A 57671-nucleotide genomic window follows, 5' to 3' on the forward strand; every position below is an offset into this window, starting at 1 on the left:
GCGCCCTGCTGATGTGGGGCCCCGACTGGCAGGCGATGCAAGCCGACCACCGCAGCCCCACCGGCGAACACCGCACAGTGGCGCTCAGCGATGGCAGCCAGATGCTTCTCGACAGCAATACGCTTGCCGATGTGCAGTTCAACCCCGATCAGCGAGAAGTCACGCTATTGCGTGGCCAGGCCTTTTTCTCGGTGACCCACGATGCCAACCGCGCCTTCTACGTCAACGCCGGTGACGTGCGGGTTCGGGTGACCGGCACCGCGTTTGCGGTCAACCTGGACGACAACGGCGTCGACGTCAGCGTCGAGAGCGGCACGGTTGCGGTACAAACGCCGCAAGCATCGGTTTCGGCCACGCACCTGCTGGGCCATGGCGACCAACTGCACTTCACTGCAAACGGCCAGCGCACGCGCATCGTGCAATTGCCCCAGGAGCAAATCGCGCCCTGGCGTCGCTGGCAGCTGGTGGCGGTCGATCAATCGATCGATGACGTGATCACACAGTTGCGCCGCTATCAGCCGGGCCTGATTCTGCTGACGGACAAGGCGCTGGGGCAACGACGCATCACCGCAGCCCTGAACCTGCGCGACCCCAAACGCGCACTGCAAACCGCCATTGCCCCATTGGGCGGACGCCTGCAGGACAGCGTGCCCTACACCCTGATCGTCTCGACCAAGCCCTGAGCCTCCCTGCGGGCGCGGGCTTGCGCTAACGAAACTATTTTCACTTATTTCTGGAAATCCTGAAGGCCCGGGAGTCTTTACCTACGAACGTCACTGATAAAGATTCGCATTAGTGACTATGGCGTTTCATTTCGTAGGTCACCTCATGCCTTCTTCGCGTTTGCGTTGTGTCAGTGTTGCTCGCTATCGATCGTTGTCCCTGGCCCTGTTGCTCGGCCTGCCCGCACTGGCCATCGCTGCCAGCCCGGCAGCCGACACGCCAATCAGCCGTCAACAACTGCACTTCCAGATCCCGGCCCAGCCTTTGGCCAGCGCCCTGATTGCGTTTTCCCAGCAGTCAGGCTGGCAGGTCAGCGCGGAAAGCACCGTGCTCAACGGCCTGACCAGCTCGCCAGTCGATGCCAGCACCAGCCCCGAAAAAGCCCTGGCCCACCTGTTGCGCGGCACGGGCATGCAATGGGAAGTGACCTCGTCTGACAGCGCCTCAATCCTGCCGCCCACCCAAAGCGATGTGCTGCAAATCAAAAGTACCCCCATCACGGCGATGGAGCCGGTGTTCCAGGGCGAACAGGTGATCGACCGGCAGATGATCGAGGACCTGCCCTCGGGCAACGGTGATATCACCAGCCTGCTGCGCACCAACCCCAACGTGCAGTTCGACAACAGCCAGTTGAGCAGCAAAAACCCGGGGGAAATCGCCCCCGCCGATATCAGCATCAACGGCGCACGGCCCTGGCAGAACCTGTTTATCGTTGACGGCATGAGCATGAACAACGACCTGGACCCGGGCAACAGCAACGACGACTTCGATGAGATACCGGGGCGCAGCCAGGGCCTGGCGCTGGACACCGACCTGCTGGAAAACATCAAGGTCTACGACAGTAACGTGCCGGTAGAATTTGGCGGCTTCAATGGCGGTGTAGTCGAAGCCAATACCCGCGACCCCCGCAAGGAACTGCACGGCAAGGTGTCGGTACAAATGACCCGCTCCGAGTGGACCCGCTATCACCTGAACAAAGACGACCCGGACCTGGAAAATTTCAAGGCCGGCTTTGGCAACAACTACCAGCCCGACTTCGAAAAAGTCATCACCCGCGCCACCCTCGAAGGCCACCTGACCGACAACTTCGGCTTGCTGGGCACCTTCTCGCGTAAAGAATCCACCATGCCGACCCGCCTGTTTTCCGTGGCCAACCAGACCGAAACGGCAATGGAGACCGAAGAACAATCGCGGCGCATCGACAACTACTTCCTCAAGGCCACCTGGCAGATCAACGAAGACTGGAAGCTCGATACCACCCTGACCCACGCGCCGGAAACCGCCCGCACCTACGGCCCCAACTCGCTGGTGTCCGGCCGCGATATGGATGCCGGTGGCGACAGTATCAGTACGCGCCTGGTGTGGAACGCGCCCCTGGCCCGGGTTGAGCAGAACCTGAGCTGGAGCGAGCTGAATACCTCACGCTATTCCGACCGCGACTACATGATCCTCTGGCGAACTTCGACCAGTCGCGACTGGAGCACCTCGGCATTCGCCACCGAAGGCGGTTTTGGCGATATCGAAGAAACCCAAAAAACCCTGGCCTACAAACTCAAGGCCGACTGGAACAGCTTCAAATGGCTGGGTGTGGATCATTCGCTGCAAACTGGCCTGGAGCTGTCGCAGAACTCGGCCAGCTATGAGCGCGGCACACCCTACAGCAGCTATGCGGTGGACAAGGCCACGTCATGCACCGGCAATGACCCGCTGTGCTCAATGGCGCCCACGATCAATGGCTGGCCTGGCCAGTATGCGAACAAGATGACCGTTACCCAGGGCAAAATTGCCTTCGACACGCGTTCATGGGCGCTGTATCTGCAAGACGAAATGCACTACAAGCGCCTCACCGTCAGGCCCGGCATCCGGGTGGACGGCGACAACTATATGAATCAGATCACCTTCGCCCCGCGCCTGGCCACCGAGCTGGACGTGTTTGGCGATGGCAAGACCCGCCTCACTGCCGGCGCCAACCGTTACTACGGACGCAACCTTTACGCCTATCGCCTGCGCGACGGTATTGCCTCGATGAGCACCGAATACACCCGCAAGACGCAGACGTCTGACTGGGAGCTGAGCAAGCACATCGCCAATGACAGCAAATTCAACCAGCTCAAAGTGCCTTACGACGACGAACTGACCCTGGGCCTGAGCCACGTGCAATGGAACACCGAGTTCGCCGTCAAGTACGTCAACCGTAAGGGGCGCGACCAGATCAGCCGCGCCTGGGGCGCGCAAATCGGCGAACCGTCCGAAGACACCTCGACCCTGGCTGCCAACTACTACACCTACTACAACGGCGGCAAAAGCGACGCCGACATCTACACCCTGAGCATCACCCCCCTGCAACCCTTCAATCTGGGCAGCACCCGCACCACTGCGCAGTTTGCGATGGACTGGAGCAAGATCAACAACACCGGGCTGTCCAGCTACAGCGCCAGCATCGGCGCTATCTACGTAGAAGACCCGACGATCCAGTACGACGGCAAGTTCATGAAGTATTCCGACATGCCCGCCAGCAACTACAACCGCCCCTGGACCGCGCGCCTGACCACCGTGACCGAAGTCGAGCCCCTGCACCTGACCTGGACCAACTTCCTGCGTTACCGCGACGGCTACCGGCGCATTGCCTCCACCAACAAAAAGGTCGAGCACGAAGGCAGCAGTGTCTATGTCTGGGAAGAAACCCCGTTCTCCGGGGCACTGACCTGGGACACCCGTGTTGCCTGGGAGATGCCCACCGCCAAGGATCAGGCCGTTTTCGTCAATCTCGACGTCAGCAACCTGCTGGACAAGACCATCGTCAGCTCCACCGACACCAACGGCGTACTCAACTATGAAGTCGGCCGCCAGTTCATGCTGGAAGTGGGGTATAAATTTTGAAGACCCTATTCCTCGGCCTGACCCTCGGCACCCTGACCCTGAACGCAGTCGCCTGCGACGAACAGGCCGCCGACTACAAAACCTGCATCGCCCAACAATACCGCCAGCCCGTCGCCCAATGGCCTTCACCCCAGGTAGATGCCGAAGTGCAATGGCAGGAAATGGCCGCCCTGCCCGCCCACGCCCCCGCACCGCCGGATAACCCGTTCAGCGAAGCCAAGGCCGAGTTGGGCAAAAAACTGTTCAACGACCCCAAGCTCTCGCGCTCCGGGCAAATCGCCTGCGCTTCGTGCCATGAAGCCGATATGGCCTTTGCCGATGGCCGCCGCGTCTCGTTCGGGCATGACCGCCAGAGCGGCCGACGCAATGCCCCCAGCCTGGTAATGAGCGGCTACAGCCCGGCGCTGTTCTGGGACGGGCGCGGTGGCACTCTGGAACAGCAAGCCATGCACCCCATCGTCGACCCGGTGGAAATGGCCTTTGATATCCCGCAACTGCTGCAACGGCTCAATACCGATAGCGCTTACCGGGAGGAGTTTGCACAAGTTTTCGGGCCAGGCCCGATCACCCCACAGCAAACCGCCCAGGCCCTGGCCACCTTTCAGCGCACGCTGGTCAGCGCCACGCGCAACACCGCCTTCGAGCAACTGCTGCGCGGGCGCCCGCAACGCATGAGCGATGAGCAGCTCTACGGCCTGCATCTGTTTCGCACCAAGGCACGCTGCATGAACTGCCACTTCGGCCCGGCGCTGAGCGACGAGCAGTTTCATAACGTCGGCCTGAGTTACTACGGGCGTAAATACGAAGACCTCGGGCGCTACGAAGTAACGCGCAAACCAGAAGACGTGGGGGCATTTCGTACGCCGTCATTGCGCCTGGTGATGAAAACCGCACCGTGGATGCACAACGGCCTGTTTGTGAACATGGAAGGCACGCTGGCGTTCTACAACATGGGCATGCCCCGCCCGCGCCCCAACGCGCAACAGGTCAACGACCCGTTGTTCCCACGCACCAGCGACCGGCTCAAGGCGCTGAACATGGACAAGGACGAACTGCGGGCCTTGCGCAGCTTTCTCGACACGCTGTAGGCAGCGCCTGACTTTGTGAGAGCGGGCTTGCTCGCGATGCAGGCGACACGGTGTACCGGTAAAACGGCAGCATACCCATCGCGGGTAAGCCCGTTCCCACAAAAGCAGAACAGGCCGCCGGCATCACATTTCGTCGCACTGGTGCAATTGGACGCTGGGTCAAGCGCACTTGAGAAACGATATCGTTTATTATTGTTACAAGTTTTGTAGTACCCAAGCGAGGAAACCAGCGAATGATGCTCCGAAATACCCAGCTTGCGACATTTCTACTGCGCAGTTTGTCCATCGCAACACTTGGCCTGACCCTGCTTGCTCCCGCCGCCTACGCTGCCGATCCTGTGACGCTGACCCTGTACAACGGCCAGCACAAAGAGGTCGGCGACAACCTCGCTGCCGCCTTTGAAGCCAAGACCGGCATTCACGTCAATGTGCGCAAAGGCAGCAGCAACCAGCTGGCCAGCCAGATCATGGAAGAAGGCGATCGCTCGCCTGCGGACGTGTTCTACGCCGAAGAGTCGCCGCCTCTGAACAGCCTGGGCGAACAGGGCTTTCTGGCCAAGGCCGATGACAGCACCCTGCAAGCGCTGCCCAAAGAGTACGTGGCCGCCAATGGCACCTGGATCGGCGTGACTGCGCGTACCCGCGTTGTCGCCTTCAACCCGAAAAAGATCAGCGAAGACCAGTTGCCCAAGTCGGTTCTGGATTTCGCTGACCCGCAATGGCAAGGCAAGATCGGCTTTGTACCCACCAGCGGTGCCTTCCAGGAACAGGCCGTAGCAATCATCAAGCTGCACGGGCGCGATGCCGCCGAAGAATGGCTGACCGGTCTGCGTGCGTTCGGCAAGACCTACACCAACAACATGGTGGCACTCAAAGCCGTAGAAAACGGTGAAGTCGCCGCAGTACTGGTCAACAACTACTACTGGTTTGCCCTGCAACGCGAAAAAGGCCAGCTGGATTCCAAACTGCACTACTTCACCGATGGTGATGCGGGCGGTTTGATCACCGTGTCCAGCGCCGGCGTGATCAAGGCCAGCAAACACCCCAAGGAAGCCCAGCAACTGCTGGCTTACATGGCCAGTGAAGAAGGTCAGCGCGTTATCACCAACACCACCGCTGAATACCCGATGCGCAAAGGCATGGTCTCGGAACGCGGCCTCAAACCGTTTGAAGAGCTGCAACCGCCGAAAGTGACGCCTGCCGACCTGGGTAACGCTGAAGAAGCACTGGACCTTGAACGTGATGTAGGCCTGCTCTGATGTTGTCAGCCGCTCAACCTGCACGCTTTACGCCCACTCGCAAAAAGCCTTCGATCTGGCTGTTGTTGCCCGTACTGCTACTGGTGGGCCTGAGCCTGTTGCCGCTGTTGTATGTCGGCACAAAGGCCTGGCAAGCCGGGTGGTCTGAAGCCCTGCACCTGTTGTGGCGGCCTTATGTCTTTGGCCTGATGCGCAACACCTTGCTGCTGATGATCGGCGTCACACTGACCTGCGCGCTGGTCGGCCTGAGCCTGGCCTGGCTGCTGGAGCGCAGCAACCTGGCGGGGCGGCGCCTGTGGGGCGTGATCCTGTGCCTGCCATTTGCCGTGCCGGCGTTTGTCAGCAGCTTTACCTGGGTATCGCTCAGCGCCAGTTTCGAGGGCCTGGGCGGTGCCATTCTGGTGATGAGCCTGTCCAAGTACCCGCTGATCTTTCTGCCGGTGGCGGCGACCCTGCGCAACCTCGACCCAGCCCTTGAAGAGTCGGCTCGAACCCTGGGGCAGAATCGCTGGGGGGTGTTTTTCAAGATCACCCTGCCACTGCTCTGGCCTTCGCTGCTGGCCGGCTCGTTGCTGATTGCCCTGCATATGCTGGTGGAATTCGGCGCGCTGTCGATCATCGGCCTGCAGACCTTTACCACAGCCATTTATCAGCAGTTCGAGCTGGAGTTCAGCAATGCCAATGCGGCGATGCTGTCTGCGGTGCTGCTGGTGATGTGCCTGAGCCTGTTATGGCTGGAACTTAAGGTTCGTGGCAAAGGCCGGCATATTCGTATCGGCCAGGGCGCTGCACGGCATGCGGAACAAGTGAACCTGGGCAAGTGGTCGCTACCGGGGCAACTGTATTGCCTGGCGCTGGCGGTGATTGGCAGCGGCATCCCGCTGGGCATGCTGGCGTACTGGCTGATCAAGGGCAGCTCGGCAGCATTCCCGCTGGCCGAGATTGGCGAGGCTCTGTTCTCGTCGCTGTCACTGGCCTTGGGCGGTGCGGCGCTGTGCCTGGTGCTGGCTGTGCCGGTCGGATTGCTGGTGGTGCGCTACAAAGGCCCGCTGGCCATCTGGGCGGAGCGTTTGCCATATCTGTTACATGCACTGCCCGGGCTGGTGATTGCCTTGGCGCTGGTCTACTTCGCCCTGCATTATGTGCCGGCGCTGTACCAGACTTCGGCATTGCTGCTGATTGCCTATGCGCTGCTGTTTTTGCCACTGGCACAGGCACCCATCCGCACGGCGCTGAACAAGGCGGCTCCGCAACTGGAAGAAGCAGCACGGACCCTGGGCGCCACTTCGTTTACGGCATTTTGCCGGGTGACCCTGCCGATTATCTTCCCCGCGCTGGGGGCGGCCTTTGCCCTGGTATTTCTGGATGCGATGAAGGAATTGACCGCCACCTTGCTACTGAGTCCGACCGGGCTGAACACCCTGGCAACACAAGTGTGGTCGCATACTTCGAATATCGAGTTTGCGGCAGCGGCGCCTTATGCGGCATTGTTGATTCTGGTGTCGGGGCTGCCGGTGTACTTGCTCACCACCAGGATGTATTTGAGCCGCTGACAGCGGATCCAGCATACCCCGTGTGGGAGCGGGCTTGCCCGCGATGGCATCGACGGGGGCATGCAGATTCACCGCGCTGCCCGCATCGCGGGCAAGCCCGCTCCCACAGGGGCAGCCCCGCTTCTCTACGCCCGGAACTGCCCAAGACTCGCCTTGAGCTGCGCCGCCAACCCGTCCAGCACCTTGCCGCTGGCCGTGGTCTGGGTCACCGCCTCGGCCGCACGCTCGGCCTGGGCATGGATCACTTCCACCCGCCCACGCACCGCATACGCTCCTTGCGCCTGATGCTCGGCAGCTTTGGTCGCATCACCAATCGCGCTATGCACCTGCTCGACCGATACCTGCATGGTCTTTTGCAACTGCACGCTGCCGCGCAGCACCGCCAGGCCCTCATCGGCCTGACGCCCCGCCAGGCCAATGGCCGCCACGGCTTCCCTGGCTCCCTGCTGCAAGGCCACGATATGCGCCTGAATATCACCGGTAGAGCTTTGGGTTTTGCTGGCCAGAGCCCGCACTTCATCGGCTACCACAGCAAAACCACGCCCAGTCTCCCCCGCCCTCGCGGCTTCAATGGCCGCGTTCAAAGCCAGCAGATTGGTTTGCTCGGCGATGCCGTGAATCACGGTCAGCACCACTTCAATCTGCTCACTTTGCTGCGCCAGACGCTCGATCACCTTGGCTCCCTCGCCCACCTGTCCGGCCAGCGCCTCGATCAGCCCCCCGACCTTGGCCGAGGTGCGAGTGTTTTCATCAGTAGCCTGACGAATATCAACCACCTGCCGGAGCGCCGCCTGCATCGCCTGGCTTTCCGACTGGGCTGCATCTGCCATGGTCGACAGTGCATGCAGGCTCTGAGCTACTTCATCGCGCTGTAACTGCGCGGCAGCATCGGCCCCGGCATTGCGCAAGGTCATCACACCGATCTCCACCCCGGTGCGCTGCGCCACATCCCCCGCCTCACGCACGATGGGCTGCAGCTTGTCGACAAAGCGGTTAACCGCCGCCGCCATATCGCCGATTTCATCCTTGCTGTTCAGGCCTACACGCTTGGTCAAATCACCTTCGCCTGCGGCCAGGTCATCCAGCGCGGCAATCAGCAGCAGCAACTTGTTGACCACCCGCCGCCCCAGCACCACCGCCAGTAACAGCAACACACCAAGTCCGACAATCGCCAGCCCCATGCCAATACGCCAGCGCAAGGTGTCCGCCGCCTCGCGCACGGTCTGCGCGGTATTGGCCTGCATCTGCGCCGCCGCTGCCTGCGCCGACTCCAAACGCGCGCCCAGTGCTGCCGAACTGTCGCTGGCAGCACCTTGCAAGCTTTCGCCGACCAGTTGCCCGCTATTGGCTATCAACGTCGAAAAGCGCTGGTCGAGGGCCGCCAGGTCCTGCTCAACCGAGGCGGTGGAAACCCCCATCAGCACTTTGCCGATCTCGACGCCATTGGGGTTGATAGAGGCTTCGAGATAGTACACAGACGGATCATGGCGGGCCGCATCGAGCACTTTATCCAGCGCCCGCTCGCCATTGCCCTTGGCCAAAAGCGCCTGGTTGATCGGGTTATCACGATTGAGATAGCGGGTCAGATGCTGCCCCGTGGCATCGTCGTACACCACGAATAACACATTAGGATTACGTTGAGCGCGTCGGGCGAAATCGGACAGCGTGGGCACATCGCTATCCCATATGGCACGCGGCGCTACAGCTGCCAGCAGTTGCGCCATGTCGTTGGCCGAGTCCTGCAGGTTCTTCTCCAGCGATTGCCTGAGCTGCATTTGCTCGTCTTTCAAGCGTGGCTCCAGGCCCGCGGTCAAACGCTGCCGGGTGCTGGCAGACAACGCATCCAGGCTGCTTTTAACCTCACGCCCGGCCTGCTCCAGTTCCGCGGTGAGCTTTTGGCTGTCTGCCCCCAGACGCGCATCCAGATCAGACTCCAACGCCGTCACCGTGCTCCGTGTCAGTGCAACAGCCACCAAAACCTGCACCAAAAGAGCGATACCTAGGGTAACGAATACAGGCCGCAGCAGACGGCTTTGTAACAGTGAGAGAACGGCAGACACGGAAAACCCTCCACTTAGGTGCCATTATTTTGATAGCACGCTTATTGACGGTTTTCACAGCAAGGGTCGTGCCGCACAACAGGCAGAAACGACAAAAGGCCCCGAAGGGCCTTTTGTTTTACATCAACAGCGACTTAAGCGAACGGGTGACGCAGAACGATGGTCTCGTTGCGGTCCGGGCCAGTCGAAATGATGTCGATCGGAGCGCCGATCAGCTCTTCTACGCGCGTGATGTAAGCGCGAGCGTTGGCTGGCAGCTCTTCCAGGGTTTTGGCACCCACGGTCGATTCAGTCCAGCCCGGCACTTCTTCGTACACAGGCTGCAGGCCTACGTAGCTGTCAGCGTCGGTCGGTGCAACATCAACACCGTTTGCGTCTTTGTAGCCAACGCAAATGTTGATGGTTTCCAGACCGTCGAGTACGTCCAGCTTGGTCAGGCAGATGCCCGAGATGCTGTTCACATCGATAGCGCGACGCAGGATAACGGCGTCGAACCAGCCGCAACGACGGGCACGGCCGGTGGTAGCACCGAACTCGTGACCTTGCTTGGCCAGGTGAGCGCCAACGTCGTCGAACAGCTCAGTCGGGAACGGGCCCGAACCTACGCGAGTGGTGTAAGCCTTGGTGATGCCCAGGATGTAGTCCAGGAACATCGGGCCAACGCCCGAACCGGTCGCAACGCCGCCAGCGGTGGTGTTGGAGCTGGTCACGTACGGATAGGTACCGTGGTCGATGTCCAGCAACGAACCCTGGGCGCCTTCGAACATGATGTCCTTGCCAGCGCGACGCAGGTCGTGCAGCTCGGCTGTCACGTCCAGCATCAACGGCTTGAGCAGCTCGGCGTATTCCTTGCACTCGGCCAGGGTCTTGTCGAAGTCGATAGCCGGCTCTTTGTAGTAACCAACCAGCATGAAGTTGTGGTAATCCACCAGTTCACGCAGTTTGGCTTCAAAGCGCGGCATGTTCAGCAGGTCGCCAACACGCAGGCCACGACGGGCAACTTTGTCTTCGTAAGCCGGGCCGATACCGCGACCGGTCGTACCGATCTTCAGCTCGCCACGGGCTTTTTCACGGGCCTGGTCCAGCGCCACGTGGAACGACAGGATCAGCGGGCAGGACGGGCTGATACGCAGGCGCTCGCGCACCGGTACGCCTTTCTCTTCCAGCTTGATGATTTCACGCAGCAGGGCGTCGGGAGCAACCACGACACCGTTGCCGATCAGGCATTGCACGCCTTCGCGCAACACGCCCGACGGAATCAGGTGCAATACGGTTTTTTCGCCGTCGATTACCAGCGTGTGGCCAGCGTTGTGGCCACCTTGGTAACGCACTACAGCGGCAGCATGTTCGGTCAGCAGATCAACGATCTTGCCTTTGCCCTCATCACCCCATTGGGTGCCCAGGACTACGACATTCTTACCCATAACACTTGTCCTCATTCGCGCAAACTTGGTGCCGGCAGCCGCCGGCAGGAAAACTCAAGAAACCAGCGGCACTACTTGCCACAGGCCATTCTGCTGAATCAATTGGCGGTCGCAGTCTGCCTCCAGGGCACCAGCCTGCTGTTGCCCAGGCAACGCCTGAACCACACGCTGGCCTTCACTGCGAAGCTGGCAAACCTGCTGCCAGAGTGCCGCATCGGTGCTGTCTGGCATCCAGATACCACCAGACGGCAACTTGACTTCCGCACGCCCCAGGGTCACCAGGGTTTTCAAATCGGTCGAAAAGCCGGTTGCCGGCCGGGCACGCCCGAAAACAGCACCAATGTCGTCATAACGACCGCCTTGGGCGATGGAGTCCCCAACGCCCGGTACAAATACCGCAAACACTACACCTGTGTGGTAGTGATACCCACGCAACTCGCCCAGGTCAAAGTACAACGGCAACTGCGGGAAACGCACAGACAACCCTTCGGCAATCGCCACCAGGTCGTCCAGAGCTGCCAGCACTTGAGCCGGAGCCTTGGCCAGACGCTCGCGCGCAGCAGCCAGAACTTCGTGACCGCCACACAAACCAACCAAGGCCTGCAGCATGCCCGCCAAATCGGCCGGCAAGCCTTGGGTCAAGGCCGTTACTTCGTCGATCGCCTTGCGTTGCAGGGCGTCGAACAATTGTTGTTCCACTTCAACCGACAGGTTGGCCGCACGGGCCAGACCACGGTAAATACCAACATGCCCCAGGTCCATGTGCACATCCGGCACATCGGCCAGTTGCAGCATGGCCAGCATCAGGCTGATCACTTCAACATCGCTGCTCGGGCTTGCATCGCCATACAACTCGGCGCCCAGCTGGATCGGGCTGCGCGAGGATGACAGTGCACGCGGTTGAGCATGCAGCACGCTGCCGGCGTAGCACAGACGGCTCGGGCCTTCACGACGCAGGGTATGCGCATCGATACGCGCCACTTGCGGCGTGATGTCGGCACGAAAACCCATCTGGCGACCCGTTTGCGGGTCAATCACCTTGAAGGTACGCAAGTCGAGGTCCTGGCCAGCCCCTGTCAGCAGGGACTCCAGGTATTCGATATGCGGGGTCACGACGAACTCATAGCCCCAGCTCTGGAACAGATCCAACACCTGACGGCGCGCCACTTCAATGCGGGCAGCTTCAGGTGGAAGTACTTCTTCGATGCCATCTGGCAAAAGCCAGCGGTCTACCGTTGCCATTACGCCATTCCCCTGTGATCCGGGCGGCCAGCCAGCAGGCGAGCCTTGAGTAAAGCAGAACGTGGCTGCGTCTTGAACGCGCACAGCAAAAAAGCCTGAACGACAGGCTCGCACATTCCTCGAAAATTCTGCCGATGCTGTAACAGCCATTCGGACAATCAAACATGCAGACGCAAAAAAGCCGGGAATTTCCCGGCTGCCGCATCATACACCCGTTTTCTAAAAGGATCACCCTGCGAGGCCATTTGACCGCCAAGCGGAGTGAATCAGGGCCTGTGATGAACATGCCAACCCTTCTGAAAACAGTGTGGGAGCGGGCTTGCTCGCGATGGCATCAACTCGATTTAGCAGACAGACCGAGTTACTTGCATCGCGATGCAAGCCTGCTCCCACAGGCTTAAAGCGCTTTTACTGCTGCGAAGGCTTGGATTTTTCCAGGTAGCGGAAGAAATCGCTGCTTGGGTCCAGAACCAGCACATCGTTCTTGCTCGCGAAGCTTTCGCGGTAAGCGCGCAGGCTGCGATAGAACTTGTAGAACTCCTGATCCTGGCCATAAGCCTTGGAGTAGATCGAAGCTGCCTGGGCATCGCCATCACCGCGTGCTTCTTCGGACTGACGATAAGCTTCAGCCAGCAGAACACGACGTTGACGGTCGGCGTCAGCACGAATGCCTTCTGCCAGTTCGTTACCCTTGGCCCGATGCTCGCGTGCTTCACGCTCACGTTCGGTGCTCATACGTTCGAAAACGCTGCGGTTTACTTCTTTTGGCAGGTCGATGGCCTTGACGCGAACGTCGACCACTTCAATGCCCAGCTCTTTTTCAGCCATTTTGTTCAACGATGCAGTGATGTCAGCCATCAACGCATCACGCTCACCCGACACTACTTCGTGCAGGGTGCGCTTGCCGAACTGGTCACGCAGACCGGATTCCAGACGACGCGACAGACGTTCGTCAGCAATCTGTTTCATGCCCGAAGTTGCGGTGTAGAAGCGCTCGGCATCTTTCACACGCCACTTGGCGAAGGCATCAACCATGACCGCTTTCTTTTCCAGCGTCAGGAAACGCTGAGTCGGCGCGTCCAGCGTCATCAGGCGGGCGTCGAACTTGCGCACCTGGTTGACGTAAGGAATCTTCACATGCAGGCCCGGCTGAACGTCAGCCTGGACCACACGGCCAAAGCGCAGCAGTACAGCACGCTCGGTTTGCGAGACGATGTAGAAGCTGTTCCAGGCAACGATCCCCACGACAACAGCAACAATAAGGGCAACCAGCGATTTATTGCTCATCAGCGGCTCTCCCTGGTGCGCGGTTGTGGCGGCAGATCCGTGCTGACGTGCGAGCCGGAATCAGTATTGCTCGCTGCGGCTGCCGAACCCGTTGCCGGGGTGCTGCCATTACGGCCTTCGATCATTTTGTCCAACGGCAAGTAAAGCAGGTTGCTCTGGCCGTTTTTGTTACCGGTCACGAGTACCTTGCTGGTGTTGCTGAAGACTTCCTGCATGGTGTCCAGATACAGACGGTCGCGGGTCACTTCAGGATTTTTGCGGTACTCGGCAACCAGTTTGGTAAAGCGGTCAGCCTCACCCTTGGCGCGGGAAACCACTTCATCACGGTAGCCGTTGGCATCTTCGATGATGCGCTGGGCCTGACCACGTGCTTCCGGTACAACGCCGTTGGCATAGCTTTCGGCCTGGTTGCGGGCACGCTGCTCGTCTTCTCGGGCACGGATCACGTCATCGAAGGCTTCCTGTACTTCACGCGGTGCGGCTGCGTTCTGTACGTTGACCTGGGTCACGGTGATACCGGTCTTGTAGGTATCGAGGAAACGCTGCAGGCGTTCCTTGATTTCCACGGCCATTTGCTCACGGCCTTCGGTCAGCACCTGATCCATCGACGTGGAACCCACGACGTGACGCAAGGCGCTGTCGGTCGCCTGCTGCAAGCTGACTTCCGGTTGATCAACATTCAGCACGAAGTCGCGCAGGTTGCTGATCTTGTACTGCACGGTCAGCGGCACTTCGACGATGTTTTCGTCTTCAGTCAGCATTTGACCCTGCTTGGTGTACGCACGCTCACGCGTCACGTTCTCCATGTACTTTTTGTCGAACGGCGGGAAGTAGATATTCAGGCCCGGCCCAACGGTGTCGTAGTACTTGCCCAGGCGCAGCACCACGGCTTGCTCCTGCTCATCGACTACATACACGGCGCTGTAAAGCCAGGCAGCCGCCAGCACGACGAGGCCGATGCCGAGCAGACCGTAGCCGGCGCCCTTGCCATTCGAACCACCCTCACTGCCGCTGCCGCCAGTACGTTTTTTCCCACCACCGAACAACCCATTCAGGCTTTCCTGCAGCTTTCGGAAGGCCTCGTCGAGATCTGGTGGCCCCTTGCGGTCGCCATTTTTAGGGCGTTTGCCACCCCAAGGATCTTGATTGTTCGAGTTGCCACCCGGCTCATTCCAAGCCATAGCGCTCTCCATCTGATAAAGCAAAGACGCGCCCACGGCGCGCCGACCAATGCTACAGAATGCCTATCACAGCGGCACGACCGCTTTGCGAGGCTTTTATTGCAAAGTGTGTTCTTCGATGAATTCCAGCGGCTGCATCCCTTCGCGGCTGACCAAGCGATTGAGCTCGGATCGCGGCAGGCGTACGTCCAACAGACTGGAGCCCTCATCGTCATGCTGTTCTTTTTGCACAACCCCCAGTTCGAAGAACTGTGCACGCAGTCGAGCAAAACGTTGCGGCAAGCGCAAGGTGCCCACGAACAAATCATTGCCCAGCAACTCGGCGATGGCCTGCTCAAGCAACTCCAGCCCTTGACCATCACGGGCCGACAACCAGACCCGCTGCGGCTTGCCATCGGCATCACGCTGGATCTGCGGCTCGACACCTTCAAGCAAATCGATTTTGTTGTAGACCTCGAGAATCGGCAAGTCCTGCGCACCGATTTCGCCCAGTACCACCATCACCTGCTCGATCTGCGCCATGCGCTCAGGCTCGTGCGCATCGATCACATGCAGCAGCAGATCGGAATTGCTCGACTCTTCGAGCGTAGACCGGAATGCTTCAACTAGCTTGTGCGGAAGATGACGAATAAAGCCCACGGTGTCGGCCAGCACGATCGGCCCCAGGTCACCCAGATCAAGGCGGCGCAGGGTCGGGTCTAGCGTGGCGAACAACTGGTCGGCGGCAAAGACGTCAGAGCCGGTGACCTTGTTGAACAGCGTGGATTTACCGGCGTTGGTATAGCCCACCAGCGACACTGTAGGAATATCGGCGCGTTGACGCCCTCTACGGGACTGCTCGCGTTGACTGCGGACTTTTTTCAGACGGGCTTTGATCTGGCTGATGCGCACACGCAACAGTCGGCGGTCGGTTTCGAGCTGGGTTTCACCCGGCCCGCGCATGCCAATGCCGCCACCTTGACGCTCAAGGTGAGTCCAGCCGCGTACAAGACGCGTGCTCATGTGGTCAAGCTGAGCCAGTTCGACTTGCAGCTTACCCTCATGGGTACGGGCGCGTTGAGCGAAGATATCGAGAATCAGCCCGGTACGGTCAAGCACGCGACACTCGAAAACACGTTCGAGGTTACGTTCCTGACTGGGCGTGAGTACGTGATTGAAAATCACGATGTCGACCTTCTCGGCCTTGACCAGATCGCGCAACTCCTCGACCTTGCCACTGCCAATCAGGTATTTGGCCGATGGCCGATGACGCGGCACGTTAAAAAACGCGACGGTATCGGCGCCAGCCGACACAGCTAACTCCTGGAACTCCTGCGGATCTTCGCGCGCCTCAGGGTCCTGTCCTTCCAAGTGAACGAGGATCGCTCGCTCACCACCACCGTGGCGCTCAAAGAACAAAGGATGCTCCTATTTAGGCATTACCTGGTTCAGCGTCTGCCAGATCCGATTCGGTTGCGCTAGGCAGACGAATTGGACGTACTGGTACGACTGTCGAAATTGCGTGCTTGTAAACCATTTGGCTGACGGTGTTTTTCAGCAGGATCACGAACTGGTCGAAAGACTCGATGGTCCCCTGCAGCTTGATCCCGTTGACCAGATAGATGGAAACGCCAACCTTCTCTTTACGCAAAGTATTCAAGTAAGGGTCTTGTAGCGAATGCCCTTTTGACATATGCCGCACTCCTGTAAGGATAAAAAATAGAAACAAAAATTAGATGACCGCTGTCGCCACATCCATAGGATAGACGGCATTTGCCAAGACTCAGCTCAATATGGAGACCGATTCCAGGTATTTCAAGGCTCGTGGCAGATTGTCGCAGCCCAGACTGTCAAGCCAATGCAAATCATTCCAGCTGCGCAACCAGGTGAACTGGCGCTTGGCCAACTGGCGCGTGGCTATGATGCCGCGCTCCTGCATCTCGGCCGCTGTCAGCTTGCCGTCGAGGTAGTCCCAGACTTGGCGGTAACCCACTGCACGTATAGACGGCAACCCGGCATGCAGGTCACTTCTGTTGCGCAGGTTTATGACCTCGTCAATGAACCCCTGTTCCAGCATCTGCCCGAATCTTAGTGCAATTCGCTCATGCAGCACCTGACGGTTCGCCGGAGCGATGGCCAGATTCGCGACAGTATAGGGCAATTGGCTGTGCCCAGAAGCCGCTGCTTTAGTCGTTTGTTCAGATTGTTTTTGCCGATGGGCCGTCACGCTCATGCCGCTGACCCGATAAACCTCAAGCGCCCGGGTCAGACGCTGCGGATCATTGGGGTGAATTCGCGCGGCAGACTCCGGATCTATGGCTGCCAACTGGTCGTGCAGGGCCTGCCAGCCAAGGCGCTGCGCCTCTTCTTCAAGCTGCGCGCGCACCTCGGGGTCCGCCGGAGGCATGTCGGCCAGGCCGTCAATCAGTGCCTTGTAATAGAGCATGGTGCCGCCCACCAGCAGCGGGATATTGCCTCGCGCCGTGATCTCGGCCATGGCCTTGAGCGCATCGCGACGAAAATCGGCCGCCGAATAGCTCTCGGCCGGGTCGAGAATGTCGATCAACTGATGCGGGTGAGCCGCCAGAATTTCTTTCGACGGCTTGGCAGTGCCGATGTCCATGCCGCGATAGACCAGCGCCGAGTCGACACTGATCAGCTCGCACGGCAGCACCTTGCTCAGCTCGATGGCCAGGTCGGTCTTGCCGGCGGCCGTCGGCCCCATCAGGAAAATAGCCGGGGGTAAAGCGTTGGAACCTGTCATCAGCGACCGCGCAAAAAGAGTTTGTCCAAGTCGTCCAGGCCCATTTGGGTCCAGGTGGGACGACCATGATTGCACTGACCGCTGCGCTCGGTGTTTTCCATGTCACGCAACAGACCGTTCATTTCCGGGATCGCCAAACGGCGATTGGCGCGGATCGCACCGTGGCAGGCCATGGTGCCGAGCAGCTCGTTGAGGTGCGCCTGGATCCGGTCACTGGTGCCGTATTCCATCAGGTCGGCCAGTACGTCGTGAACCAGTCGCTGGGCCTCGGCCTGCTTGAGCAGGGCTGGAATCTGGCGGATGGCCAGGGTTTCCGGGCCAAGGCGCTGCAACTCGAAGCCCAGGCGCTGGAACCACTCGGCGTGTTCTTCGGCGCAATCGGCTTCCCGCTGGCTGACCGCAATCGATTCCGGCACCAGCAGCGGCTGACCACTCAGGCCTTCACTGGCCATGGCGATTTTCAGACGCTCATACATGATCCGCTCATGGGCCGCGTGCATATCCACCAGCACCAACCCCTGGGCGTTTTCCGCGAGAATATAAATGCCCTTGAGCTGGGCCAGAGCAAAGCCGAGCGGCGGAATATCACCTTGCCCGTCCGGCAGAGGCGCGGCATTGGCCTCAGGCAATGGTGCGAAAAACTCGCGATAGGCATTGCGCGCTTCTTCGACGGGCACCGGGGGCGCGGAGGACTGCGGACGGTATTGGTACTGATAGCCCGCACCAGCGCCCGAACCTGCCACATGCGGTGACGGGGCCGACTGCGGCTGCTCCAGCACATTGGCCGCCAGACGCATTTCACCCTGCGGGCCGAATTCGCCAGCATCCAGCCCCGTCGGGCGCTCGGCCCCGGGCACCGGCGCTGGTGCGGCCAGTTGGTCTTCGGGGCGAACGTCACCCAGAGCACGGTGCAAAGTGCCATAGAGGAAATCATGCACCATGCGCCCGTCACGGAAGCGTACTTCGTGCTTGGTCGGGTGTACGTTGACGTCGACCACCGAGGGGTCGACCTCAAAGAACAGCACAAAGGTTGGGTGGCGACCATTGAACAGCACATCGCGATACGCCTGGCGCACCGCATGGGCCACCAGTTTGTCGCGTACCGCGCGGCCATTGACATAGAAGTACTGCAAGTCCGCCTGACTGCGGGAAAAAGTCGGCAAACCGACCCAGCCCCACAGGTGCAAACCATTGCGTTCAACCTCGATGGGCATTGCCTGTTCCAGGAACGCGGAGCCGCACACGGCCGCCACACGCCGGGCGCGGGCAGTATCGTCGCGGGCTTCGTGCAGGTTGAGGATGGACTTGCCGTTGTGGCGCAAATTGAACGCCACATCAAAACGTGCCAGCGCCAGGCGCTTGATCACTTCCTGCAGGTGATCGAATTCGGTCTTTTCGGTTTTGAGAAATTTGCGCCGTGCCGGGGTGTTGAAAAACAGGTCGCGCACTTCAACCGAGGTGCCCACCGGATGTGCAGCCGGCTGAACCCGGGGCGCCATGTCGCGGCCTTCGGTCTCGACCTGCCAGGCCTGATCGGCACCACGGGTGCGCGAGGTCAGGGTCAGGCGCGCCACGGAACTGATGGAAGCCAGCGCCTCACCGCGAAAGCCCAGGCTCATCACCCGCTCAAGGTCTTCCAGATCACGAATCTTGCTGGTGGCGTGACGGGCCAGCGCCAACGGCAAGTCGTCGCTGGAAATACCGCTGCCATCGTCACGTACCCGCAGCAGCTTGATCCCGGCCTGCTCCACGTCCACATCAATACGCTTGGCACCCGAATCGAGGCTGTTTTCCAGCAGTTCCTTGATCACCGAAGCCGGGCGTTCAACTACTTCGCCCGCAGCGATCTGGTTGGCCAGGCGCGGGCTGAGCAATTCAATCCGCGCGCTGCTGCTCAATGTTTCATCACTCATTACTGTGCCGCCAGGGCAGTTGCCGGAATATTCAGGTTCTGGCCAACCTTCAGCTCATCGGTTTTCAGGCTGTTGCTCGAGCGCAATGTCGCCACGCCCACTTGATAGCGTACAGCGATCATCGCCAGGGTTTCGCCGGGGCGAACCGTGTGTTCGCGGGCACCCTGGGCGATTTTGCCGGTGTCACGCAGCCAGGCGATATAAGTGCCCGGCGGCGGATTTTGCTGGAAGAACTGGCGTACGCCGCTGCTGATCGAACGGGCCAGCGCTTGCTGGTGACTGCTCGAAGCCAGCTTGGACGCTTCGTTGGAGTTCGAGATAAACCCGGTCTCGACGAGAATCGACGGAATGTCCGGCGACTTCAGCACCATAAACCCGGCCTGCTCTACGCGCTGCTTGTGCAGCGGGGTGACCCGACCTATGTTGCTCAGCACTTTTTGCCCGACGTTGAGGCTGGAGGTCAGCGACGCGGTCATCGACAGGTCAAGCAATACACCCGCCAGCATGCGGTCCTTGTCATCGAGGCTGACGTTGCCTGCGCCACCGATCAGGTCGGAGCGGTTTTCGCTGTCGGCCAGCCAGCGCGCCGTCTCGGAAGTCGCGCCGCGTTCAGACAGGGCAAACACCGAAGCACCAAAGGCAGCCTTGGACGGCGCCGCATCGGCGTGGATCGAGACAAACAGGTCGGCGCCTTTCTTGCGGGCGATTTCGGTGCGGCCACGCAGCGGGATAAAGTAGTCGCCGGTACGCGTCAGCTCGGCCCTGAAGCCTTTCATGCCGTTGATCTGGCGCTGCAGTTCTTTGGCAATCGCCAACACCACGTCTTTTTCACGCTGGCCAGCCGAGCCCGAGGCCCCCGGGTCTTCACCGCCGTGGCCGGCATCGATCACCACCACCACGCTGCGTTTACCGCTCGGGATCGGCGGCAATTTAACGTCGGGTTGCGCGGGCGTCACCGGCACCACCGGCACCGTTGCCACGTTGGTGGCCGGCAGGCTTGGCGCCAGATCGGCGCCCTGGTCATACAGGTCGACCACCAGGCGGTTGCCGTACTGGGCATTGGGCGCCAGAACGAAACTTTTCGGGGTCACGGCCTTTTTCAGGTCGATAACCACACGCAGGTCGGTGGGGGTACGCTGCGCCGAGCGCATGCTGGTGATTGGCGTATTGGCTGTTTGCACATTCAGCGGCCCGCCCAGGGTCGCGCCATTGATGTCGATGACCAGACGATCAGGTGCAGTCAGCGTAAACACACTGTGCTGCACCGGCCCGGTAAGATCAAAAACCAGTCGAGTGTTATCCGGCGCCCGCCATAGACGCACGCTCTTGACCTGGGTTGCGGCCACAGCATTGAATGCCATGACACTGAGCAACACACCCACCACACTTGCTAACGCGCGAAAGCGCATACCAAACCCCATCATTATTTGTATTCCGGCGCCAATGCGGCACACCAAGACTCGCCACGAGAACCTTGGGGCGTCAGCGTCAGCAAACGCCCGGTGTTATGCGGCCTAATGGTAATGGTCAGGTCAGGCTTTGGCAAAAAGCCTGCACCTTTATCGGGCCACTCGATCAAGCATAGGGCGTCTTCGTCGAAATAATCGCGAATCCCCATATATTCCAGCTCTTCCGGGTCGACCAGCCGATACAGGTCAAAGTGGAAGGCCCGAATATCGCCAATCTCGTAGGGCTCGACCAATGTGAAGGTCGGGCTTTTGACCGAACCCGTGTGACCAAGGCCGCGGATCAGGCCACGTGACAGGGTGGTTTTACCCATACCCAGGTCGCCGTCGAGAAAAATCAGGCCGTGACCTTGAGTGACAGTGGCCAGGCGCGCGCCAAATGCGGTCATGGCCTCTTCGTCGGCCAGTTGCAGTGTTATTTCGTGCACGGTGCGTGTTCCTCCAACAACTGACGAATGGCTGGAATCAAATCACTGGCCGCCAGCCCACGGCCCAATTGTCCTTGTTGCTCACCGGCGCGGGCATGCAGCCACACCGCCAGGCATGCGGCATCATAAGCGCCCAACCCCTGAGCCAGCAGCGCGCCGATCACGCCTGCCAGCACATCCCCAAGACCGGCCGTAGCCATTGCCGGATGGCCGTGACTGCAAATGGCCAACTCGCCATTGAGCCCTGCAATCAGACTGCCTGCACCTTTAAGGACGCACACTGCTGAGTATTTTTTAACCAACGCCCTGGCCGCAGCCGGTCGATCGGCCTGTACCTGCCCGGTGCTGATACCCAGCAAGCGTGCGGCTTCACCCGGGTGCGGGGTCATCACCGACCCTGGTGCCAGCGTGATGACTGCGTTGGACAACAAATTAAGCGCATCGGCATCCCACACCTGCGGCATTTTTGCCTGTGCCGCGGCCGACAACAGACTGCGCCCCCAGGGCGCCTGCCCCAAACCCGGTCCCACCACGACCACCGAAGCCTGCGCCAGTACGCCCATCAACTGGTTGGCCGACGATACGCCGAGCACCATCACCTCGGGCACCCGCACCAGCGCAGCAGGCACGTGCTCGGGGCGCGTGGCCAGGGATACCAGGCCAGCGCCACAGCGTAGTGCAGCCTGGGCGCTGAGGGTAATCGAGCCGCCAAATCCACGATCGCCACCCACCAGCAGCACATGCCCGAACTGGCCTTTATGGGCGCTCAGGGCTCGTCGAGGTAGTGGCGCCAGATTATCTGCGCTAAGGGCTTGGGGGTCGGCTAACAGGTGTTTGGTCTGCGGCATGCGTGTTTGGCTCCGATGTCTGGCAGAATTATACGCATCTCAGCTCCGGTTTCTCTTGTCCCATGCCTGCTATTACTGCCGACCTCCCCGCTCTCGCCCGGTCCATCAAGGAATGGGGCCGCGAGTTGGGCTTTCAACAAGTCGCCATTGCCGGCCTCGACCTGGGAGAACACGAACACCATCTGCAACGCTGGCTGGAAGCCGGCTACCACGGTGACATGGACTACATGGCCGCCCACGGCAGCAAGCGCTCACACCCGCAAGAGCTGGTGCCCGGCACAGTGCGCGTGATTTCCCTGCGCATGGACTACCTGCCCGGTGACACTCATATGGCGCAGCTGCTGGCCCAACCGGAAAAAGCCTACGTTTCACGTTATGCCCTGGGCCGCGATTATCACAAGCTGATCCGCAAGCGCGTGCAACAACTGGCCGACCGCATCCAGAAGGACATTGGCCCGTTTGGCTTCCGCGCCTTTGTCGACAGCGCCCCGGTACTGGAAAAGGCCATCGCGCAACAGGCGGGTCTGGGCTGGATCGGCAAGAACACCCTGGTGCTCAATCGCAAGGCGGGCAGCTACTTTTTCCTGAGCGAGCTGTTTGTCGATTTGCCGCTACCGGTCGACGCCCCCCACGAAACCGAACACTGCGGGCGCTGCACCGCCTGCCTGGACATCTGCCCCACCAATGCCTTTGTCGGGCCTTATGTGCTGGATGCGCGCAAATGCATTTCGTACCTGACCATCGAGCTGAAAACCGCGATCCCTGAAGAATTGCGCTCGATGATCGGCAACCGGGTATTCGGTTGCGATGACTGCCAGATCGTCTGCCCCTGGAACCGTTTTGCCCGCACCACCGCAGAAGGGGACTTCAAGCCACGGCATAACCTGGACAATGCTGGCTTGGCCGAGCTGTTTATGTGGGATGAAGACAAATTCCTGAGCAGCACCGAAGGCTCGCCGCTGCGCCGGGCCGGGTACGAACGCTGGCTGCGCAACCTGGCGGTAGGCCTGGGCAATGCGCCATCGACGATCCCGGTGCTGGAAGCCCTGAATGCGCGGCGTGATTACCCGTCGGAGCTGGTGCGCGAGCATGTGGAGTGGGCGCTGACACAACACGCCAAGCGGGCCTGAGCCAAGCCCGCTGCCACAGTTGCTTAATGCTCGTCGTTATAAACGAACTTGGGCATTTCCCAGTTAAAGCGGATCGCCAGCAAACGCAGCAGCAGCCCGCCGAACAAGGTGACGAAAATCGCCTGTTCGTTGGGCATTTCCAGATAAGTACACAACAAGAAACACCACGCCGCAGCAAACGAAACGCTGGCATACAGCTCACGACGGAAGATCAACGGAATGTCGTTGCAGAAGATGTCACGAAGGATGCCGCCAAAGACCCCGGTAATCACTCCGCTCACCGAAGCCACCAGCATGCCCTGACCCATCTCCAGCGCGGTCATGCAGCCGATCAGGGTAAACGCTACCAGCCCCAGGGCATCAAGCACCAGAAACAGCGAGCGCAGATGACGCATCAAGGGCGCGATAAAGATCGTCACCAATGCAGCGAACGTGGTCAGTACCAGGTATTCCGGGTGTTTGACCCAGGTCAGCGGGTAGTGCCCCAACAGGACGTCACGCACCGAACCGCCGCCTAGCGCGGTGACGCAGGCAATCAGCACCACGCCGAACCAGTCCATGCCCCGACGCCCGGCAGACAGCGCGCCGGTCATGGCTTCGGCAGTAATGGCAACTAAATAAAGCATCAGCAACATGGCAGCGATCCTTGCAAGAAGGCGCGCAGTCTACTCTCAGTTGGCATTGGCACCAAAAGCGGGCAACAAATACTGTTCTTTGTGGGAGCGGGCTTGCTCGCGACGGCTTCGCTGCGGTTCGGTAGATGTACCGAGTCGCTTGCATCGCGAGCAAGCCCGCTGCCACAGGGGGATCAACGGCAGCTTAGAATTTGATGAAATGCTTGCGGTAGTGTTGCAGCTCGGCAATCGACTCGCGAATGTCGTCCAGCGCCAGATGCGTACCCTTTTTCACCAGGCTGTCGCGTACTTCCGGCGCCCAGCGTGCAACCAGCTCCTTGAGCGTCGAAACGTCCAGGTTGCGATAGTGGAAGTAGCTTTCCAGCGCTTTCATATGGGTGTACAGGAAGCGGCGGTCCTGACAGATACTGTTGCCGCAGATCGGCGATTTGCCTTTGGGTACCCACTGCTCAAGGAACGCGATGGTCTGCGCTTCGGCTTCGGCCATAGTAGTGGTGCTGTCCTTGACCCGCTGGGTCAGGCCGCTGCCGCCATGAGTACGGGTATTCCACTCGTCCATGCGCGCCAGCACGGCATCACTATGGTGGATGGCGATGACCGGGCCTTCGGCCAGGGTATTGAGGTTGCTGTCGGTAACGATGGTGGCCATTTCAATAATGACGTCGTTGTCAGGGTCCAGACCGGTCATTTCCAGGTCGATCCAGATCAGGTTCTGCGCGTTTTGCATAATGGCCTCCAGTGCTTAGGTGCGCAGTTTAGCTTAGGCACGCGGCCCTCGTGCTAAACTCCCCGGCGTTTTACCCTTCTTATCGTTTTATCAACACGGAACACCCATGGCCAAACGCCAGCTCAACCGTCGTCAGAATTGGCGCATCGAAAAGATCCAGGGCGAGCGCGCTGCCCGCGCCGCCAAACGCGAATCCAGTGCCGTCGAAGCGCTTGAAGGCGGCGATTTAGGCCCCGAGCAACTTGGCCTGGTGATCGCGCACTTTGGTGTGCAGGTCGAAGTCGAAGCCCAGGAAGGTGAGCTCAAAGGCCAGATGTTCCGTTGCCACCTGCGCGCCAACCTGCCCGCTCTGGTAACCGGTGACACGGTTGTGTGGCGCGCCGGCAATCAGGGCATCGGCGTTATCGTCGCCCAGTTGCCGCGCAAGACCGAGCTATGCCGCCCGGACAGCCGTGGTCAGCTCAAGCCGGTTGCAGCCAACGTCGACATGATCGTGATTGTGTTCGCGCCCATGCCCGAGCCGCACGCCAACCTGATCGACCGCTATCTCGTCGCCGCCGAGCACGCCGGGATTCGCCCGCTGTTGCTGCTCAACAAGGCTGACCTGATCGACGAGCAGAACGCACCGGCGCTGAATGCGTTGCTGGGGGTTTATCGTCAACTGGGTTATCCGGTGCTGGAAGTGTCGGCCCATCACGGCGATGGCATGCAGCAGTTGCAAGCGCAACTGGACGGCCATATCAGTGTGTTTGTGGGTCAGTCGGGCGTTGGCAAGTCGTCCCTGGTCAACAGCCTGCTGCCTGAGGTCAACCTTCGGGTCGGGCCGCTGTCGGAGATTTCCGGCCAGGGTACGCACACCACGACCACGGCGCGCTTGTTCCACTTCCCGGGCGGCGGCGATCTGATCGACTCCCCGGGTATTCGTGAGTTCGGCCTGGGCCACGTCAGCCGTGCCGATGTCGAGGCGGGGTTTATCGAGTTCAACGACCTGATCGGCCGTTGCCGCTTCCGCGACTGCAAGCATGACCGCGAGCCGGGCTGTGCATTGCTGATGGCCCTGGAAGATGGCCGCGTGCAGCAACAGCGCATGAACAGCTATCGCTCGATCATTGCCAGCTTGCCTGAGTCGAGTTACTGATTCAGGCCAGAAGCCCCCTCACCCCAGCCCTCTCCCGGAGGGAGAAGGGGGCAAATTGTCAGTGTTCTTGAGGCCGCGCGCGCTCAGTCCCCTCTCCCTCTGGGAGAGGGTTAGGGTGAGGGCGGCGGGTCGTCAAACAGATTCAGCTTCTGCCGTTCTTCATGCATCGGCAGTGGCTGTTTGTCGGCGGGCAGCTTGATCGGGTCAACTGGCGCCTTGGGCAGTTCCTGGGGCTTGACTGACTCCGCACCCTGCTCGCCTTCAATCGCCTGCTGGGCCTTTTTGTTCAGCACCACAATGTCGATACGGCGGTTGACCGGATTATTGGGGTTAGCCGTGTCGAACAGCACTGACGAGGCATAACCCACCACCCGCGCAATCTGCCCTTCCGGGTAGCTGCCCGCCACCAGCGCACGCCGCGCTGCATTGGCACGGTTGGCCGACAACTCCCAATTGCCGTAATCACCGCCCCCCGCATAAGGCATGGCATCGGTGTGGCCGCTGATGCTGACCTTGTTGGGTACTGCCTTGATGGTGTCGGCCATGGCCAGCAAAATATCTTCGAAGTACGGTTTGAGCCGTGCACTGCCCACGTCAAACATCGGCCGGTTTGCGGCATCCATGATCTGGATACGCAGGCCGTCCGGGGTGATTTCAAACAGCAACTGATCCTTGAACTTGCGCAGCTGCGGGTTTTCTTCGACCTTGTTCTGCAACTCCTGCAACAGCAGTTCGAGGCGCTCTTTCTCGACCTGCTCGGCCATGCTTTCAACCTGCTCGGCATCTACCTTGATCTTGTCGGGCTGGGGCTGCAGTTTTTCTTCAGGGTTGAGGGTGTTGTCCGGCGCCAAGGCCGGAGTGCCGCCCAGGTCGATGACGTAGGGCGTGCCGCTTTCGCTGAATCCGATCGGATCTTTGAAATAACCACCAATGGCGATCTTTTGCTCGGGCGTGGCCGCCGTCATCAGCCACATCACCAGAAAGAACGCCATCATCGCCGTGGCGAAGTCGGCAAAGGCGATTTTCCAGGCGCCACCGTGATGGCCTGCGGCGTAGCGCTTGACGCGCTTGATGATTATGGGCTGGTTGTTTTCCATAAATCAGCGACCACGAACCACTTGTTCCAGCTCGGAAAAACTGGGCCGGTGCTTGGGGTACAGGACCTTGCGACCAAACTCGACCGCCAGCGACGGCGGCATGCCTGAGGCCGAAGCCACCAGCGAGGCCTTGATCGATTCATACACGTTGAGTTCTTCCTTGGCATCGTGAGCCAAAGACGTCGCCAACGGACCGAAGAAACCATAGGCCGCCAAAATACCGAAGAAGGTACCTACCAGCGCGGCGCCAACGTGCATGCCGATGGCCGCCTGATCACCTTCGCCCAGCGAGGCCATGGTCACCACAATACCCAGTACCGCGGCGACGATACCGAAACCCGGCATGCCGTCGGCGATACCGGTAACGGCGTGGGAAGGATGCTCCAGCTCTTCCTTGAGGTTATACAGCTCCATGTCAAACAACCCCTCAAGCTCGTGGGGGGCCATGTTGCCCGAGGACATGATGCGCAGGTAATCGCAGATAAACGCGGTCATGCGCTCATCTTTAAGGACAGTGGGGTATTTGGCGAAGATAGGGCTGGCGGCCGCGTCTTCAATGTCGCTCTCGATGGCCATCATGCCTTCGCGACGACTTTTGTTGAGAATCTCGTAAACCAGGCCCAACACTTCAAGATAAAAAGCGTGGGAGAAACGCGAACCGAACATGCCCAGTGATTTTTTGATCACATGCATGGTCATGTAACCGGGGTTGGCTTGCAGGAACGCACCGAAGGCCGCACCGCCGATGATCAAAACCTCGAACGGCTGGATCAGCGCCCCGATTTTGCCGTGGGAAAGTACGTATCCGCCGAGCACACTCGCGAACACGACGATGATGCCGATAATTTTAGCCATAGATATAAAAGTACTTCTTGGGTCGGTTCAAGGTCATATTCCAGCGTAGCTAAAACTCTTCTTCTCCTTATCGGCGAATCTGCGCCAGACTATAGCCGGTAGAGCCGAAAAGCCATTCGACCCCCAGATTGGATGATCATCGCGTCCTCATTATGGCCAACGAAACCCGCGCACCGATATCAACACCCACCACCCTGGATGCCTGGGTTGCACACCTGGACGCCGTCGATCTGCCGATCCCGCAAACCAGCCATGCGCGGGTCTTCAAGACCCTCAACGACAGTCGCCGCTCGTTACGCGAAATTGCCGAGGTTATGCAGGACAGCCCGGCGCTGGCCCTCAGACTGATCCGCGAGGCCAACCAGCAAGCCCAAAGCAGCCTGAGCGAGCCGGCCGAGAGCCTTGAAGTGGCGATCAACCGCCTGGGCCTCAAACGCACCCAGATGCTGCTCGAACATGTGCCGGCGCTGGCGATCGAGGATATCCCGCTGGCCTACCGACAAATCCAGCTGATCAGCCAGCACGCCGCACAACAGGCCATTGGCCTGTTCGGCAATCGCCTGGCGCGGCTCTGGCAGGAAATCTACTGGAGCAGCTTGCTGTTTCTGTCACCGCTATGGGCCCTGGCACTGACCCACCCACTGCTGCTCGAAACCTGGGAACGGCGGGTGGTCGGGCACAATGAGTGCGCCAGTAAAGTCGAGCGCCAGCTTTTTGGTGTGCCACTGTTTGATATCTGCCGCAGCCTGGCCGAGCTGTGGCGTCTGCCGGGGTGGGTGATGCAAGGTTATACGGTGATCACCGAAGAGCGCCGCACCCTGGTCAGGGTGCTGCATATCGCCCGCGACACCCATCACCCCCTGCGTCAGCAACAACTGCTGGACGCCGACCCGGCCCTGCGGCGCTGGCTCAACCAGCCTGCCAACAGTGTGTTGCTGGCCAACTGCCTGGCGCTGTCAGCCCAGCAGGGCTGGGACACACCGCACAACCTGCGCTGGCAGTACGTCACCAGCCTTTACCTGCAAATGCCCCTGGACGAAGTTCAGCAGCAGGCACACCAGCAGGCCGCGAGCAGCGCGCGCTATCACTCCAGCCCCGACCTTTGGCATCCGGCCCAGGCATTGCTCTGGCCGTGGGACTCACGCCGCAGCGGGGACAATTCGCAGGCAGCCCCGCCTCCCTCGGCCGAGGCACTCGTCGCCTGGCGCAAACATTGCGGGCAGCTGCTGGAGCAACCCAGCGCATTCAGCAACCCGATGCATCTGAGCACCTGTGCCCGCGAAGCCTTGCAGGCGTGCGGCATGCGCCGGGTGATGATACTCACCCCCGACAAGACCTCGACCAGCCTGAGCGTCAACCAGATTGCCGGCCTGGGCAGAACCGCCTTCGACCTGACCGTCAACATCAGTGACAGCACCGCGCTGCAACGCCTGATGATGCAACCTGCACAAGTGCGCCTGACGCCCGAAAACAACGCGGTGATCTCCGCAGTCTTGCCCTACAGCCTGCGCAGCCTGTTCCCCGGCGAGCATCTGCTGCTACGCTCGCTGAGCAATAACGGTCGCGTGGTCATGCTCATACTGGCAGACCAGGGCGGCGGGCCATTTTCCGAAACCAGCGTGCAAGCCTTTGGCAAAACGGCCCAATGCATCGAGAAAGCCTTGAATACCTTTAGTAGTCGCGGGCGCTAGCGCTACAATCCCCCCTTTTTGCTCTGGAGGCTTCCTATGCCTGGCTTCTCTGGCTTGCCATTAGTGATCGAGCCCGGCGACCTGCTCGCCCGGCTCGACGCACCCGAACTGATCCTGGTTGACCTGACCAGTGTTGCACGCTACGAGGCCGGGCATATTCCGGGCGCCCGTTTTGTCGACCCGAAACGCACGCAACTGGGCTTGCCACCGGCACCCGGCCTGCTGCCGTCGCAAGCGTCACTCGAAACCCTGTTCGGCGAGCTGGGGCACAATCCCGACGCGGTCTATGTGGTCTATGACGACGAAGGCGGCGGCTGGGCCGGGCGGTTTATCTGGCTGCTTGATGTAATCGGGCACAAGGCATACCACTATCTGGACGGGGGCATTCACGCCTGGATTGGCGAAGGCTATGCCCTCAGCCAGGACGTGCCTGCCGCCGTCAATGGCCCGGTGGCGCTGACCTTGCACGATGAACCTACTGCCACCCGCGAGTACCTGCAAAGCCGCCTGGGCGCCGCCGACCTGGCGATCTGGGATGCACGCAGTGCCGCCGAATACAGCGGCGAAAAAGTGCTGGCGGCCAAGGGCGGGCATATCCCCGGGGCCAAGCATCTTGAGTGGACCACCGGCATGGATAAAACCCGTAACCTGCGTATCCGCCCGGACATGGCGCAGATCCTCAAGGATCTGGGCATCACGCCAGACAAAGAAGTGATTACCCACTGCCAGACCCACCACCGTTCCGGCTTTACCTATCTCGTCGCCAAGGCGCTCGGTTACCCGCGCGTCAAAGGCTACGCCGGCTCCTGGGGCGAATGGGGCAACCACCCCGACACCCCCGTCGAGCTACCTGTAAAAAATTAAGGACCTTGAATGAAAAAGCGTTTGTTCCTCCTCAGTCAGTACCTGTTGCCGCATCACCTGCTGTCACGCCTGGCCGGCTGTATTGCCGAATGCCGCGTACGCTGGTTCAAGAATGCGTTCACCAGCTGGTTCGCCAAGCGTTATCAGGTAGACATGTCCCAGGCCCTGGTTGAAGACGTGACCGCCTACGAGCACTTCAACGCCTTCTTTACCCGCGCCCTGAAAGACGGCGCCCGCCCGCTGGATCAAACTCCGGGTGCGGTGCTAAGCCCTGCCGATGGCGCGGTCAGCCAGCTGGGCCCGATCGAACACGGCCGCGTGTTCCAGGCCAAGGGCCACAGCTACAGCGTGCTGGAGCTGGTGGGTGGCGATGCTGCAGTAGCAGCCCAGTTTATGGGCGGCGAATTTGCCACCATCTACCTGTCGCCCAAGGACTACCACCGCGTGCACATGCCACTGGCGGGCACCCTGCGTGAAATGATCTACGTGCCGGGGCGCCTGTTCTCGGTCAACCAGACCACCGCCGAAAACGTGCCGGAGCTTTTTGCCCGCAACGAGCGTGCGGTGTGCATTTTTGACACCGAGCGCGGCCCGATGGCCGTGGTATTGGTCGGTGCCATGATCGTGGCATCCATTGAAACCGTGTTTGCCGGTCTGGTTACCCCGCCGAAACGCGAGCTGAAAACCTTCCGTTACGACGAAGCTGCCCGTGCGCCGATCCACCTGGAAAAAGGTGCCGAGCTGGGTCGTTTCAAACTGGGTTCGACGGCGATCGTGCTGTTTGGCGCGGATCAGGTGAAATGGGCCGAAGGCCTGACGGCAGGAACGCCGGTGATGATGGGTCAGAAAATGGGTGCACCGGCGCACGCCGAATAACCCATAACCCTGTGGGAGCGGGCTTGCTCGCGATGCTGGCAACTCGGTGCATCTGATTCACCGAGGTGATGCAATCGCGGGCAAGCCCGCTCCCACAGGTCATTTACAGGGGGGCTCAGCCCTGGCTGTTACGGTCACGCTGACCGAGCAGGTACAGCACGCCATCCAGGCCCAAAGTCGAAATTGCGTGCTTGGCCGATTTCTTGACCAGCGGCTTGGCACGGAATGCCACACCCAGCCCGGCAATCGCCAGCATCGGCAAATCATTGGCGCCATCACCGACCGCAATGGTCTGCTCCAGGCTCAAGCCTTCCTTTTGTGCCAGTTCGCGCAGCAAATCTGCCTTGCGCTGGGCATCAACAATCGGTTCGACCGCAACACCGGTAACCTTGCCGTCCACCACTTCCAGTTCGTTGGCAAAGACATAGTCGATGCCCAGTCTGGCCTGCACTTGTTTGGCAAAGTAGGTGAAACCGCCTGACAGGATCGCAGTTTTGTAACCCAGACGCTTGAGCTCGGCGAACAGCACTTCAGCGCCCTCGGTCAGGCGCAACGAAGCACCGATGGCATCCAGCACGCCCACGTCCAGGCCCTTGAGCAGCGCCATGCGCTCCTTGAAACTGGCCTTGAAATCCAGTTCGCCAGCCATCGCGCGCTCGGTGATGGCCGCCACTTGATCCCCCACGCCTGCCGCCTTGGCCAGCTCGTCGATCACTTCAGCTTCGATCAGCGTCGAGTCCATGTCGAACACCGCCAGGCGGCGATTGCGACGGAACAGGGTGTCTTCCTGCAGGGCGATATCCACGCCCAGCTCCTGGGCCAGGTTGAAGAAATCGGCACGCAGCGCGTCAACATCCACAGGCTCGCCACACACACGCAGCTCGATGCAGCTTTTGCTCGACTCGGTCGACGCATCCAGCGGCACGCGACCGGACAGGCGATCCGTCTGCTCAATGTTCAAACCGTGCTGGCTGATCACCGATGTCACGCGCTGCAGCTCATGGGCGGTCACCTGGCGGCTCATCAGCGTGACCACATGCCGGGTCTGGCTTTGTTCGTGGACCCAGCGCTGGTAATGCTCTTCGCTGATCGGGTCGAAACGCAGCTGCAAACCTTCCTTCGCGATTAAGGGCTGCAGGTCCTTGAGCACTGCCGAAACCAGCTCGGCTTGTGGAATTTCGACCAGAAAACCCAATGACAAAACGCCATGGATGGCGGCCTGACCGATGTCGAGAATATTCACACCATTGCTGGCCAGTACACCGGTAATGGCCGCAGTGAGACCCGGACGGTCCTCACCTGTGATGTTTATCAGGACGATTTCGCGCAAGGCACACCCCCATTCGCTAAAAAAAACGCATTCTACCCACTTTCAGTGACCATCGGGCACCGCCAAGGCTTTGCCGCCCTCAGGCCGCTCGCTATACTGCGCACCAACTTAACGGACTAAGAGCCGCGCTCAGTGAACCGGCCATCGCCTGTCAAAACCGATAACTTCTTCCTGCTGATCTTCCGGGCCCTGCGCGATCGCCGCGTTCCGCTTGCTCTGCGTATCGCCAGCCATAACGTGATCCTGGTCGCCCTGGCACTGGTCATCTATGCCGTGGTCATGGGCCTGCAATTCAAGCAGGCCATGCACGAACAGGCCGACGCCCTGGGGCAAAGCCTGACCACGCAAACCGCCACCTCGGCGACCGAGCTGCTGGTGTCGAACGACATCCTCAGCCTCAACGTGCTGCTCAACAACCTGACCAAAAACCCGCTGGTGGCCCACGCGGCCATTTATAGCGTGGATAACCGTATCCTCGCCGAAGCCGGGCAACGTCCCAAAAATGGCCTGCTGGGCGAAACCGAGGGTGTGTATCAAACCAAGATCACCTTTCAGGATGTGACCGCCGGGCATCTGCGCATCAGCCTGGACATGCACCAGTTCGAGCAGCCGATGACCATCAGCCTGCAAAGCATGGGCATTTTGAGTGCTATCCTGCTGGCCCTTGCCCTGGCCTTAAGCTTGCGTCTGGGCCGTCATATCACCACGCCCCTGCTGCAACTGCGGGTATGGCTGCGCGAACCCGATCCTTACACCCCGGCCATCCAGCGCCAGGATGAGATCGGCGACCTGGCTCGTCAGCTCCACACCCGCCTGGCCCCTCCGGCACCAGAGCCCGAGCCGGAACCAGAAGAAGACGACTACGACGACAGCGACTACGAAGAGGCCGAAGACAACGAGCCGAGCTTTGAAGTGCGCAACCTGAGTGACCCGACGTTCGATGAGACTGCAGCGGCACCTGCGCCCAAGGCTGCACCTCGACAGTTGGTGAGCACCGAAGAAGACGAGAACGACGACGAAGACCCGTTTGCCGACCTGCGCGACACCAGCACGGCGAGTGCCGCGCCGGTTGCCCTGGCCAAACCAAAACCGGTCGCATCTGCGGCGCCGCAACCGAGTGCCGTACTCGCGGTGCAACTGGGGGCACAAGAGCAATTGCGCCGCCTGCCCCGCGCCCGATTGATGGAACTGCTGGAACGCTATCGTGATTGTCTGAACCAGGCAGCCTCGCTGTACCAAAGCGAACTGCATACGCTGAACGATGGCAGCACACTGATGCTGTTCCACAGTGAAGACAGCGGCGACGACTACCTGACCAACGCCATTTGCTGCGGCGAGCTGCTGCGTGCATTGGGTCACGCCCTGCAAATCGAAGTGGCAGACAGCGGCATTACCCTGCAATTGCAACTGGGCCTGGTGCTGGGTGAAGGCCTGAGCGGCATGAGTCAGATTGACCTGCTGCTGACCGAAACGGCGCAGGATGCACTGGCCTTGTCGCAACACAGCCGCAACCTGTTGCTGGTAGAGCGCAAGATCAGCGATGACCCGCTGATCCGCCAGCGCGCCCGAATTCGCCCGATTGCCAGCCCGGAAGGCGCCTGCTGCGTAGAGCGCCTGATGGAGCCTTACCCTTCGATGCTGGAGCGCCAGCTGGCGCGGATGCACGAGAGTCGCGGGTAGCCAAAGCCAAGAGCACCCTCACCCTGGCCCTCTCCCGGAGGGAGAGGCGTGGTGAGGGGCTTTTGACCTGCCATAAAAAATCCCGCACATGTGCGGGATTTTTTTGTTTCTGGCTACAGCCTCAGAAGCGGAAGATTTCCATATCCGTGCGTATCGGTGAGGCCATCGGGATACGAGGTTTATCCGCACCCTGCTTGGGGGCTGCCTTGGACGGCGCCTTGGGCGCTTCCACCAGAGGCGGCTGGTTGGCCAGAGGCTTGAGTGCCACCGCCAATTGCTCGCTCAACTGTTGCAACAACTTGCCCTGAGCCTTGACCTGGTCCGCCGTACTGCCCCCGTGCGGCTGCTCCAGGTGCACGATGCGGTTGTCACGCACTTGCCCGCGACGGTCAATCAAGCGCCATTGTGCGTCCAGCACTGCAGGCAGGTCCTTGCCCGAGTCCAGCCGAGTGATCGACAACAACACTTGCACATCCGGGCTGAAGCCCGCAGGTGCCGGGGCCTGGACCACACGCTGGCTGTCCAGGCGCCATGCCAGTTGGCGCACCAGCAGCTGGTCGATATCAGCCGACAGGCTACCTGCCCATCGTCCGTCAGTCGCAGCGCTCAAACTGCCATCAGGCTGGCGTTGCAGCAGGGTTTCACGTTGCAGGTAGTCGGCCACGCTGATCGGGCCAAGTACCACAGCCATGCCGGCGCTTTGCGCGGGCTGGCCGGGGGTGCCGCTGTCCAGTTGGTACAAGGCCGCTGGCTGGTGCGTGCTGCACCCCGCCAGACCCAGCACACCGGTCAGCAACGCAATTAAAGGAAGGCGTAGAACGTTCATCATTCCATCCAGGTGGCCGCCTCAGGGCGAGCCGCAGTGTAATTCTCGAAAGGCTCGCAAAGCACATTGCCATAAGCCGTGCCGCTAACGCGGCATATCATCCGCGAATATTGGGCATGACTCCAGCGCTGTCGCGCCGATCTGCGCTTAAAAACGCAGGCCGGGCGCACTAAACAGGCTTAATTGGGGGTTTCTACCAACAAGGCATCTACACGCTGGAACCCACGAGGCAGTTTGTTGCCACGACGGCCACGCTCACCTTTGTAGTGTTCCAGGTCATCCGCCTTGAGCGTCAAGGTACGCTTGCCCGCCTGCAATACCAATGCGGCATTGTCTGGAAGTACCGCGATGTCGGTCACGTACTCTTCGCGACTGGCCACGCGGTCGCCGGGTATGCCGATGATCTTGTTGCCCTTGCCCTTACCCAGCTGCGGCAGGTCGCTGACTTTGAAGATCAACAGGCGCCCTTCAGTGGTTACCGCCGCCAGCCAGTTGTGCTCGCGATCGGACACCGGCCGCGGCTGCATCACCTGCGCGCCTTTGGGCAGGCTGAGCAATGCCTTACCTGCCTTGTTCTTGGCCTGCAGGTCTTCTCCCTTGACCACAAACCCGTAACCGGCGTCGGAAGCAATCACATACAGCGCATCGTCTTCCGGTAACAACACACACTCGAATGTGGCGCCCGGAGGCGGGGTCAGACGACCGGTCAGCGGTTCGCCCTGACCACGGGCCGACGGCAAGGTGTGCGCAGCCACTGAGTAGCTGCGCCCCGTGGAGTCGATAAACACCGCAAACTGGTTGGAACGCCCGGCAGCGGCGGTTTTGTAACCATCCCCCGCTTTATAGGACAGGCCGGTAGCGTCCAGATCGTGGCCTTTACCGCAACGTACCCAGCCTTTCTCCGAGAGCACCACCGTGACCGCTTCAGTCGGCACCAGCTCGTTTTCCGACAGGGCCTTGGCTTCTGCGCGGGCCACGATTGGCGAACGACGATCATCGCCGTAGGTTTTGGCGTCTTCCAGCAGTTCAGTGCGCACCAGCTTTTTCAGCTTGGCTTCGCTGCCCAGCAGGGCTTGCAGCTTGGCTTGCTCTTTACGCAGTGCATCCTGCTCGTCGCGCAGCTTCATCTCTTCCAGACGGGCCAGTTGGCGCAGGCGCGTATCAAGGATGTAATCAGCCTGGGTTTCACTCAGGGCAAAGCGTGCAATCAGCTCAGCCTTGGGGTGTTCCTCGGTGCGAATGATATGGATCACTTCATCGAGGTTCAGGTAAGCGGTGAGCAAACCGTCCAGCAGGTGCAGGCGGCGCTCGACTTTATCGAGACGGAACTGCAGGCGGCGGCGCACGGTGTTGACGCGGAACTCCAGCCATTCAACCAGCAGGGCACGCAGGTTTTTCAGCTGCGGCTTGCCGTCCAGGCCGATGATATTGATGTTGACCCGGAACGTGGACTCAAGCTCGGTGACGGCGAACAAGTGCTGCATCAGTTCGTCGGGATCGACCTTGTTGTTGCGCGGAATGATGACGATACGGCACGGGTTTTCATGGTCGGACTCATCACGCAGGTCGGTTACCATCGCCAGCTTGGTCGGCTTGGCCTGCATCAGCGCGGCGATCTGCTCCAACACCTTGGCACCCGACACCTGATGCGGCAGTGCAGTGACCACGATGTCGCCGTCTTCGATGTGATACACCGCACGCATGCGCACCGAACCACGGCCGGTCTGATAGATCTTCAGCAGGTCGGCGCGCGGGGTGATGATTTCAGCTTCGGTCGGGTAGTCCGGGCCTTGAATGTGTTCGCACAATTGCTCAACCGTGGCTTTCGGCTCGTCGAGCAAACGCACGCACGCCGCCGCCACTTCACGCAGGTTGTGCGGCGGCACATCGGTGGCCATGCCGACGGCGATGCCGGTGGTGCCATTGAGCAGGATATTGGGCAAACGTGCCGGTAAAACCGCAGGTTCGTCGAGGGTACCGTCAAAGTTCGGTACCCAGTCCGCCGTGCCCTGGCCCAATTCGCTGAGCAGGACCTCGGAGTAACGCGACAGGCGAGCTTCGGTGTAACGCATGGCGGCGAACGACTTGGGATCGTCCGGCGCACCCCAGTTGCCCTGGCCGTCGACCAGGGTGTAGCGATAGCTGAACGGCTGTGCCATCAGCACCATCGCTTCGTAGCAGGCCGAGTCGCCGTGAGGGTGGAATTTACCGAGCACGTCACCGACGGTACGCGCCGATTTCTTGTGCTTGGAGTCAGCGTCCAGGCCCAACTCGCTCATGGCGTAAACAATACGCCGCTGTACGGGCTTGAGGCCGTCGCCGATATGCGGCAAGGCCCGATCCATGATGACGTACATGGAGTAGTTGAGGTAGGCCTGTTCGGTGAAGTCGGCCAGTGACCGGCGTTCTACACCGTCCAGGCTGAGATCAAGGGAGTCGCTCATGCGGACCTCATTCAGTTCGTTGTCTGGCGCAGCAGCATGGTGCCGCCGCGCTGGGTAAATTCAAGTTTGTTCAGCGCACTCATGCCCAGCAGCACCTGCTCGCCGTCCAGCCCGGGGGCCGCTACAGCTCGCACATCGCGCAGCACAATGGCGCCCAGCTGCAGGCGATCGATGCGGGTCTGGTAGCCCTGGGTGCGGCCATTGGCAGTGTTCAGCGTCACCGGGACGCCTTTGGGCAGTGCCAGTTGCCTGGCCAGATCCATCGGCACCGCCACATCGGTGGCACCGGTATCGAGTAAAAATTCCACCGGCACGTTGTTGATCCGGCCACTGGCGACGAAATGGCCCTGCACGTTGCCGAGCAGTTTGACTTCGATATAACCCTCGCCTTGTTGCGAGGTCACTTCGGTATTGGGGTTTTGCTGACGCTGTTCCCAGCGCCCGAAAAACTGCGTGGCCAGGTACAGGCCCGCGCACCAGGCCACGATCATGAAGATACGCCCCACGCCTTTGCCCGGTGCTTGCTGGCTCATTGTTTGGCACTCCAGCCACCTTGCGGTGCAGCAAAGCGCCAGACGATGGGACGTTTTTCGCCATCGGCGCGTCTATGGCTGCCGTTGTCGACCCCGACCCAGGCGCCCTTGGCATCCAGGCTCAGGGCCTCGGTGTTGCCATAGCCGGTGTTGTAACGCCGGGCATCGGTCAGGGCATCATTGGCAAACGACCAACAGCGTTCGATCTCGCCCGTATTCGGGGTACGCCGGCAAATACGATAGGCCATGCGCTCAAGGGTAAACAGCTTGTCCTCGAACAGCGCCAGGTCGGCAAAGTCCTTTGCCTGGGCCTTGGCGTTGAGTTGCGTCGGCGGCTGTTCAAGACCGCCTTCGCTCATCAGCACGCAGCCGTTTTCGCAGTCCCATACACTCTGTTTTTTGCGAATCGTCAGCAAGCCACGGCGCTCACGCTCGGCCGCCAGCCATATCTGATTACCCTGCGAGTTGACGGCAATCCCCTCAAACAGCGCATTGAAATGCAGCAACATGCCGCTGGCACGGGCCTGACGCACCAGCGCCGGGTCGATTTTAAGCCATGAAGGCGCCCCGGCCTGAGGGATTTGCAGTACCGCTGCATGGGACTCACTGACCACGAACCGGTTGCCCGCCTCATCGCAACTGATCCCTTCAAAGTCCAGCTCGCCGCCGCGCAACGGGCTGATGGCCTTGCCCATCATGCGCACGCCCCACGGCAAGCCGCTTTCCGGCGCTGGCGGCACATCGACAGGCAAGGCTTCGGCCTGCCACAGAGACTCGCGGGTATCGAGGCGATAAATCTGATCATCATCACGATCAGACACCGCCCACAGCTCACCCGAACATAATGCCAGCCCGGACAGATTGCCACCGCGCATGCCTTCAACCGGATGCTCTGACTGCAACGCCAGTTCTGGCCAGGTATCGGCCATGACCGGCGCAGCACCCAAACAGAACAAGCCCAGCAAGGCACTGCGCATCAGGCCAGCACCTGCGCCAGGTTGCCTTTGGATTCGAGCCAGGACTTGCGGTCACCTGCGCGTTTCTTGGCCAGCAGCATGTCCATCATTTCTGACGTGGCGGCGAAGTCTTCAAGAGTGAGTTGCACCAGGCGACGGGTGTTCGGATCCATCGTGGTTTCGCGCAGCTGTGGCGGGTTCATCTCACCCAGCCCCTTGAAGCGTGTGACTTGCGGCTTGCCGCGTTTTTTCTCGGCGACAAGACGGTCAAGAATGCCGTCGCGCTCGGCTTCGTCCAGGGCGTAGAAGATCTCCTTGCCCAGGTCGATGCGGTACAGCGGCGGCATCGCCACATAGACGTGACCGGCATCCACCAGCGGGCGGAAGTGCTGCACAAACAATGCACAGAGCAAAGTAGCAATGTGCAGGCCGTCGGAGTCGGCGTCGGCAAGGATGCAGATTTTGCCATAACGCAACTGGCTCATATCGGCCGCGCCCGGATCGACACCGATGGCCACAGCGATATTGTGCACTTCCTGGCTCGCCAGCACTTCGCTGCCGTCGACTTCCCAGGTGTTGAGGATCTTGCCGCGCAACGGCAGGATCGCCTGGAACTCCTTGTCCCGCGCCTGCTTGGCCGAGCCGCCTGCAGAATCACCTTCCACCAGGAACAGCTCGGAGCGCATAGGGTCTTGCCCGGCGCAGTCCGCCAGCTTGCCCGGCAAGGCCGGCCCCTGGGTAATGCGCTTGCGTTCGACCTTTTTACTGGCCTTGAGCCTGCGCCCGGCGTTGTTGATCGCCAGTTCGGCCAGTTGCATGCCCAACTCGGGGTTGGCGTTGAGCCACAGGCTGAAGGAGTCCTTGATCACGCCCGAGACAAATGCCGCCGCCTCACGGGATGACAGACGCTCTTTGGTCTGACCCGAGAACTGGGGTTCCTGCATTTTCATCGACAGCACGAACGCAATGCGCTCCCACACATCTTCAGGCGCCAGCTTCACGCCCCGCGGCAGCAGGCTGCGGAACTCGCAGAACTCGCGCATGGCATCGAGCAAGCCCTGGCGCAGGCCGTTGACGTGGGTACCGCCCTGGGCCGTAGGGATCAGGTTGACGTAGCTTTCCTGCACGCTGTCGCCGCCCTCGGGCAGCCACAGCAAGGCCCAGTCGATGGCTTCCTTGTTACCGGCCAGGCTGCCGCAGAACGGCTCGTCGGGCAGGCGTTCAAATTCGCTGACTGCATCGACCAGATACGAGCGCAGGCCGTCTTCGTAATGCCACTCGACCTTTTCGTTGGTGTTTTTGTCTTCGAACGTGACCAGCAGCCCCGGGCATAGCACGGCCTTGGCCTTGAGCACGTGCTTGAGGCGGCTGACGGAAAACTTGGGTGAATCGAAGTATTTCGGGTCCGGCGCGAAGTACACGCTGGTGCCGGTGTTGCGTTTGCCCACGGTGCCGATAATTTCCAGATCGGTGGCTTTATAGCCATCGGCAAAGGTCATCTGGTACTCGTTGCCGTCACGCTTGACCTTGACCCGCACCAGCGTCGACAGCGCGTTGACCACCGAGATGCCCACACCGTGCAGGCCACCGGAGAACTGGTAGTTCTTGTTGGAGAACTTGCCGCCCGCGTGGAGCTTGGTGAGGATCAGCTCGACGCCCGGCACACCCTCTTCAGGGTGGATGTCCACCGGCATGCCGCGCCCGTCATCGCTGACTTCCAGCGAATGATCGGCGTGCAGGATGACGTTGACCGACTTGGCGTGACCGGCCAGGGCCTCGTCGACGCTGTTGTCGATGACTTCCTGGGCCAGGTGGTTGGGCCGGCTGGTGTCGGTATACATGCCGGGGCGTTTGCGCACCGGGTCGAGGCCCGAGAGGACTTCGATGGCGTCGGCGTTATAAGAGCTAGCGCTGGGAGTGGCCATAGGGTCTCGTCGTTAGTCGTAAGTGAAAAAAAGGGCCATTCGACGGGCGCCTTAAAGGGCCGCGAAGTCGATGGTTTCAAACTGTTCGGCGCCGATCCCTGCAAAGTTCAGCAAGTCGGGCAGCTGCTGGGCAAAGCCCTGATAACTGTGATCACCGCCCGCCTCAATACGCAACGTACATGCCGCGTAGTACTGTTCAGCGTAGCGGTAGTCCAGGGTTTCATCGCCTGTCTGCAACCACACCTGACAACGCTGCGCGTCCTGAGGGGCTGGCACTTCAAGTTCTGCCAGCGCCTGCACGTGATCGAGGGTCAGTTCCCAGGTTTCGCCGCTGTAGTGATTGGTTTGCGTGCCCAGATAGCCGTCGAACATCCGGTGCGGGCTGACGGCCGGATTGATCAGCAAGGCCTTGAGGCCGTATTGGCGGGCCAGCCATGTCGCATAGTAGCCGCCGAGCGAGCTGCCGACCAGCAATGGGCTGCCAAGCTCACTGATTACGCCCTGCAATTGGGCAATGGCCTGGCGCGGATGATGGTGCAGGGCAGGCACCCGCAGTTGCCCGCCAAGGCCCATGCCGTGCATAGCCGACGTCAACTGCATGGCTTTCTTGGACTCGGGGGCACTGTTGAACCCGTGGATATACAAGATGGAACCTGACATGCGATGACCCCCGAAGACCCGTTAAGCTGAACACAGCAACAATAAAGGCGCGCAGTTTAGCCTGACTCAGGGGCAATGACTCGCTTCAAGATAATTCAGTAATTGTTGGCGCTGTAATCCGGCTCAAAGGTGAAATCTGCCAGGCGCGACACGCCGGTTTGCAGAGTGCCGTCCGGTTGCAAGCGCAGCCAGCGATAGCCCGGTGCCTCGCCGCTGACCTTGAAGTCTGGGCTGCCCACCGCGAACTGGATGCAGGTAGAGGGCGTGGCCAGCAATCGAACGTCGTTGCGCTGCTGGTCGAACGCCTGATGAACATGCCCCCACAGTACCGCCCGGGCCTGGGGATAACGGTCCATGACCGACCAGAATTCTTTGGCATTGCGCAGACCGATCGGCTCCAGCCACGGGCAGCCCACCGACACCGGGTGGTGATGCAGGCACACCAGGTGATGGCGATCGGGGGCTTCGCTCAAGGATTGGGCCAGCAATTGCAACTGATCGTCCTCCAGGTAACCGGGGGTGGAGTGGGGAACTGCCGAGTTGAGCAGCGTAATGCGCCAATTGCCAATATCGACCACCGGCTCCAGAAGACGGCTTTGCACGGCCGCTTCACGCATCTGCGCAACTTGATCGTGGTTGCCGGGGATCCAGCGGCCAAAGGGTGCCAACGGCGCGGTCAGTGTGCGAAAGCGTTGATAAGCCTCGACACTGCCGTCCTGGGTCAGATCACCAGTGGCCAGCAGGCCGTCAATATGCGGCTGCTCGGCCTGCACCAGATCAATCACTTGTTGCAGGCTTTGCGCGGTCTTGAGCCCCAGCAGCGAGCCATCCGCTTCTGCAAACAGGTGGCTGTCAGAGAGCTGCACCAGCAGCACCGGGTCTTCGGTGGTCAGCGTGGATACATTCGGCAAGGTGGCTCTCCCGGGGAGGGTCAGTGAATGGCGCGATTATGCCATTGAGTATGGCCATTATGGGAGTAAGCGCCTTGATCCAGAGGCCAGTTTTTTGGTGCGCTTGCCAGGATTTCAGCGCACTTCTGCGTACTCATGGCCACAGGCCAGGCAATGACTTAGCCACTCACCCAAAAACACATTGAGCTGGGCCTTTTCGTCGGGCTGGTGCATGGCGATATTGGGGTAGGGATAAATGCTGCGAAAACGCCGCGCATGCTCGGCCGCGACCACTTCGGCCATGCGCGCATCGTGATACACCTGCACCTGCAATTGAGGCACCGGCAACCACGGCAAGCTGTGCTCCTGGCTGACACGCAGGGTGCTGGTGTACGGGCAATCGAGGATCACCTCCAGCGTCAGCACGCCCAGCATCTGATCGCCCTGGGTCACGGCAATCTGGCGCGGGCCGGGTTGCTCGCGCATTTCGGGCAACAAACGCATCAGGCGCGCATAGTTGGCCTCGCAAGCGGCCTGCAGCCCGATCAGATCGACCCGATAACGATCGCGAACCCCATTTACGACCATAACCCCCTCACTTCAGCGCGATTAAGCGCCAGCCATTGCAGGGCAATAATGCTCGCTGCATTGGAAATACGCCCATCACGTACTGCTTGCAGCGCATCTTCGTACGCCCATACCGTTACACGAATATCTTCTGCCTCTTCCTCCAGACCATGCAAGCCCCCGACGCCCTCAGTGCTGCAACGCCCGAGATAGAGATGAACAAACTCGGTGCTGCCCCCCGGCGACGGGAAGTAGCGAGTGATCGGCCACAACGACGAGAACGTCAGCCCGGCCTCTTCTTCACCTTCACGGTGAGCCACTTCCTCGGGCACTTCAGCCTTGTCGATCAGCCCGGCAACCAGCTCGATCAGCCAGGGCGTGTCAGTCTTGCCCAGGGCGCCGACGCGGAACTGCTCGATCAGTACCACTTCATCACGCTGCGGGTCGTAGGGCAGCACACAGACTGCATCATGTCGTACAAACACCTCACGACTGATCTCGCGACTCATGCCTCCGGCAAAGAGTTCGTGTCGCAGATGCACCCGATCAAGCTTGTAAAAACCCTGATAACCGTTCTCGCGCTTTACGATCTCGACGGTGCTTGGCCTGGCCTTGGTGATGTCAGTCATTACAAACCCCTTGCTGGCGAATTTCACCGTGGGCGGACCCTCGGCATCGCGCATCCTAACGCGCCAGAGACTGCGGATGCAGCCTCTTTTCTAACACGGAGATAGACGGATCGCCTGCAAAACAACTCTAATTGGCTCTACATAAGCTTAGTGGCGAACCGATGCCCATGCTGGCAGTCGAACCACCATCACTCCCCCACTCTTCCGACGATGAAGGACGACCATGTCGCTTTTAAAGTTTGCTTCCATGACTTGCATCGCCCTGACCCTGGGCGCTTGCCAAAGCGTGTTCCAGCCTGCGGTGCAAAAGCCGTTGGCGTTTGCCAATGACGCTTCTGAGCAAGTCAAGGCAGGCTGCACCGGCCAGGATTGCCCGCTGGTGAACATCGATACACTGCATTTTCCCGACGCCCCCAAGCTCGATGCGCTGATCGAAAATCGCCTGTTGCGAATGACCGTCAATTCGCCTGAGGACAAACTGGCGCCCTCGCTCAACGCCTATCGCGAACACTTCCTGCGTACGGCCGACAGCCGTAACAGCACTTATTTGCAGGCCAAGGTACGCGAGCAGCATGACGGTCTGGTGATTGTCGAGCTTTCCAGCTACCTGGATACCGGGGGCGCCCATGGCATGCCGGGCCGCGGCTTTATCAACTACTCGCGCTCACAGCAAAAGGACGTGACCCTGCAGGACATGCTGCTGCCGGGTCAGGAACAGGCTTTCTGGGGTGCAGCCAAAGTGGCTCACAACAACTGGCTGATCAGCAGCCATTACGGCAGCGACCCGGAGTTCGTGAAAAACTGGCCGTTCGAGAAAACTCCGCATGTAGCGCTGCTCAAAGACAACGTAGTGCTCAAGTACGACGTGTACAGCATTGCGCCGTATTCTGAGGGCCATGTTGAGTTGAAGATTCCGTACTCGCGTTTGAACGGGATCTTAAAGCCAGAGTGGTTTCCGGGTCGCGGGTAACGCCAACCGCCCCTGTGGCAGCGGGCTAGCTCGCGATGGGATCGATACGGTTTCACTGGAAAACCGCGTCGCCAGCATCGCGAGCTAGCCCGCTCCCACAGTGTGCTAGGCCGTTTTTGACCCGCGCCCCAACAGCCACTGCAACCCGCCGGCCAGCAACAACGCGGGCAATGTTGCGCCTACATCCGGCAGCACGTTCGCCAGCAGGTGATAAGTCAGCACCCCGCCCAGCCAGGCCAGCAGCGTCGGCCAGCGCCACAACTCAGGCGCAACCCGGGCACTGCGCTGGCGCAGGATAAAGTGATCCACCAGCACCACGCCGAACAATGGCGCGAACACCGAACCAATCAGCAACAGAAAGTTCTGGTACTGCGCCAGCGGCGCAAAGCAGGCGATCAAGGTGCAGACCACGCCGATGGCCAGGGCCAGATGTTCGACTTTCAAACGCAACAGAATCCCGCCTGACACCGCCGCCGAGTGAATATCGGCAAATGCGTTTTCCGACTCATCGAGCAAAATCAGCAGCAGCGGAATCCCCAGCCCGGCCCCTGCCAGCGCCAACAGCAGCGCATTCACTTCACCACTCGGGGCGAATGCCAGGGTGTAAGCCACGCCCAGGCTCATCAGCCAGAAGTTACCGATAAAGAAGCCCAAGGCCGTGCCGCCGAACACGTTTTGTGCACGCTTGCCGAAGCGTGAGTAATCCGCAATCAGCGGCAACCACGACAGCGGCATGGCAATGGCAATGTCAAAACCCACTGCGAACGGCAGCGAACCATCGCCTTTTTGCGCCCACAGCGCTGGCAGATCGGCTTTGGCAAACAGGTTCCAAGTCAGCCATAGACAGGCCGCCAGCAGTAACCAGATACCCCATTTGCGCAGAATCTTGCGCACAAAGGTCAATGGCCCGCTCACCGCAAGCAAGGTGGCCAAGGCGCCGAACAGCAGCGTCAGCAACAGGGGGTTGCTCAACAGGCTGCCTTCGCCAAAAGCCCGGGCGCCGAGCAGGCTGGCCGCGTCGCGCATCACGATGATTTCAAACGAGCCCCAGCCGATCAGTTGCAGCACGTTGAGCATGGCCGGGAGCATGGCACCGCGGCTGCCCAGGCTGAGCTTGAGCGCAGCCATCGACGACAGGCCGGTATCGCTGCCAATCACACCGACCGAAGCCAATAGCGACACGCCTACCAGCGTGCCGAGAAAAATCGCCAGCAATGCCCCTGACAGTCCCAGCCCCGGCGCAAGCAACGCGCCGGTCTGCAACACCATCAGGCCAATGCCGAGGGAGAACCACAGGGAGAACAAATCGCGACCACCGAATGCACGCCGGTCCAGAGGAACAGCAAGGTCGGGAGAGTAAGTACCGGGTGTGTTCAAGGAATGAATCCCACAAAGAGAAAACCGCCTAAAAAACCCTGTGGGAGCGGGCTTGCTCGCGATGCAATCAACTCGGTGCAGCTGAATCACCGAGGTGCTGCAATCGCGAGCAAGCCCGCTCCCACAAGGGGACTGCTCACATCACACTTTTTTGTACAGCTGACTGCCTTCCTGCTTGAAGCGCTCGGCCTGTTCGGCCAGGCCTTTGGCCACATCCACGTCGATGGCATCTATGCGCTGGTTGGCGGCGTAGATACGAACTTCCTGGGTGATTTTCATCGAGCAGAACTTCGGCCCGCACATGGAGCAGAAATGCGCGACCTTGGCCGAATCCTTGGGCAGCGTTTCGTCGTGATAGGAGCGCGCCGTGTCCGGATCCAGGCCCAGGTTGAACTGATCTTCCCAACGGAACTCAAAACGCGCCTTGCTCAGGGCGTTGTCGCGGATCTGAGCGCCTGGATGACCCTTGGCAAGGTCGGCAGCATGGGCCGCGATCTTGTAGGTGATGATCCCGGTCTTCACGTCATCCTTGTTCGGCAGGCCCAAGTGTTCCTTGGGCGTCACGTAGCAAAGCATGGCGCAACCGAACCAACCGATCATCGCCGCACCAATGCCCGAGGTGATGTGGTCGTAACCCGGCGCAATGTCGGTGGTCAGCGGGCCGAGGGTGTAGAACGGCGCCTCGTCACAGCACTCCAGCTGCTTGTCCATGTTCTCCTTGATCAACTGCATCGGCACGTGGCCAGGGCCTTCGATCATGCACTGCACGTCGTGCTTCCAGGCGATCTTGGTCAGCTCGCCAAGGGTTTCCAGCTCGCCGAACTGCGCCGCGTCATTGGCGTCGGCAATCGATCCCGGACGCAAGCCATCGCCCAGCGAGAAGCTGACGTCGTAGGCTTTCATGATTTCGCAGATTTCGTCGAAGTGGGTGTAAAGGAAGTTTTCTTTGTGGTGCGCCAGGCACCACTTGGCCATGATCGAACCACCACGGGACACAATCCCGGTCACGCGCTTGGCGGTCAGCGGCACATAACGCAGCAGCACACCTGCGTGGATGGTGAAGTAGTCCACGCCCTGCTCGGCCTGCTCGATCAGGGTGTCGCGGAACAGCTCCCAGGTCAGGTCTTCGGCCACGCCGTTGACCTTTTCCAGCGCCTGGTAAATCGGCACCGTACCGATCGGCACCGGCGAGTTGCGGATGATCCACTCGCGGGTTTCGTGAATGTGCTTGCCGGTGGACAGGTCCATGACCGTGTCCGATCCCCAGCGAATGCCCCAGGTCAGCTTGGCCACTTCTTCTTCAATAGAAGAGCCCAGCGCACTGTTGCCGATATTGCCGTTGATCTTCACCAGGAAGTTGCGACCGATGATCATCGGTTCCAGCTCAACGTGGTTGATGTTGGCCGGGATGATGGCGCGGCCGCGGGCGATTTCATCACGCACGAATTCGGCGGTGATTTCTTTCGGGATGCTGGCGCCAAAGCTGTGGCCCGGATGCTGCTGGTCAAGCAAACCGGCGGCGCGGGCTTCCTGCAGCTTCATGTTTTCGCGGATGGCGACGTATTCCATCTCGGCGGTGATGATGCCCTGACGCGCATAGTGCATCTGGCTGACGTTGGCACCGGCCTTGGCCCGACGCGGGTTCTTCACGTGGGCGAAGCGCAGTTTGGTCAACTCTGCATCTTCAAGGCGCATCTGCCCAAAGTTGGAGCTCAGGCCCGGCAGGCGCTCGGTGTCGTCACGGTCGTCAATCCACGCCGAGCGCACATCGCCCAGACCTTTGCGCACATCAATTTGCACCGACGGGTCGGTATACGGGCCCGAAGTGTCGTAGATCAATACCGGGGCGTTCACTTCACCGCCAAAATCGGTAGGTGTGACATCCAGGCTGACTTCACGCATCGGCACCAGAATGTCCGGGCGCGAACCCTGTACGTAGACTTTTTGCGAGCGGGTAAACGGCTTGACCGACTGCTCATCGACCTTGGCCGAATCACTGAGATTGATCGCGTTTTTTGGTTTTGTACTCATCACGGCTCTCCAGACTGCATCCAGGCGGATTGTCGGAGGGAGAACCTGAAAAATGTACGGATGCACCCAAGGACTGGGTGCTGAGTGACGGCCTCGAATGATTGATCATTTTTTGACCAATCAATCCCGGACAGCACTCAAGAGGACTCGCCGGGAGACGAGAAATCTTGTTCCCTACGCAGGCGTTAACCTGATCAGGTTCAACGGGATCCGAAATTATTCGATCTCAGCCTCATAGCAAGGCACCCCGACAAGAACGCGCCCAGTCTAGAGAAGAGTGAGGCAGAACGCCAACCCCTCAATCAATGGCGTGATAAAAGGCGCAAGAACGGCATTGTTGCAAGGTGCCACCACTACTACACTCGCTACTTCTTGAAACCGCGAGTCGGACTCGGGCTTTCATTTTTCGCATTCTTGAACTAGGGATCGCTCATGCTGCGCAAACTATCACTGGCTATCGCCGTGTCTTGGGCGTCCAGCGCAATGGCGCTGGAAACCACCGCCCCATTGTCCAGCCAAAACGGCCTGGTCAGCGTTTACCACGAAGCGGTCGACAACAACGCCGACCTGGCGGCGGCCCGCGCCGGTTACGAGGCGCAAAAGGAAGTGGTGCCCCAGGCCCGTGCTGGCTTGCTGCCCAACCTGTCAGGGGGGGCCGAGTCGAGCAACGTGCGCACGGCCATCGACCAGCCATCGCTGACCACCACCCGCAGCGCCGTGGTCTATCAGGCCACGCTGGCACAGCCGATTTTCCGGATTGACCGCTGGTTCCAGTTGAAAGCCGCCGAATCGATCAACGAACAGGCTGCACTGCAACTCTCGGCCACCGAGCAAAACCTGATTCTGCAAAGCGCCAATGCCTACTTCTCGGTACTGCGCGCCCAGGACACACTGGCGGCGACCAAGGCCGAAGAGGCCGCGTTCAAGCGCCAGCTGGACCAGTCCCGCGAGCGCTTTGACGTGGGTCTGTCGGACAAGACTGACGTGCTGCAATCCCAGGCCAGCTACGATACGGCGCGGGCCAACCGGATGCTGGCCCAGCGTCAGGTCGAAGACGCTTTTGAATCGCTGATCACCCTGACCAACCGCCAGTACAATGCGATTGAAGGCATGCGTCACACCTTGCCGATCCTGCCGCCGATGCCCAATGACGCCAAGTCATGGGTAGACACCGCCGCGCAGCAGAACCTCAACCTGCTGGCCAGCAATTACGCAGTAAACGCCGCCGAAGAAACCCTCAAGCAGCGCAAGGCTGGCCATGCGCCAACCCTCGATGCCGTGGCACAGTACAAAACCGGCGACAACGACGCTTTCGGTTTGAGCAACCCCAACGCCCTGAACCAGCGTTACGGCGGCGACGTGTCCCAGCGCAGCATCGGCGTGCAGTTGAATATCCCGATCTATAGCGGCGGGCTGACCAGCTCCCAGGTGCGCGAGTCGTACTCTCGCCTGGACCAGACCGAACAACAGCGTGAAGCCTTGCGCCGTCAGGTGGTGGAAAACACACGCAACCTGCACCGCGCGGTCAACACCGACGTTGAACAGGTGCAGGCACGCAAACAGTCGATCATCTCCAACCAGAGCGCACTGGAAGCCACGGAAATCGGCTACCAGGTGGGTACACGCAATATCGTCGACGTGCTCGACGCCCAGCGCCAGCTGTACAACTCGGTACGTGATTACAACAACAGCCGCTACGACTACATCCTCGACAACCTGCGCCTCAAGCAGGCTGCAGGAACGTTGAACCCGGGGGATCTGGAAGCGCTGTCACATTATTTGAAAGCCGACTACAACCCGGACAAGGACTTTCTGCCACCGGACCTGGCCAAGGCCGCCGAAGCCAATCTGCGCTCGCCGGGCAACTGACTTTCGCGCAATTTGATTGGCTGACATATCCAGCTAACACCGTTCCTTGAACGCTCCAGAAGTTAATACGGCATCGGTCGTATGACCTTCTGGAACGCAACACAGGAACGCTCATGCCTACAGTCCCCTCGCCCTCCCTCGCCCTGCCCGAAAATGCCGTACGGGCACAGTTCGCCAACCCGCCCCCACTCACAACGGTCGCCCGGCAAATGCTCGCAGCGGCCATTGCACAGCGCTATCCCTCACTGCGAATCAGCCTCGAACGCACCCGCCTGGCCGTGCCCAGGCCCGGTGGAGGCTGGTCGCTGGAGCCGTTCATGCCCCGGGTGCTGGATTACCTGGGTAGCGGTGTCACGCTGGATTTAAGCCCCGTCAACACACAACCCTACTACCTGACCGATAACGCCCCCGACTGGCTCAAGCCCGATGACGGTGAGCTGGATATGCAGGTTATCGAAAGCCTGGTCAAGGAGCTCCCCTGGCGCCTGCCCGTCGGACTGCAGAATGCACTGCACCAGTGGTGGACAAAAAAAACCGATACCGGCACCAGCCGCTGGCGGTGGCTCAGCGATGTGATGCGGGACACCCTGACAATTGGTGCAATTCGGCAAACCGGTCTGAACCCGGCCGCCCTTGCTGCCATCAACCAGGTCATCACCACGCCTGACCTCGAAGAGCGTATCCGCCTGTATGGCGAGAACGCTGTGCGCGCCTATTGGCTCGAAGCCACCCTGCTGAATCCTGAGGTGGTTTACTCCGGGCTCAATACAAGGATTGCTCTGGTCACCCGAAACCAGGTGCTGATGTGCAAAGCTGACGGCGACACCCTCACCTTTAAAAGCATGGCCACACTGGGTCAGGCCTGGGCCAGGAAAATCATCAGCTCGTACACCGTAAAAGAAATTCGCATGAAGCAATTTGAGCTGGAGGGTAATTTTTTCGATGCCAGCGCCGCCGCCATTCTGAACCGGCAACTTGAACGCACAGCCACGCTAAAAGTGCCGTCCAGTATCGGCTGGCAGGCACTGCAAAGGGTTTACAGGTCCATCACGGATACCTCGGCATACTTTGCCGACGCGCCCAAAGCCACCTTGCAGAGCCTTACAACGGTCAAAAACCACTTGCCCGAATGGCTGAATAACGCGTCAGCGGCCAGCATCGCACGCTATCGCCATTACAGCCTTGCCCTGTATGCCGCCAAACAGGCCAGCGAAGGCAAGACCTACCTGTATGGCATCAGCGACATCCACACCTATGCCGCCGACGCGTTGCACTGGCAAATGCGCGCCGACCAGCGACAATTCGAGCAAGATATCCCCATGCAAGAGCGCATGGATCAGTTTGCACCCAATGATATCGAGCTGACTTTTCTGTCCGCCACCGGCCTGCCCGGGACCATCGGCATCGTGGAGAGCACCACCATGAGCCTGACCGAGCTGTCCCTGAAAAATCTGATCGGTCGGCCCGAAGGTGCACTCAGCCTGCGCCATCGCCTGGGGGAGCCACTGCCAGGATGGTTGACGCCCGACTACATCACCCGACGCGGCGGGCTGATCGAAAAGGTCGATATCGGCAGGGTGTACCCCAAGTATCTTGAAAACGCACTGTTGAGCAACACACCCGACGCCCTGGTGCGCGAAAGGTTTTTCGCCACTCAAACCAGCGTGCAACTGCCGATGGAAGCGCTGGAACTGAGCCTGAAAAAACAAAATGGCCTGACCCCGCTGGGCGCCCGCCATGTGGCCGCAGTGGTACACACCTGCGCCGCTGAGCAACAGGTCGAAGGACTGGCAGTGGTCATTCGTCATTTGGCCCTGCTACGCCACCCCGAAGCCCTGCCCGACATTGTGGGCAACATGTTTATCATCGAGCCGGCCAACGTCGAGTATGGGCCACATGTGCTGTACCGGCCTTTTTACTCGCCATCACTGCTGGAGTTCAGCACCCGCGACGCACTGCTGGACGCCATTGTCGAGCCCTCGCCTCTGCAAACCAGCGTACTGACCTGGTTGAGTGACATTGCCCGTCCGATCTACGACAACGGCGGCTTCAAGGAGCCACATTACCTGCGCTTCGGTTTGGGCAGTGAGTTCGCTCCGATTGAACGGCCGGGTCCTGCCAGGCTGGCCACCAACGGCAGCGACGAGTTACTGCAATTTCTACAGAACGGCCAGTTGATGCAGTACCTCTTTGGCTGTAATGCCAGGGCGCTGGTGGAGCAGGCGAACACAGATTCGGTGTCCAATACGGAAAGCCGCTGGGGGGTGCTACTGGAAGGTGGCAGCCTGATTTTCAACAGCCTGTTGCTGCTGCCGGGCTTGCCACCCCCCATCATGCTGACCGGCGGTTTGCTGAGTGTCGCGAAACTGGCCAGCCAGGACATCCCCGCTCTTGCCAGCAGTGACGCCGCGACTCGCGAGCTGGCAGCCGCCGATGTATTGCTTAACCTGGGCATGTTGCTGTTCCACCAGTCCCAGACGGCTCTGCAGAAACTCACACCACTTCCAGAAGGGTTAATGAGCAAGGCCTTGCGAGCGCAGGCGCCGGCCCGTATCGCCGAAATCTGGCCGGAGCCGGAGCCGCCCAAAATTGTCACGGGCATCGTGGCCCTGCCCGGCGAGTTGCCTGGTGCCCGCAGCACCGAGCTGGACTTGGGCATCGCCAGCGCCAGCGATCGCCTGACTGCCAGCAGACGCGAGCTGTTGGCCAGTTTCAAGGTGGCGCGACCCGAAACTTTACCGCCTCCGATACCCGACGGCATGTTCAAGGGGCTTTATTTAATTGATCAGAAGTGGCACGCCTTGCTCGGTGAAGGGCTGTACCCCGTGCACATCGACAGCGAAGATAATGTCGCCATCTCTTCAAACACCGATATCAATCGCATTGGCCCGAACCTGAGAACGGATGGTAAAGGCAATTGGTTTGTAGACACCCGCCTGCGTTTACAGGCTGGGGGCCTCTCCAGACGCATAGCGTCCCTGCAAGCGCAAAAAGCCCGGCGTAAAAGTGAACTGCAAACACAGCTGACTGACTTTTACCCCCTTGAAGCTCCGCGGCAGAAGGCCGTTGATATCACCCACAGCGCCCTGAGAAGTGCAATGGCAGACCCACGCTTCACTGCCGAGCAGCTCGCCGCTTTACGCGAGAGGCTCAAAACCGCACTGCACGCGGAGTTGAGCGGTTACCAGGCATTGCTGGCCACTGCCGAGGAACGCAGCAAGCTTGATATCCCCTTTCACGAAACGATCGTGATTTCCATGCTGGAGAAGTCCTTCGACAACCGGATCATCTCCCTGGTTGTCTCGGCAAACGAACAAAGAGCCCTGATCAACAAGTGGCCGCAGTTCAATGCAGAGGACGCTGATATCGAGGCCGCGGTACAGGCAGACCCCCAGGGGTATGCACAGTCAAACCGCGAGCAGGTGGCAATCAACGAGATCACGATAGAACGTATCGAGCAAAGAGACGGCTATCTGGAGCAGTTGTACAACTTCGGCGAAGCGGGCATCGCTGCCGCTACCGAACTGGCCCGTTCAATACCTGCGGCTGGACATACCAGCCTGACCCTCAAGGGTTTTCAGCTCGACTGCCTGAAACAGGCCAGCTCCACCCCCTCCGCAAGCAGTCTCACAGAAGAAAGCCTTGATAGCGCCATTGACCCGCTCAATGAGCACACCCACACCCATAACCAGCTCAATACTCTGGAAATCGACGCTGACAAACGCCTGGAGGTACTGGACAGCCTCGCGGAGAACTACGGCCAGGCGCTGGATGCCCTGGAAGGCATTGGCTTGATGTATGCCGATGAACTGGATCCCGAGTACTTCAAAAAGCTTCGTCTGTTGCTGACAGAGCTCTATCAGGATGTCACCCGCCAACTGGCGGCCGAGATCAAGCCGCCCCCGCAGCCCCCCGCACAAAGACCTGGAAAGCGCACACCACCTGCCGCTGGCAGTCGCTCCAAAAAAGTGATTCATGTCCGTGGCAAGGGCAAATTGATCGGCGAACTCCGGCCCGCAGACAACGAATGGCTGAGTGATGTCATTGAAATCCGCTCAGACTATGACGAGCAATTACTGTCGACTTATTTGCAGCACGAGGACGAATGGATCGAGATTAAAACCGTGCGCACTGAATCACCGCGCACACGGGCACTGAATATCATCAAGGGTGATGCGCGCAAACTTTACGCCTTGTCCGAATGGCATCTGCACAAGGCCACAGTGCACAGCATGAGTACCCGCTACCCGCAGGAAGTCGAAGAAGAACTCATTCGCGAAGCCAATAAGCTCGACAAGCTGGCTACTGAACTGCACTTGGCCCTGCAGACCCAAGCCGAGGATTCAAGGTCCCAGGACGATCAGACCCTGATCGACAGCATGCGCAGTGCTGCCCAAAAAATGATCAGGGAAGGCAGGGAGATGCGCATCAAGTTGAGCTTCGAACTGCCGCCGACCCATGGCAACCTGCAGTACCTGATTGATGAGAAACAGGTCCAGATAGCGGGGCTAGGCAAGCGCATCCCGTTAACCGGTGAGCGGCAGGACTACATGCAGGAGTACGCCGTCAACGACCGCCAGGGCAGCCCGCTGTGGTATGCCCATTTTCACTATGACGAGGCCCATACCCCGAAAGCGAACTACACGGCCGCTCACTTGAAGACAAAAGAGCAGCGAAAATTCAGCTACATCGTCCAGCTGGACAAGGCTAAAACTGCCCCTGCCATCGTAAACGTGCATCGCGGCCAGATTGGTAAAGACCTGGCCGAACGCTGGTTTCTGCCACTGGCCGACTAGCGCGACATCAACCGTCCCAGGCCATCGAGCAACCGCTGCAAGGCGCCCTGATTGCGCTGCATGACTTTAAGGCCCGCCTGGCCCATGCGCCGGGCGTCTTGCGGCAACTCGAACAAGCGCTGTACCGCCAGCGCCAGCCCTTGGGCGTCGTCCACTTCTTCCAGTGCTCCGGCGTCGCGCAGCATCGCGCTGATTTCCAGAAAGTTGAACAGATGTGGCCCGCTCAACACCGGTTTGGCCAGCGCCGCCGGTTCCAGCAGGTTGTGCCCGCCATTGGGAACCAGACTGCCCCCCACAAAAGCGGTGTCTGCCAGCGCGTACAAAAACAGCAATTCACCCATGGTATCACCCAGCATGACCTGGGTACTTGCGGTGACCGGCTCGCCACTGGAACGGCGCACCGTGGCAAACCCTTCGCGCTGGCACAGCTCGAATACCTGATTGAAGCGCTCCGGGTGCCGAGGCACCAGCATCAGCAACGCATTGGGGTAATGGCCAAGCAATTGCCGATGGGCCGCGAGCACAATCTCGTCCTCCCCCTCGTGGGTGCTGGCTGCAATCCATACCGGGCGAGCCAGAGCCTGCCACTGCTCACGCAGCTCCCGGGCATCGACCAGCAGCTGGGGGTCGATGGTCAGGTCAAACTTGATCGAGCCGGTGACCTCAACGCACTCAGGTCGTGCACCCAATTGACGAAAGCGCTCGGCTTCGGTTTCGGTCTGCACGGCAATCAGGCTCATTTCTTCCAACATGGGCCGGGTCAGGCGGGCGAAGCGGCCATAGCCCTTGGCCGAGCGTGCCGACAAGCGGGCATTGGCGAGCGCCACCGGTATGCCGCGCTTGGCACACTGATGGATATGATTGGGCCACAACTCGGTTTCCATGATGACCGCGAGTTTGGGTTGCACGCGATTCAAAAAGCGCGCGGCCGCCCACGGCAAGTCGTAAGGCAGGTAGCAATGCTGAATACGCGGCTCATTCGCGAACAGCGCCTGGATCCGCTCGGACCCGGTGGGTGTCATACACGTCACTGTGATTGGCAGCTGTGGGTAACGTTTTAGCAGCTCACGAATCATCGGCGCGGCAGCGATGCTCTCGCCCACCGAGACCGCATGCACCCAGATCCCCCCCGGCTGCAGGGTCGGCAGATTCAAGGCGAAACGCTCACCAATACGCCGGGCATAAGCGGGCGCCTTGCGCGCCCGCAGCCACAATCGAATCGCCACCAGTGGCAGCCCCAGATGAAACAGCAAGGTGTAGAGAGTTCTATTCATGGGTGCGGAGTTTACTTGAAAAAGTATTCACGATGATGGCACCGAATACTCCCTACCCTGTCGCAACCAGAATGCACTACACACTTTCACAACTACTAGAATGCCTTGCTGCTAAATTGCCCCGCTCCACACTCAGGACTCCACCATGAACGCCTACTATTACCTGGCCATTGCCATTTGCGCCGAAGTCATCGCCACCGTCTCCATGAAAGCGATCAAGGGTTTCAGCACACCGCTGCCGCTGATCCTGGTGATTGCCGGTTACGCCACGGCATTCTGGATGCTGACCCTGGTGGTGCGCACCATTCCCGTGGGCGTGGCTTACGCGGTGTGGGCGGGTATGGGCATTGTGATGGTGAGTGTCGCAGCGCTGTTTATCTACGGGCAAAAACTCGACATCCCGGCCATGCTCGGCATGGGCCTGATTGTGCTGGGGGTGGTGGTGATTCAACTGTTCTCGAAAACAGCGGGGCATTGAATCCAGCAACGAAAACACCACACCTCGTTCCTTCGGCAGCTGCTACGCAGGTTTACAGGCTCAGGCCAGGTTGTGGATCAGGCTGTATACTTGCGGTCTTTGTCTTTAAACGCCGAGGTCGCCCATGCCATCTGTTATTTCCACCGACGTGCTGATTGTCGGCGCTGGGGTTGCCGGCCTTTGGCTCAATGCCCGCCTGCGTCGCCAGGGCTTCTCCACGATTGTGGTCGAGCGTGAAAGCCTGGGGGGCGGGCAGAGTGTGAAATCTCAAGGCATCATTCATGGCGGCGCCAAATATGCGCTGCACGGTGCCCTGACCGGGGCGTCCGAAGCCATCGCCGATATGCCGCGCCGCTGGCGCGAAGCCCTGGCCGGCGACGGCGAACTCGACCTGAGTGGTGTGCGCCTTCTTTCCGAAGCCCATTACCTGTGGTCGCCGGGCACCCTCGCGGGTAACCTCACCAGCTTTTTTGCCAGCAAGGCCGTGCGTGGCCGGGTCGATCAGGTCAAGGGCGACCAGTTGCCCCCGGCCCTGCAAGATCCACGTTTCAAAGGCAAGGTGTATCGCCTGGCGGAGCTGGTAGTCGACGTCCCGAGCCTGATCGAGCGTCTGGCGGAGTTGGCGGGGGATGGCCTGCTGGCCGGGCAGGTGATTGAACCGCTGTTTGACAACGACGAACTGATTGGCCTGCGGGTCGACGGTCTGGAGATTCACGCCCAGCGTATTGTGTTCAGTGCAGGTGGCGGCAATGCCGAGCTGCTGGCCAGTGTCGGCATCAGCGTTCCGGCCCAGCAACTGCGCCCGCTGCATATGGTGCTGGTCAAGGGGCCCAGCCTCAAGCCGCTGTACGCCCACTGCCTGGGCGGTGGGCCCAAGCCACGCATTACGGTAACCACTCACCCCGCGGCCAATGGCGAGTGGGTGTGGTATCTGGGCGGTGATATCGCCGAAGCCGATGGCGTGGCCCGCGAACCTGCCGAGCAAATCGCCGTGGCGAAAAAAGAGCTGGGCAACCTGCTGCCCTGGGTTGACCTGAGCCAGGCGCAGTGGGCCACGTTGCGGGTCAACCGTGCCGAGCCTGCGCAGTCGGGGCTGGTACGCCCGGACAACGCTTTTCTCTCGGACCAGGGCCGTCTGCTGGTCGGCTGGCCGACCAAGCTGGCACTGGCACCGGACTTCTCTGACCGGGTGCTGCAAGCGCTGGAGCACGACGGAATCAAACCGGGCAATGCACCGGCCCTCCCCCCGCTGCCACGTCCACCCCTGGGAAAAACCGCGTGGGAGCAACTGTTGCCATGAGCCAGCCAACCCTGCACGACTTCCATCG

The 57671-nt window shown here is 60.2% G+C and carries 46 protein-coding genes, 1 pseudogene and 1 riboswitch (1 of these 48 running past the window's edge); of the genes and pseudogenes, 17 read left to right on the forward strand and 30 right to left on the reverse strand.

The annotated features are described in order from the left end of the window. From GHO42_RS03000 to GHO42_RS03020, 5 genes are all read left to right on the forward strand, one after another. On the forward strand, positions 1-683 hold a 683-nt coding region (locus GHO42_RS03000), incomplete at its 5' end, for a FecR family protein (protein ID WP_153384110.1). Between the two features lie 145 nt (positions 684-828). Next, positions 829-3603, forward strand: a complete 2775-nt coding sequence (locus GHO42_RS03005) for a TonB-dependent receptor (protein WP_256670543.1) — start codon at positions 829-831, stop codon at positions 3601-3603. Further along, positions 3600-4691: a cytochrome-c peroxidase gene (locus GHO42_RS03010; protein ID WP_153327244.1), complete on the forward strand. Its 1092-nt coding sequence runs from the start codon at positions 3600-3602 to the stop codon at positions 4689-4691. The genes GHO42_RS03005 and GHO42_RS03010 overlap by 4 nt, the downstream gene beginning before the upstream one ends. 233 nt (positions 4692-4924) lie before the next feature. Further along, complete coding sequence (locus GHO42_RS03015) at positions 4925-5950, forward strand: iron ABC transporter substrate-binding protein (protein ID WP_095000959.1); 1026 nt, start codon at positions 4925-4927, stop codon at positions 5948-5950. Then, the gene (locus GHO42_RS03020) at positions 5950-7503 is read left to right on the forward strand and encodes an iron ABC transporter permease (RefSeq protein WP_095017680.1); all 1554 of its coding nucleotides are present in this window, start codon (positions 5950-5952) and stop codon (positions 7501-7503) included. The genes GHO42_RS03015 and GHO42_RS03020 overlap by 1 nt, the downstream gene beginning before the upstream one ends. Before the next feature lie 125 nt (positions 7504-7628). Here the strand turns inward: GHO42_RS03020 and GHO42_RS26370 are convergent, their stop codons facing one another. The 13 genes and pseudogenes from GHO42_RS26370 to GHO42_RS03080 form a co-directional block, all read right to left on the reverse strand. Then, the gene (locus GHO42_RS26370; RefSeq protein ID WP_370688628.1) at positions 7629-8513 is read right to left on the reverse strand and encodes a methyl-accepting chemotaxis protein; all 885 of its coding nucleotides are present in this window, start codon (positions 8511-8513) and stop codon (positions 7629-7631) included. A 21-nt stretch (positions 8514-8534) separates the two neighbouring features. Further along, positions 8535-9278 (reverse strand): annotated as a pseudogene (locus GHO42_RS26375) (methyl-accepting chemotaxis protein); the annotation flags it as partial. Between the two features lie 419 nt (positions 9279-9697). Then, complete coding sequence (locus GHO42_RS03030) at positions 9698-10987, reverse strand: adenylosuccinate synthase (RefSeq protein WP_016783309.1); 1290 nt, start codon at positions 10985-10987, stop codon at positions 9698-9700. 54 nt (positions 10988-11041) lie between these two features. Continuing rightward, entirely contained in the window at positions 11042-12229 is a 1188-nt protein-coding gene (locus GHO42_RS03035; protein WP_095000956.1) for an ATP phosphoribosyltransferase regulatory subunit, read from the reverse strand. A 408-nt stretch (positions 12230-12637) separates the two neighbouring features. Further along, the gene (hflC, locus tag GHO42_RS03040; RefSeq protein WP_095000955.1) at positions 12638-13516 is read right to left on the reverse strand and encodes a protease modulator HflC; all 879 of its coding nucleotides are present in this window, start codon (positions 13514-13516) and stop codon (positions 12638-12640) included. Next, positions 13516-14697 (reverse strand): FtsH protease activity modulator HflK, encoded by a 1182-nt coding sequence (gene hflK / locus GHO42_RS03045; RefSeq protein ID WP_095000954.1) that lies wholly within the window; start codon positions 14695-14697, stop codon positions 13516-13518. Before hflK ends, hflC begins: the two co-directional genes overlap by 1 nt. 96 nt (positions 14698-14793) lie before the next feature. Beyond that, a complete protein-coding gene (hflX, locus tag GHO42_RS03050) occupies positions 14794-16095 on the reverse strand; it encodes a ribosome rescue GTPase HflX (RefSeq protein ID WP_095000953.1) in 1302 nt (433 codons plus the stop codon). A 13-nt stretch (positions 16096-16108) separates the two neighbouring features. Beyond that, positions 16109-16369, reverse strand: coding sequence for an RNA chaperone Hfq (gene hfq / locus GHO42_RS03055; RefSeq protein ID WP_016783304.1), 261 nt, complete (start codon positions 16367-16369; stop codon positions 16109-16111). Between the two features lie 90 nt (positions 16370-16459). Next, complete coding sequence (gene miaA / locus GHO42_RS03060; RefSeq protein ID WP_153327247.1) at positions 16460-17440, reverse strand: tRNA (adenosine(37)-N6)-dimethylallyltransferase MiaA; 981 nt, start codon at positions 17438-17440, stop codon at positions 16460-16462. Further along, on the reverse strand, positions 17440-19338 hold the full coding sequence (gene mutL / locus GHO42_RS03065) for a DNA mismatch repair endonuclease MutL (RefSeq protein WP_165446536.1): 1899 nt from the start codon (positions 19336-19338) through the stop codon (positions 17440-17442). The genes miaA and mutL overlap by 1 nt, the downstream gene beginning before the upstream one ends. 14 nt (positions 19339-19352) lie before the next feature. Further along, the gene (locus GHO42_RS03070; protein WP_198417412.1) at positions 19353-20774 is read right to left on the reverse strand and encodes an N-acetylmuramoyl-L-alanine amidase; all 1422 of its coding nucleotides are present in this window, start codon (positions 20772-20774) and stop codon (positions 19353-19355) included. A 2-nt stretch (positions 20775-20776) separates the two neighbouring features. Beyond that, entirely contained in the window at positions 20777-21247 is a 471-nt protein-coding gene (gene tsaE, locus GHO42_RS03075; protein WP_016783300.1) for a tRNA (adenosine(37)-N6)-threonylcarbamoyltransferase complex ATPase subunit type 1 TsaE, read from the reverse strand. After that, the gene (locus GHO42_RS03080; protein WP_095038939.1) at positions 21235-22095 is read right to left on the reverse strand and encodes an NAD(P)H-hydrate dehydratase; all 861 of its coding nucleotides are present in this window, start codon (positions 22093-22095) and stop codon (positions 21235-21237) included. The genes tsaE and GHO42_RS03080 overlap by 13 nt, the downstream gene beginning before the upstream one ends. 62 nt (positions 22096-22157) lie before the next feature. Between GHO42_RS03080 and queG the strand changes: the two genes are divergently transcribed. Further along, the gene (gene queG, locus GHO42_RS03085) at positions 22158-23225 is read left to right on the forward strand and encodes a tRNA epoxyqueuosine(34) reductase QueG (RefSeq protein WP_095000949.1); all 1068 of its coding nucleotides are present in this window, start codon (positions 22158-22160) and stop codon (positions 23223-23225) included. Positions 23226-23248: 23 nt separating this feature from the next. On the opposite strand, the gene GHO42_RS03090 is transcribed toward queG, so the two are convergent. Beyond that, on the reverse strand, positions 23249-23860 hold the full coding sequence (locus tag GHO42_RS03090; protein WP_019826256.1) for a trimeric intracellular cation channel family protein: 612 nt from the start codon (positions 23858-23860) through the stop codon (positions 23249-23251). 184 nt (positions 23861-24044) lie between these two features. Continuing rightward, positions 24045-24587, reverse strand: coding sequence for an oligoribonuclease (orn, locus tag GHO42_RS03095; RefSeq protein WP_086799078.1), 543 nt, complete (start codon positions 24585-24587; stop codon positions 24045-24047). Between the two features lie 106 nt (positions 24588-24693). Between orn and rsgA the strand changes: the two genes are divergently transcribed. After that, positions 24694-25725, forward strand: a complete 1032-nt coding sequence (rsgA, locus tag GHO42_RS03100; protein ID WP_095000948.1) for a small ribosomal subunit biogenesis GTPase RsgA — start codon at positions 24694-24696, stop codon at positions 25723-25725. A gap of 110 nt (positions 25726-25835) precedes the next feature. Here rsgA and motB read toward each other — a convergent pair whose 3' ends face one another. Next, positions 25836-26822: a flagellar motor protein MotB gene (motB, locus tag GHO42_RS03105; RefSeq protein ID WP_095000947.1), complete on the reverse strand. Its 987-nt coding sequence runs from the start codon at positions 26820-26822 to the stop codon at positions 25836-25838. A gap of 3 nt (positions 26823-26825) precedes the next feature. Further along, positions 26826-27677: a flagellar motor stator protein MotA gene (gene motA / locus GHO42_RS03110; protein ID WP_095000946.1), complete on the reverse strand. Its 852-nt coding sequence runs from the start codon at positions 27675-27677 to the stop codon at positions 26826-26828. Positions 27678-27829: 152 nt separating this feature from the next. On the opposite strand from motA, the gene GHO42_RS03115 reads away from it, so the two are divergent. The 3 genes from GHO42_RS03115 to asd are packed head-to-tail and all read left to right on the forward strand — an operon-like array spanning position 27830 to position 31108. Next, positions 27830-29368 (forward strand): HDOD domain-containing protein, encoded by a 1539-nt coding sequence (locus tag GHO42_RS03115; RefSeq protein WP_133144742.1) that lies wholly within the window; start codon positions 27830-27832, stop codon positions 29366-29368. Positions 29369-29404: 36 nt separating this feature from the next. Beyond that, a complete protein-coding gene (locus GHO42_RS03120; protein WP_095017684.1) occupies positions 29405-30232 on the forward strand; it encodes a rhodanese-like domain-containing protein in 828 nt (275 codons plus the stop codon). Between the two features lie 9 nt (positions 30233-30241). Further along, the gene (gene asd, locus GHO42_RS03125) at positions 30242-31108 is read left to right on the forward strand and encodes an archaetidylserine decarboxylase (RefSeq protein WP_095017685.1); all 867 of its coding nucleotides are present in this window, start codon (positions 30242-30244) and stop codon (positions 31106-31108) included. A 115-nt stretch (positions 31109-31223) separates the two neighbouring features. Here asd and serB read toward each other — a convergent pair whose 3' ends face one another. Beyond that, a complete protein-coding gene (serB, locus tag GHO42_RS03130) occupies positions 31224-32438 on the reverse strand; it encodes a phosphoserine phosphatase SerB (protein ID WP_095000944.1) in 1215 nt (404 codons plus the stop codon). A gap of 132 nt (positions 32439-32570) precedes the next feature. Between serB and GHO42_RS03135 the strand changes: the two genes are divergently transcribed. Beyond that, the gene (locus GHO42_RS03135; RefSeq protein ID WP_095000943.1) at positions 32571-34118 is read left to right on the forward strand and encodes an AhpA/YtjB family protein; all 1548 of its coding nucleotides are present in this window, start codon (positions 32571-32573) and stop codon (positions 34116-34118) included. 121 nt (positions 34119-34239) lie between these two features. On the opposite strand, the gene GHO42_RS03140 is transcribed toward GHO42_RS03135, so the two are convergent. The 9 genes from GHO42_RS03140 to GHO42_RS03180 form a co-directional block, all read right to left on the reverse strand. After that, complete coding sequence (locus GHO42_RS03140) at positions 34240-34944, reverse strand: membrane integrity-associated transporter subunit PqiC (protein ID WP_169916127.1); 705 nt, start codon at positions 34942-34944, stop codon at positions 34240-34242. A 179-nt stretch (positions 34945-35123) separates the two neighbouring features. Then, on the reverse strand, positions 35124-37388 hold the full coding sequence (gene parC / locus GHO42_RS03145; protein WP_153327249.1) for a DNA topoisomerase IV subunit A: 2265 nt from the start codon (positions 37386-37388) through the stop codon (positions 35124-35126). A gap of 11 nt (positions 37389-37399) precedes the next feature. Continuing rightward, positions 37400-37921 (reverse strand): TIGR02281 family clan AA aspartic protease, encoded by a 522-nt coding sequence (locus GHO42_RS03150; RefSeq protein ID WP_095031362.1) that lies wholly within the window; start codon positions 37919-37921, stop codon positions 37400-37402. Then, entirely contained in the window at positions 37918-38898 is a 981-nt protein-coding gene (locus GHO42_RS03155; RefSeq protein ID WP_095031363.1) for an esterase-like activity of phytase family protein, read from the reverse strand. The genes GHO42_RS03150 and GHO42_RS03155 overlap by 4 nt, the downstream gene beginning before the upstream one ends. Continuing rightward, entirely contained in the window at positions 38898-40802 is a 1905-nt protein-coding gene (parE, locus tag GHO42_RS03160; RefSeq protein ID WP_095000938.1) for a DNA topoisomerase IV subunit B, read from the reverse strand. The genes GHO42_RS03155 and parE overlap by 1 nt, the downstream gene beginning before the upstream one ends. Positions 40803-40853: 51 nt before the next feature. Beyond that, entirely contained in the window at positions 40854-41462 is a 609-nt protein-coding gene (locus GHO42_RS03165; RefSeq protein ID WP_095000937.1) for a YqiA/YcfP family alpha/beta fold hydrolase, read from the reverse strand. A gap of 95 nt (positions 41463-41557) precedes the next feature. After that, positions 41558-42373 (reverse strand): 3',5'-cyclic-AMP phosphodiesterase, encoded by an 816-nt coding sequence (gene cpdA, locus GHO42_RS03170; protein ID WP_095000936.1) that lies wholly within the window; start codon positions 42371-42373, stop codon positions 41558-41560. A gap of 114 nt (positions 42374-42487) precedes the next feature. Then, the gene (locus GHO42_RS03175) at positions 42488-42940 is read right to left on the reverse strand and encodes a DUF1249 domain-containing protein (protein WP_095000935.1); all 453 of its coding nucleotides are present in this window, start codon (positions 42938-42940) and stop codon (positions 42488-42490) included. Continuing rightward, positions 42931-43548: an NUDIX domain-containing protein gene (locus GHO42_RS03180; protein ID WP_095001096.1), complete on the reverse strand. Its 618-nt coding sequence runs from the start codon at positions 43546-43548 to the stop codon at positions 42931-42933. Before GHO42_RS03180 ends, GHO42_RS03175 begins: the two co-directional genes overlap by 10 nt. A gap of 223 nt (positions 43549-43771) precedes the next feature. On the opposite strand from GHO42_RS03180, the gene GHO42_RS03185 reads away from it, so the two are divergent. Then, a complete protein-coding gene (locus GHO42_RS03185) occupies positions 43772-44518 on the forward strand; it encodes an RsiV family protein (protein ID WP_095000934.1) in 747 nt (248 codons plus the stop codon). A 105-nt stretch (positions 44519-44623) separates the two neighbouring features. On the opposite strand, the gene cytX is transcribed toward GHO42_RS03185, so the two are convergent. Then, complete coding sequence (cytX, locus tag GHO42_RS03190) at positions 44624-45895, reverse strand: putative hydroxymethylpyrimidine transporter CytX (RefSeq protein WP_153327251.1); 1272 nt, start codon at positions 45893-45895, stop codon at positions 44624-44626. A gap of 141 nt (positions 45896-46036) precedes the next feature. After that, positions 46037-47926 (reverse strand): phosphomethylpyrimidine synthase ThiC, encoded by a 1890-nt coding sequence (gene thiC / locus GHO42_RS03195; protein WP_095000933.1) that lies wholly within the window; start codon positions 47924-47926, stop codon positions 46037-46039. 154 nt (positions 47927-48080) lie between these two features. Next, positions 48081-48186: riboswitch (TPP riboswitch) on the reverse strand. 172 nt (positions 48187-48358) lie between these two features. Between thiC and GHO42_RS03200 the strand changes: the two genes are divergently transcribed. Then, positions 48359-49795 (forward strand): TolC family outer membrane protein, encoded by a 1437-nt coding sequence (locus GHO42_RS03200; RefSeq protein WP_095017688.1) that lies wholly within the window; start codon positions 48359-48361, stop codon positions 49793-49795. A gap of 113 nt (positions 49796-49908) precedes the next feature. Then, on the forward strand, positions 49909-54591 hold the full coding sequence (locus GHO42_RS03205; protein ID WP_153327253.1) for a dermonecrotic toxin domain-containing protein: 4683 nt from the start codon (positions 49909-49911) through the stop codon (positions 54589-54591). On the opposite strand, the gene waaA is transcribed toward GHO42_RS03205, so the two are convergent. Next, positions 54588-55865, reverse strand: a complete 1278-nt coding sequence (gene waaA, locus GHO42_RS03210; protein ID WP_095017690.1) for a lipid IV(A) 3-deoxy-D-manno-octulosonic acid transferase — start codon at positions 55863-55865, stop codon at positions 54588-54590. The two genes, GHO42_RS03205 and waaA, sit on opposite strands and share 4 nt — an antisense overlap. Positions 55866-56010: 145 nt before the next feature. Between waaA and GHO42_RS03215 the strand changes: the two genes are divergently transcribed. The 3 genes from GHO42_RS03215 to GHO42_RS03225 form a co-directional block, all read left to right on the forward strand. Further along, positions 56011-56343: a multidrug efflux SMR transporter gene (locus GHO42_RS03215; RefSeq protein ID WP_095000929.1), complete on the forward strand. Its 333-nt coding sequence runs from the start codon at positions 56011-56013 to the stop codon at positions 56341-56343. 124 nt (positions 56344-56467) lie between these two features. Further along, entirely contained in the window at positions 56468-57643 is a 1176-nt protein-coding gene (locus tag GHO42_RS03220; protein ID WP_095017691.1) for an FAD-binding oxidoreductase, read from the forward strand. Continuing rightward, positions 57640-57671, forward strand: partial view of an aldo/keto reductase gene (locus tag GHO42_RS03225; protein WP_095017692.1) — the 5' end (the start) only. 781 nt of this gene lie beyond the right edge of the window; only the first 32 of its 813 coding nucleotides appear in the window; it begins with the start codon at positions 57640-57642; its stop codon lies off the right edge, out of view. The genes GHO42_RS03220 and GHO42_RS03225 overlap by 4 nt, the downstream gene beginning before the upstream one ends.

Origin of the sequence: Pseudomonas sp. FSL R10-0056 (genome assembly GCF_009600105.1) — a bacterium.
Lineage (GTDB): Bacteria > Pseudomonadota > Gammaproteobacteria > Pseudomonadales > Pseudomonadaceae > Aquipseudomonas > Aquipseudomonas bubulae.

Coding starts and splice junctions, on each gene's coding strand:
- GHO42_RS03200 (WP_095017688.1), top strand. CDS start 48,359: ATGCTGCGCAAACTATCACTGGCTATCGCCGTGTCTTGGGCGTCCAGC.
- parE (WP_095000938.1), bottom strand. CDS start 40,802: ATGGCCACTCCCAGCGCTAGCTCTTATAACGCCGACGCCATCGAAGTC.
- GHO42_RS03090 (WP_019826256.1), bottom strand. CDS start 23,860: ATGTTGCTGATGCTTTATTTAGTTGCCATTACTGCCGAAGCCATGACC.
- hflC (WP_095000955.1), bottom strand. CDS start 13,516: ATGAGCAATAAATCGCTGGTTGCCCTTATTGTTGCTGTTGTCGTGGGG.
- GHO42_RS03185 (WP_095000934.1), top strand. CDS start 43,772: ATGTCGCTTTTAAAGTTTGCTTCCATGACTTGCATCGCCCTGACCCTG.
- GHO42_RS26370 (WP_370688628.1), bottom strand. CDS start 8,513: ATGGCGGCGGCGGTTAACCGCTTTGTCGACAAGCTGCAGCCCATCGTG.
- rsgA (WP_095000948.1), top strand. CDS start 24,694: ATGGCCAAACGCCAGCTCAACCGTCGTCAGAATTGGCGCATCGAAAAG.
- GHO42_RS03080 (WP_095038939.1), bottom strand. CDS start 22,095: ATGCCGCAGACCAAACACCTGTTAGCCGACCCCCAAGCCCTTAGCGCA.
- GHO42_RS03215 (WP_095000929.1), top strand. CDS start 56,011: ATGAACGCCTACTATTACCTGGCCATTGCCATTTGCGCCGAAGTCATC.
- waaA (WP_095017690.1), bottom strand. CDS start 55,865: ATGAATAGAACTCTCTACACCTTGCTGTTTCATCTGGGGCTGCCACTG.
- GHO42_RS03020 (WP_095017680.1), top strand. CDS start 5,950: ATGTTGTCAGCCGCTCAACCTGCACGCTTTACGCCCACTCGCAAAAAG.
- GHO42_RS03115 (WP_133144742.1), top strand. CDS start 27,830: ATGGCCAACGAAACCCGCGCACCGATATCAACACCCACCACCCTGGAT.
- GHO42_RS03030 (WP_016783309.1), bottom strand. CDS start 10,987: ATGGGTAAGAATGTCGTAGTCCTGGGCACCCAATGGGGTGATGAGGGC.
- GHO42_RS03035 (WP_095000956.1), bottom strand. CDS start 12,229: ATGGCAACGGTAGACCGCTGGCTTTTGCCAGATGGCATCGAAGAAGTA.
- orn (WP_086799078.1), bottom strand. CDS start 24,587: ATGCAAAACGCGCAGAACCTGATCTGGATCGACCTGGAAATGACCGGT.
- hfq (WP_016783304.1), bottom strand. CDS start 16,369: ATGTCAAAAGGGCATTCGCTACAAGACCCTTACTTGAATACTTTGCGT.
- GHO42_RS03155 (WP_095031363.1), bottom strand. CDS start 38,898: ATGCGCAGTGCCTTGCTGGGCTTGTTCTGTTTGGGTGCTGCGCCGGTC.
- asd (WP_095017685.1), top strand. CDS start 30,242: ATGAAAAAGCGTTTGTTCCTCCTCAGTCAGTACCTGTTGCCGCATCAC.
- parC (WP_153327249.1), bottom strand. CDS start 37,388: ATGAGCGACTCCCTTGATCTCAGCCTGGACGGTGTAGAACGCCGGTCA.
- GHO42_RS03150 (WP_095031362.1), bottom strand. CDS start 37,921: ATGAGCCAGCAAGCACCGGGCAAAGGCGTGGGGCGTATCTTCATGATC.
- GHO42_RS03175 (WP_095000935.1), bottom strand. CDS start 42,940: ATGGTCGTAAATGGGGTTCGCGATCGTTATCGGGTCGATCTGATCGGG.
- thiC (WP_095000933.1), bottom strand. CDS start 47,926: ATGAGTACAAAACCAAAAAACGCGATCAATCTCAGTGATTCGGCCAAG.
- GHO42_RS03140 (WP_169916127.1), bottom strand. CDS start 34,944: ATGAACGTTCTACGCCTTCCTTTAATTGCGTTGCTGACCGGTGTGCTG.
- GHO42_RS03220 (WP_095017691.1), top strand. CDS start 56,468: ATGCCATCTGTTATTTCCACCGACGTGCTGATTGTCGGCGCTGGGGTT.
- motB (WP_095000947.1), bottom strand. CDS start 26,822: ATGGAAAACAACCAGCCCATAATCATCAAGCGCGTCAAGCGCTACGCC.
- hflK (WP_095000954.1), bottom strand. CDS start 14,697: ATGGCTTGGAATGAGCCGGGTGGCAACTCGAACAATCAAGATCCTTGG.
- GHO42_RS03205 (WP_153327253.1), top strand. CDS start 49,909: ATGCCTACAGTCCCCTCGCCCTCCCTCGCCCTGCCCGAAAATGCCGTA.
- motA (WP_095000946.1), bottom strand. CDS start 27,677: ATGGCTAAAATTATCGGCATCATCGTCGTGTTCGCGAGTGTGCTCGGC.
- GHO42_RS03070 (WP_198417412.1), bottom strand. CDS start 20,774: ATGGGGTTTGGTATGCGCTTTCGCGCGTTAGCAAGTGTGGTGGGTGTG.
- GHO42_RS03005 (WP_256670543.1), top strand. CDS start 829: ATGCCTTCTTCGCGTTTGCGTTGTGTCAGTGTTGCTCGCTATCGATCG.
- GHO42_RS03120 (WP_095017684.1), top strand. CDS start 29,405: ATGCCTGGCTTCTCTGGCTTGCCATTAGTGATCGAGCCCGGCGACCTG.
- GHO42_RS03015 (WP_095000959.1), top strand. CDS start 4,925: ATGATGCTCCGAAATACCCAGCTTGCGACATTTCTACTGCGCAGTTTG.
- queG (WP_095000949.1), top strand. CDS start 22,158: ATGCCTGCTATTACTGCCGACCTCCCCGCTCTCGCCCGGTCCATCAAG.
- GHO42_RS03180 (WP_095001096.1), bottom strand. CDS start 43,548: ATGACTGACATCACCAAGGCCAGGCCAAGCACCGTCGAGATCGTAAAG.
- GHO42_RS03165 (WP_095000937.1), bottom strand. CDS start 41,462: ATGTCAGGTTCCATCTTGTATATCCACGGGTTCAACAGTGCCCCCGAG.
- miaA (WP_153327247.1), bottom strand. CDS start 17,440: ATGACAGGTTCCAACGCTTTACCCCCGGCTATTTTCCTGATGGGGCCG.